At 71.4% G+C, this 55,340-nt stretch carries 54 protein-coding genes and 1 pseudogene (1 of these 55 running past the window's edge); 19 read left to right on the top strand and 36 right to left on the bottom strand.

Annotated elements, in window-relative coordinates:
- From fliG to QFW77_RS07005, 24 genes are all read right to left on the bottom strand, one after another.
- Positions 1-192, bottom strand: the start of a protein-coding gene (fliG, locus tag QFW77_RS07120; protein WP_280573778.1) for a flagellar motor switch protein FliG. 798 nt of this gene lie to the left of the window's left edge; the window shows 192 of its 990 coding nt (coding positions 1-192); its start codon is at positions 190-192; its stop codon lies off the left edge, out of view.
- 10 nt (positions 193-202) lie between these two features.
- Positions 203-1,894 (bottom strand): flagellar basal-body MS-ring/collar protein FliF, encoded by a 1,692-nt coding sequence (fliF, locus tag QFW77_RS07115; RefSeq protein ID WP_280573748.1) that lies wholly within the window; start codon positions 1,892-1,894, stop codon positions 203-205.
- A gap of 20 nt (positions 1,895-1,914) precedes the next feature.
- Entirely contained in the window at positions 1,915-2,304 is a 390-nt protein-coding gene (fliE, locus tag QFW77_RS07110) for a flagellar hook-basal body complex protein FliE (RefSeq protein ID WP_280573747.1), read from the bottom strand.
- Positions 2,305-2,382: 78 nt separating this feature from the next.
- Complete coding sequence (locus tag QFW77_RS07105) at positions 2,383-3,816, bottom strand: sigma-54 dependent transcriptional regulator (protein WP_280573746.1); 1,434 nt, start codon at positions 3,814-3,816, stop codon at positions 2,383-2,385.
- Positions 3,813-4,193 carry a response regulator gene (locus tag QFW77_RS07100; RefSeq protein ID WP_280573745.1) on the bottom strand — a complete coding sequence of 127 codons (381 nt, stop codon included), beginning with the start codon at positions 4,191-4,193 and terminating at the stop codon, positions 3,813-3,815. Before QFW77_RS07100 ends, QFW77_RS07105 begins: the two co-directional genes overlap by 4 nt.
- Positions 4,194-4,205: 12 nt before the next feature.
- Complete coding sequence (gene rpoN / locus QFW77_RS07095) at positions 4,206-5,636, bottom strand: RNA polymerase factor sigma-54 (RefSeq protein WP_280573744.1); 1,431 nt, start codon at positions 5,634-5,636, stop codon at positions 4,206-4,208.
- 186 nt (positions 5,637-5,822) lie between these two features.
- A complete protein-coding gene (locus QFW77_RS07090) occupies positions 5,823-6,455 on the bottom strand; it encodes a response regulator (protein WP_280573743.1) in 633 nt (210 codons plus the stop codon).
- 84 nt (positions 6,456-6,539) lie between these two features.
- Positions 6,540-7,109 carry a PilZ domain-containing protein gene (locus QFW77_RS07085; protein ID WP_280573777.1) on the bottom strand — a complete coding sequence of 190 codons (570 nt, stop codon included), beginning with the start codon at positions 7,107-7,109 and terminating at the stop codon, positions 6,540-6,542.
- A complete protein-coding gene (locus QFW77_RS07080) occupies positions 7,109-7,402 on the bottom strand; it encodes a hypothetical protein (protein WP_280573742.1) in 294 nt (97 codons plus the stop codon). The genes QFW77_RS07085 and QFW77_RS07080 overlap by 1 nt, the downstream gene beginning before the upstream one ends.
- Positions 7,399-7,815: a flagellar export chaperone FliS gene (fliS, locus tag QFW77_RS07075; protein ID WP_280573741.1), complete on the bottom strand. Its 417-nt coding sequence runs from the start codon at positions 7,813-7,815 to the stop codon at positions 7,399-7,401. Before fliS ends, QFW77_RS07080 begins: the two co-directional genes overlap by 4 nt.
- Before the next feature lie 25 nt (positions 7,816-7,840).
- Positions 7,841-9,223, bottom strand: a complete 1,383-nt coding sequence (fliD, locus tag QFW77_RS07070; RefSeq protein WP_280573740.1) for a flagellar filament capping protein FliD — start codon at positions 9,221-9,223, stop codon at positions 7,841-7,843.
- A 220-nt stretch (positions 9,224-9,443) separates the two neighbouring features.
- Positions 9,444-10,589 carry a flagellin gene (locus QFW77_RS07065; RefSeq protein WP_280573739.1) on the bottom strand — a complete coding sequence of 382 codons (1,146 nt, stop codon included), beginning with the start codon at positions 10,587-10,589 and terminating at the stop codon, positions 9,444-9,446.
- 368 nt (positions 10,590-10,957) lie between these two features.
- Positions 10,958-12,160, bottom strand: a complete 1,203-nt coding sequence (flgL, locus tag QFW77_RS07060) for a flagellar hook-associated protein FlgL (RefSeq protein ID WP_280573738.1) — start codon at positions 12,158-12,160, stop codon at positions 10,958-10,960.
- Complete coding sequence (gene flgK / locus QFW77_RS07055) at positions 12,157-14,037, bottom strand: flagellar hook-associated protein FlgK (protein WP_280573737.1); 1,881 nt, start codon at positions 14,035-14,037, stop codon at positions 12,157-12,159. The genes flgL and flgK overlap by 4 nt, the downstream gene beginning before the upstream one ends.
- 11 nt (positions 14,038-14,048) lie before the next feature.
- Positions 14,049-15,227, bottom strand: a complete 1,179-nt coding sequence (gene flgJ, locus QFW77_RS07050; RefSeq protein ID WP_280573736.1) for a flagellar assembly peptidoglycan hydrolase FlgJ — start codon at positions 15,225-15,227, stop codon at positions 14,049-14,051.
- Positions 15,227-16,351: a flagellar basal body P-ring protein FlgI gene (locus tag QFW77_RS07045; RefSeq protein ID WP_280573776.1), complete on the bottom strand. Its 1,125-nt coding sequence runs from the start codon at positions 16,349-16,351 to the stop codon at positions 15,227-15,229. The genes flgJ and QFW77_RS07045 overlap by 1 nt, the downstream gene beginning before the upstream one ends.
- A 23-nt stretch (positions 16,352-16,374) precedes the next feature.
- Positions 16,375-17,118: a flagellar basal body L-ring protein FlgH gene (gene flgH, locus QFW77_RS07040; protein WP_280573735.1), complete on the bottom strand. Its 744-nt coding sequence runs from the start codon at positions 17,116-17,118 to the stop codon at positions 16,375-16,377.
- A 10-nt stretch (positions 17,119-17,128) separates the two neighbouring features.
- The gene (gene flgG, locus QFW77_RS07035; protein WP_180679678.1) at positions 17,129-17,914 is read right to left on the bottom strand and encodes a flagellar basal-body rod protein FlgG; all 786 of its coding nucleotides are present in this window, start codon (positions 17,912-17,914) and stop codon (positions 17,129-17,131) included.
- Positions 17,915-17,989: 75 nt separating this feature from the next.
- Positions 17,990-18,739: a flagellar basal body rod protein FlgF gene (locus QFW77_RS07030; protein WP_280573734.1), complete on the bottom strand. Its 750-nt coding sequence runs from the start codon at positions 18,737-18,739 to the stop codon at positions 17,990-17,992.
- Between the two features lie 111 nt (positions 18,740-18,850).
- Entirely contained in the window at positions 18,851-20,074 is a 1,224-nt protein-coding gene (flgE, locus tag QFW77_RS07025; protein WP_280573733.1) for a flagellar hook protein FlgE, read from the bottom strand.
- A 31-nt stretch (positions 20,075-20,105) separates the two neighbouring features.
- Positions 20,106-20,774 (bottom strand): flagellar hook capping FlgD N-terminal domain-containing protein, encoded by a 669-nt coding sequence (locus QFW77_RS07020; protein ID WP_280573732.1) that lies wholly within the window; start codon positions 20,772-20,774, stop codon positions 20,106-20,108.
- Between the two features lie 22 nt (positions 20,775-20,796).
- Complete coding sequence (flgC, locus tag QFW77_RS07015; protein ID WP_280573731.1) at positions 20,797-21,204, bottom strand: flagellar basal body rod protein FlgC; 408 nt, start codon at positions 21,202-21,204, stop codon at positions 20,797-20,799.
- Between the two features lie 3 nt (positions 21,205-21,207).
- Positions 21,208-21,603: a flagellar basal body rod protein FlgB gene (flgB, locus tag QFW77_RS07010; protein ID WP_280573730.1), complete on the bottom strand. Its 396-nt coding sequence runs from the start codon at positions 21,601-21,603 to the stop codon at positions 21,208-21,210.
- A 124-nt stretch (positions 21,604-21,727) separates the two neighbouring features.
- Positions 21,728-22,696, bottom strand: coding sequence for a chemotaxis protein (locus QFW77_RS07005; RefSeq protein WP_280573729.1), 969 nt, complete (start codon positions 22,694-22,696; stop codon positions 21,728-21,730).
- Positions 22,697-22,790: 94 nt separating this feature from the next.
- On the opposite strand from QFW77_RS07005, the gene flgA reads away from it, so the two are divergent.
- From flgA to QFW77_RS06985, 4 genes are all read left to right on the top strand, one after another.
- A complete protein-coding gene (gene flgA, locus QFW77_RS07000) occupies positions 22,791-23,468 on the top strand; it encodes a flagellar basal body P-ring formation chaperone FlgA (protein ID WP_280573728.1) in 678 nt (225 codons plus the stop codon).
- A 77-nt stretch (positions 23,469-23,545) separates the two neighbouring features.
- Positions 23,546-23,857, top strand: a complete 312-nt coding sequence (gene flgM / locus QFW77_RS06995; protein ID WP_280573727.1) for a flagellar biosynthesis anti-sigma factor FlgM — start codon at positions 23,546-23,548, stop codon at positions 23,855-23,857.
- Positions 23,857-24,192 carry a flagellar protein FlgN gene (locus QFW77_RS06990; RefSeq protein ID WP_280573726.1) on the top strand — a complete coding sequence of 112 codons (336 nt, stop codon included), beginning with the start codon at positions 23,857-23,859 and terminating at the stop codon, positions 24,190-24,192. The genes flgM and QFW77_RS06990 overlap by 1 nt, the downstream gene beginning before the upstream one ends.
- A gap of 93 nt (positions 24,193-24,285) precedes the next feature.
- Positions 24,286-25,449 carry an ATP-binding protein gene (locus QFW77_RS06985; RefSeq protein WP_280573775.1) on the top strand — a complete coding sequence of 388 codons (1,164 nt, stop codon included), beginning with the start codon at positions 24,286-24,288 and terminating at the stop codon, positions 25,447-25,449.
- On the opposite strand, the gene QFW77_RS06980 is transcribed toward QFW77_RS06985, so the two are convergent.
- Together QFW77_RS06980 and QFW77_RS06975 are read right to left on the bottom strand one after the other, a co-directional pair.
- Positions 25,412-27,169, bottom strand: coding sequence for an EAL domain-containing protein (locus QFW77_RS06980; protein WP_280573724.1), 1,758 nt, complete (start codon positions 27,167-27,169; stop codon positions 25,412-25,414). The two genes, QFW77_RS06985 and QFW77_RS06980, sit on opposite strands and share 38 nt — an antisense overlap.
- Before the next feature lies 1 nt (position 27,170).
- Positions 27,171-28,256 (bottom strand): annotated as a pseudogene (locus QFW77_RS06975) (PAS domain-containing sensor histidine kinase); the annotation flags it as partial.
- Positions 28,257-28,439: 183 nt separating this feature from the next.
- Here QFW77_RS06975 and QFW77_RS06970 point away from each other — a divergent pair.
- Positions 28,440-31,238 (top strand): EAL domain-containing protein, encoded by a 2,799-nt coding sequence (locus QFW77_RS06970; RefSeq protein WP_280573723.1) that lies wholly within the window; start codon positions 28,440-28,442, stop codon positions 31,236-31,238.
- Positions 31,239-32,061: 823 nt separating this feature from the next.
- Here QFW77_RS06970 and QFW77_RS06965 read toward each other — a convergent pair.
- The 5 genes from QFW77_RS06965 to QFW77_RS06945 form a co-directional block, all read right to left on the bottom strand.
- Positions 32,062-32,292, bottom strand: coding sequence for a hypothetical protein (locus tag QFW77_RS06965; protein WP_280573722.1), 231 nt, complete (start codon positions 32,290-32,292; stop codon positions 32,062-32,064).
- 202 nt (positions 32,293-32,494) lie between these two features.
- On the bottom strand, positions 32,495-33,688 hold the full coding sequence (locus tag QFW77_RS06960; protein WP_280573720.1) for a methyl-accepting chemotaxis protein: 1,194 nt from the start codon (positions 33,686-33,688) through the stop codon (positions 32,495-32,497).
- Between the two features lie 148 nt (positions 33,689-33,836).
- The gene (gene hflD / locus QFW77_RS06955) at positions 33,837-34,448 is read right to left on the bottom strand and encodes a high frequency lysogenization protein HflD (protein ID WP_280573719.1); all 612 of its coding nucleotides are present in this window, start codon (positions 34,446-34,448) and stop codon (positions 33,837-33,839) included.
- A complete protein-coding gene (gene mnmA, locus QFW77_RS06950; RefSeq protein ID WP_280573718.1) occupies positions 34,445-35,569 on the bottom strand; it encodes a tRNA 2-thiouridine(34) synthase MnmA in 1,125 nt (374 codons plus the stop codon). The genes hflD and mnmA overlap by 4 nt, the downstream gene beginning before the upstream one ends.
- Before the next feature lie 112 nt (positions 35,570-35,681).
- Positions 35,682-36,161: an NUDIX hydrolase gene (locus tag QFW77_RS06945; protein ID WP_280573716.1), complete on the bottom strand. Its 480-nt coding sequence runs from the start codon at positions 36,159-36,161 to the stop codon at positions 35,682-35,684.
- Between the two features lie 170 nt (positions 36,162-36,331).
- Here QFW77_RS06945 and clpS point away from each other — a divergent pair, with 170 nt between their 5' ends.
- Both clpS and clpA read left to right on the top strand, forming a co-directional pair.
- Positions 36,332-36,652, top strand: a complete 321-nt coding sequence (gene clpS / locus QFW77_RS06940; protein WP_280573714.1) for an ATP-dependent Clp protease adapter ClpS — start codon at positions 36,332-36,334, stop codon at positions 36,650-36,652.
- Between the two features lie 81 nt (positions 36,653-36,733).
- Complete coding sequence (gene clpA, locus QFW77_RS06935; RefSeq protein WP_280573713.1) at positions 36,734-39,016, top strand: ATP-dependent Clp protease ATP-binding subunit ClpA; 2,283 nt, start codon at positions 36,734-36,736, stop codon at positions 39,014-39,016.
- A 226-nt stretch (positions 39,017-39,242) separates the two neighbouring features.
- Here clpA and infA read toward each other — a convergent pair whose 3' ends face one another.
- From infA to trxB, 4 genes are all read right to left on the bottom strand, one after another.
- The gene (infA, locus tag QFW77_RS06930) at positions 39,243-39,461 is read right to left on the bottom strand and encodes a translation initiation factor IF-1 (protein WP_095209467.1); all 219 of its coding nucleotides are present in this window, start codon (positions 39,459-39,461) and stop codon (positions 39,243-39,245) included.
- A 92-nt stretch (positions 39,462-39,553) separates the two neighbouring features.
- Positions 39,554-40,312: a leucyl/phenylalanyl-tRNA--protein transferase gene (gene aat, locus QFW77_RS06925; RefSeq protein WP_280573711.1), complete on the bottom strand. Its 759-nt coding sequence runs from the start codon at positions 40,310-40,312 to the stop codon at positions 39,554-39,556.
- A gap of 94 nt (positions 40,313-40,406) precedes the next feature.
- Entirely contained in the window at positions 40,407-41,570 is a 1,164-nt protein-coding gene (locus QFW77_RS06920) for a GNAT family N-acetyltransferase (protein WP_280573710.1), read from the bottom strand.
- A gap of 37 nt (positions 41,571-41,607) precedes the next feature.
- A complete protein-coding gene (gene trxB / locus QFW77_RS06915) occupies positions 41,608-42,561 on the bottom strand; it encodes a thioredoxin-disulfide reductase (RefSeq protein ID WP_280573709.1) in 954 nt (317 codons plus the stop codon).
- Positions 42,562-42,792: 231 nt separating this feature from the next.
- Between trxB and QFW77_RS06910 the strand changes: the two genes are divergently transcribed.
- The 12 genes from QFW77_RS06910 (at position 42,793) to QFW77_RS06855 (ending at position 54,311) form a co-directional block, all read left to right on the top strand.
- Entirely contained in the window at positions 42,793-43,863 is a 1,071-nt protein-coding gene (locus QFW77_RS06910) for an alanine dehydrogenase (protein WP_280573708.1), read from the top strand.
- A 106-nt stretch (positions 43,864-43,969) separates the two neighbouring features.
- Complete coding sequence (locus tag QFW77_RS06905; RefSeq protein ID WP_280573707.1) at positions 43,970-46,321, top strand: DNA translocase FtsK; 2,352 nt, start codon at positions 43,970-43,972, stop codon at positions 46,319-46,321.
- Positions 46,322-46,450: 129 nt separating this feature from the next.
- Entirely contained in the window at positions 46,451-47,077 is a 627-nt protein-coding gene (gene lolA, locus QFW77_RS06900; RefSeq protein WP_280573706.1) for an outer membrane lipoprotein periplasmic chaperone LolA, read from the top strand.
- A gap of 244 nt (positions 47,078-47,321) precedes the next feature.
- Positions 47,322-48,692 carry a replication-associated recombination protein A gene (locus QFW77_RS06895; protein WP_280573705.1) on the top strand — a complete coding sequence of 457 codons (1,371 nt, stop codon included), beginning with the start codon at positions 47,322-47,324 and terminating at the stop codon, positions 48,690-48,692.
- Positions 48,689-49,075 carry a fluoride efflux transporter FluC gene (locus QFW77_RS06890; RefSeq protein WP_280573704.1) on the top strand — a complete coding sequence of 129 codons (387 nt, stop codon included), beginning with the start codon at positions 48,689-48,691 and terminating at the stop codon, positions 49,073-49,075. The genes QFW77_RS06895 and QFW77_RS06890 overlap by 4 nt, the downstream gene beginning before the upstream one ends.
- Entirely contained in the window at positions 49,075-49,497 is a 423-nt protein-coding gene (locus tag QFW77_RS06885; RefSeq protein WP_280573702.1) for a fluoride efflux transporter FluC, read from the top strand. Before QFW77_RS06890 ends, QFW77_RS06885 begins: the two co-directional genes overlap by 1 nt.
- A gap of 121 nt (positions 49,498-49,618) precedes the next feature.
- Positions 49,619-50,164 carry a COG4315 family predicted lipoprotein gene (locus QFW77_RS06880; protein ID WP_280573700.1) on the top strand — a complete coding sequence of 182 codons (546 nt, stop codon included), beginning with the start codon at positions 49,619-49,621 and terminating at the stop codon, positions 50,162-50,164.
- Positions 50,058-51,911, top strand: coding sequence for an ABC1 kinase family protein (locus QFW77_RS06875; protein ID WP_425603288.1), 1,854 nt, complete (start codon positions 50,058-50,060; stop codon positions 51,909-51,911). Before QFW77_RS06880 ends, QFW77_RS06875 begins: the two co-directional genes overlap by 107 nt.
- A gap of 124 nt (positions 51,912-52,035) precedes the next feature.
- Complete coding sequence (locus QFW77_RS06870; protein WP_280573698.1) at positions 52,036-52,476, top strand: BON domain-containing protein; 441 nt, start codon at positions 52,036-52,038, stop codon at positions 52,474-52,476.
- Positions 52,477-52,843: 367 nt separating this feature from the next.
- Positions 52,844-53,197, top strand: a complete 354-nt coding sequence (locus QFW77_RS06865; RefSeq protein WP_280573696.1) for an ArsR/SmtB family transcription factor — start codon at positions 52,844-52,846, stop codon at positions 53,195-53,197.
- Complete coding sequence (locus QFW77_RS06860; RefSeq protein WP_280573695.1) at positions 53,194-53,670, top strand: SRPBCC family protein; 477 nt, start codon at positions 53,194-53,196, stop codon at positions 53,668-53,670. Before QFW77_RS06865 ends, QFW77_RS06860 begins: the two co-directional genes overlap by 4 nt.
- Positions 53,667-54,311, top strand: a complete 645-nt coding sequence (locus QFW77_RS06855; protein ID WP_280573694.1) for a glutathione S-transferase family protein — start codon at positions 53,667-53,669, stop codon at positions 54,309-54,311. The genes QFW77_RS06860 and QFW77_RS06855 overlap by 4 nt, the downstream gene beginning before the upstream one ends.
- Here the strand turns inward: QFW77_RS06855 and QFW77_RS06850 are convergent.
- On the bottom strand, positions 54,308-55,258 hold the full coding sequence (locus QFW77_RS06850; RefSeq protein ID WP_280573693.1) for an IS481 family transposase: 951 nt from the start codon (positions 55,256-55,258) through the stop codon (positions 54,308-54,310). The genes QFW77_RS06855 and QFW77_RS06850 overlap by 4 nt on opposite strands.
- Positions 55,259-55,340: the final 82 nt, after the last annotated feature.

Raw genomic sequence — 55,340 nt, 5'->3', positions numbered from 1 at the left:
GGTCTGGCGCTCCAGCTCGCCCTTGAAGTCGTCCATCACCCCGAGCACCTGCTCGCGGGTCACGCCGCTCATGGTGGCCATGGCCAGGCCGAGCTTCTGCACTTCCTTGGCCGCCATGTGCTTGAGCACCTCGGCGGCGTCGGCCTCGCCCAGCGAGAGCAGCAGCACCGCGGCGCGCTGGACCCCGGTCATGCCTGCGGTACTAGACTGCGGCTTCATTGCCCAACCATCCCTTCACCACCTGGGCGACCTGCTTTGAATCGGTCTTCACCGCCTCGCGCGCGTGGCGCAGGCGATCGTCGTAGGCGTCCGAGGGCAGGGCGATGGTCTGGGTCGCGGCGATCTTCGCAGTGTCCTCGGCCAGGCCGGGCACCTCGTCCTCGACCACGCTCGCCTCCTCGGTGGCACCCGGCTTGCGCTTGCCCGGCGTGGGGTCGCTGATCTGCCGCACCGCTGGCCGAACCACCCCGAACAGCAGCGCCAGCACCACCAGCGCGCCCACCGCCAGCCGGGCGATGTCGCGCACTCGCGGGTCCTGCCACCAGCTGCCGTCGGTCTCCGGATCGTCTGCCTGCTCGCGCACGAACGGCGCGTTCATCACCGACACGGTGTCGCCGCGCTCCTCGCTGAAGCCGACCGCCTGGCGCACCAGCGCCTCGATGCGCTGCAGCTCGGCTTCGCTGAGGGGCTGCAGCTCGGTCTTGCCCTCGGCGCCGGGGCGGGGCACGTGGTCGACCAGCACCGCGGCGCTGACGCGGCGGATCCGGCCGGGCGGCTGGCGGGTGTGCTGCAGGGTGCGGTCCAGCTCGAAGTTGCGGGTGGCGCTGCGCGAGACGTCGCGCGGCGCGCCGCCGGCCGCCGCGGCGGCGGCTTCCTCGGCCGCGGCCGCCTCGCCCGCGGCCATCACGGCCTCGGGCACGTTGCTGGCGGCGCCGGGCACGCCCTCGGGCCCCTCGGCGCTCGCGGTGGAGTTCTCGCTGACCTGCTCGCTGCGCAGCTTCTGCGGGTCGGCGTCGAACAGTTCGCGCGCCTCCTCGGTGACCGAGAAGTCCATGTCCACGGTGACCTCGGCGTTGACCCGGCCGGGCCCGGTCATCGGCTCGAGCAGCTCGCGGATGCGCTGGTTGAACGAGGTTTCCTGGCGCCGCACCTGCTCGAACTGCAATGCGCTCAGCGCCGACTCGCTGTCGCCGCCGGCTTCGCTGAGCAGGCGGCCGTTCTGATCGACCACGGTGACGCGCTCCGGGGCGAGGTCCGGAATGCTGGAGGCCACCAGGTGGACGATGGCGTCGACCTGGCTGCCCTCCAGGCGGGTGCCGCTGCGCAGGTCGAGCACCACCGAGGCGCTCGCCACCTCGCGTTGGCGGGTGAAGGCGCTGGGCTTGGGGATCGCCAGGTGCACCCGGGCGTCGCGCACCGAGCGCAGGGTGCCGATGGTGCGCACCAGCTCGGTTTCCAGCGCGTGCTGGTAGCGGGCGGTCTCGACGAACTGGCTGACCCCGAAACCGGGGTCGCGCTCCATCAGCTCGAAGCCGAGCCGGCCGCTGTCGGCCACGCCGGAGCCGGCAAGCTTCAGCCGCGCGTCGTGGACGTGTTCCTCCGGCACCGAGATGGCGCCGCTGGCCTGGTCGATGCGGAACGGGATCTGCGCGGTGCGCAACAGGTCGGTGGCCTCGGCGGTGGCCTGCGCGTCGAGGCCGGCGTACAGCGGGGTGTACTGGGGCTTCTGCGACCAGAAGAACACCGTCAGACCGATCGCGACCGCCGCGGCGAGCAGCAGCATCTTGCCCAGGCGCCGCGCCAGCTGCATCTCCTGCAGCCGGTCGAGCACCCGCACGGCCTTGTCGCCGGCCTTGCCGGCATCGAACGTATCCCTGGAGAGCGAAATGGCCATGTGCGATCAGGTCCGGTCGGTTACAGCGGCATGTTCATGACGTCCTGGTACGCCTGTACCAGTCGGTTGCGCACTTCCACGGTGGCGCGGAACGCCACCTGCGACTGCTGGGCGGCGACCATTACCTTGGCCAGGTCCGCCCCCGGTTCGCCCAGTTCGAACGCCCGCACCAGCTCGCCGGTGCGGTGCTGCGCGGCGTTCACCCCCTCCATCGCCCCGCGCAGGGTCTCGCCGAAGCTGGCGCGGCCCGGCTGCTGGACCTGGCCCGGGGCGCCGGCCCCGCCGATCCCACCGGGGCCGCCGATCGCGTCGCCGCGGGGGGCGTCGGCCACCCGCGCCGGGACCGCCTGGCCCATCTGGGTCTGGTAGCTGCGGATCTGGGAGAGGACGGAATCGACCGAATAGCTCATGGGTTGACCGGGACACGGTGGCGTCGCGCTGAACGATGCAATTCGCGTGCCGCGGCCGCGCCGGGATCATGACGCGGCTCAGGCCTCGGCCAGTTCCCCGTTCTCGCGCTCGATCCCGTACTTGCGCAGCTTCTCGGCCAGGGTGGTGCGGCGCAGGCCCAACAGCTGGGCGGCGTGCGCCACGACCCCCTCCGTGCGCTCCAGCGCCTCGCGGATCAGGCCCAGCTCGATCCTGGCCATGTGGTCGCGCAGGTCGATGCCGTCCTCGGGCAGGCCCGCGGCCGGCTCGGCGGCCCCCACCGGCTCCGGCGCCTGCCCGGCTTCCGCGGTGGGGACCGCTGCCGGCGCGTCGGCGACGTGCTCGCGGTAGCGCTGCGGCAGGTCCTGCACCCGCACCAGCCCGCCCGGGTTGAGCACCGCGAGGCGCTCGACCAGGTTGGCCAGCTCGCGCACGTTGCCCGGCCAGGCATAGCCGGCAAGGACGGTGAGCGTCTCCGAGGCGAAGCGGACCTCGCCGCGGCCGCTGCGGCCCAGCTGCGCGGCGATGGTGGTCACCAGCGCCGGCAGATCGTCGCGGCGGTCGCGCAGCGAGGGCATCTCGATCGGGAACACGTTGAGGCGGTAGAACAGGTCCTCGCGGAACTGGCCGTCGCCGATCCGCGCCTCGAGGTTGCGGTGGGTGGCGGCGATCACCCGCACGTTGCACTTGATGGTCTGGTTGCCGCCGACGCGCTCGAAGCAGCGCTCCTGCAGCACCCGCAGCAGCTTGACCTGCATCGGCAGGCTCATGTCGCCGATCTCGTCCAGCAGCAGGGTGCCGCCCTCGGCCATCTCGAAACGGCCCTTGCGGGCGGTCAGGGCGCCGGTGAACGCGCCTTTCTCGTGGCCGAACAGTTCGCTCTCCAGCAGTTCGGGCGGGATCGCGCCGCAGTTGATCGCCACGAACGGACCGTCGCGGCGCGGCGACTGCTGGTGGATGGCGCGCGCGGCCACCTCCTTGCCCGTGCCGGACTCGCCCAGCACCAGCACGGTGGTGTCGAAGCCGGCGACCTGGTCGATCATCCGCCGCAGGCGCTGCACCGCGGCGCTGTCGCCGGTGGGGCCGCCGCCCTGGTCGACACCGGCCTGGTGCTCGGCGTCCAGGCGCTTGAGGCTGGCGCGGCGCAGCAGCGCCTCCAGCTGGGCGTGGCGCAGCGGCTGGTCCAGCGCCCACACGCCGGCCTCGTGCAGCCCCTGGGCCTTGGCGAAGCCGGCCGGCTCGTCCTGCAGCAGCAGGACCGGCGGCGGCAGCGCCGAGGCCGACAACCAGGCGAAGAAGCCGCGCGCCGCGGCGCCGTCCTCCAACCCCCCGACCACCAGCGCCATCCATTCGCCGGGGCGATGACGGGCGGTGGGGATGTCGGCGATGTCCGCCACCCAGCGCGGCTTCATGTCCATGAACTCCAGCAGGGTGCAGACGCGCTCGGCGCGCTCGGCGTCGTTGTCGATCACCAGGATGCGGGGCTCGCTCATGACGCTTCACCTCTGTGCAGGCCTTCCAGGATCGGCATGACTTCCTGGATGTAGGAGAGTTTGCTGACGAAGTTGTCGGCGCCGGCGCGCATCGCGTGCTCGCGGTGCTCGGCGTCGTCGAAGTGGCTGGCCACGACGATGTAGGGGGGGTCGTCCTGGGCCTTGATCAGGCGGGTGGCCTGCAGGCCGCCCATCTCCGGCATCGCCAGGTCCATCAGCACGACCGCCGGGCGCAGCGCCTCGGAACGCTCGATCGCCTCCAGGCCGTTGCCGGCGGTGCCCACCACCTGCAGCCAGTCGACCTTGCGGAAGTGGCGCAGGGCGGCGTTGATGAAGCCCTCGTGGTCGTCGACCAGCAGGACCGTGATCGTATTCATCCGGTGGTGTCCTCAGCCCGCCTGGGCCATCAGCGGTTGGGGGGCGCCGCGGCGGCGCTGGCGCGCCGGGGCGATGGCGAGCTGGTCGCGGTACTTGGCCACGGTGCGGCGGGCGATGTGCACGCCGTTGCGGGCCAGCAGTTCGGCGATCGCGTCGTCGGCCAGCGGCCGCTGCGGCGGCTCGGCATCGATCAGGCGCTTGACCATCGCACGCACCGCGGTGCCGGACACGTTGGCGCCCTCCAGCCGCACCGCGAAGAAGCGCTTCATCTCGATGGTGCCGCGCGGGGTCTGCAGGTACTTGCCTGTGGTGATCCGCGAGACCGTCGACTCGTGCATGCCGATGGCATCGGCGACTTCCTTGAGGGTCAGCGGCGCCATCGCTTCGTCGCCGCGCTCGAGGAACCCGGCCTGGCGCTCGACGATCACCCGCGCGGTGCGCAACAGCGTGTCGTAGCGCATCGCCAGGCCGCGGCTGAGCCAGCGCGCCTCCTGCAGCAGCGCGCGCAGCTGGCCGCTTCCGGCATCGTCGCCGCCGCCGGCGAGGGCGCGCTCGTACATCGGATTGACAGCGACCCGCGGGGCGGTCGCGCCGTTCAGCGCCACCCGCCACTGGCCATCGGCGAACCAGGCCACCGCATCGGGCACCACCGCGACATTGCCGTCGGGTCGGCCGGCGTCGCCGGGCCGGGGATCGAGCGAGAGCACCAGGCGGGCGGCCTCGGTGGCGTCCTCCTCGGCCACGCCCAGGCGCAGGGCGATGGCGGCATGGTCGTGCGCGGCCAGCAGGTCCAGGCAGCCGCCCAGTATCCGTGCCGCCAGCGGCCGGCCCGCGACCGGGCCGGGCAGGGCGGCCAGCTGCGCCTGCAGGCACTCCTGCAGGCTCGCGGCGGCGATCCCGGCGGGGTCGCCATGGAGCAGGCGCTGGCGCACCGCCTCCACCCGCGCCGCGGGCAGATCGAAGCGCGCGCAGGCCAGCCGGGCCAGGACCTCCGGCTCGCCGTCGAGGTAGCCGGCGTCGTCGCAATGCTCCAGCCAGAACGCGGCGATCTCGAGTTCGGCCGGGGCCAGTTCGAGCGCCAGGTCCTGGAGGATCCGGACCTGCGGGTCACTGGAGCCACCGGCGGCGATGCGCTCCATGCCGTCTTCCTGGCCCTCGCGCCAGCCTGCGGCGGGAACGTCCCACATCGACGACTCGGGCAGCTCGTCGAAAGCGGCGACCTCGGCCGCGGCGGCGTCGGCGATGCAGCCCTCCGCCTCGGCTGCAGCCTGGGTCTCGGCCTCTTCCTGCAGTTCCAGCAGCGGGTTGAGTTCCAGCGCCTGGCGGACCTCCTGTTCGAGCTGCATGCTGTCGAGCTGGAGCAGGCGGATGGCCTGCAGCAACTGCGGCGTCAGGTTGAGCTGCTGGCCGAGCTGCTGGGACTGGATCTGGCTGCCTTTCATGGTGGCTCCCGGTCGGCACCGGTGGAGCGGTGCCCGTGAGCGCATCTTGCGGCGCCCGCGACGGGAGTTGAATCGGGACGTTCCCGACGCCGGTGGTCGCCGTCCCGACGCCTGTCGGGGCCGCCCCTACACCGGCACGGGATTCCGGCGCCGGAATTCCGGCGCGCCCCATTCATCCCGCGCGTTTCAGTCCAGCTCCCGCTCGTGCCGGGCCGCCAGCAGCAGCAGGTCGGTGGCGCGCCGGCAGCCCAGCGCCTCCATCATCCGCGCGCGATGGGTCTCCACCGTCTTGACGCTGATGCCGAGGTCGGCGGCGATCTCCTTGCTGCTGAAGCCGCGGCCGATCTGCGCCAGGATCTGGCGCTGGCGCGGCGACAGTGCCGCCACCCCGACCGGCTTCTCGCGCCCGAACAGCGGTGCCATCATCTTCGACGACAGCCGCGGGCTGAGGAACACCTCGCCACCGGCGGCGGTGCGCAGCGCGAGTTCCAGCTCCATCGGCGCCGCGTCCTTGACCACGAAGCCGGCGGCGCCGCGCTCCAGCGCATCGCGGACGTGCGAGGCGTCGTCGTGCATCGACATCATCACCACGCGGGTCGCGGGCAGCGCGCCCAGGATCGCGCTCATCGCGTCCAGGCCGCTGCGGCCCGGGAGCGACAGGTCCATCAGCACGATCTCGGGGCGGTGCAGCGCCGCCAGGTCGACCGCCTGCTCGGCATTGCTGGCCTCGGCGCAGACGTCGACCCCGGCGAAACCCTGCAGCAGCCGGCTCAGGCCGGCGCGGACGAGGGTATGGTCGTCGACGATCAGTACGCGCACGGTGCGGTCGGCTGTCCCATGATGGTCGCGGCCACCATAGCCGAGGCCGGGCCGATAGGGAATCGCGGCCGCGGCGCGGCGCGGTCAGCGCCGGCTGGCGGCGATCTGCTTGCGGTGCAGCCGGAACAGGTGCTTCTCGAGCGCGTCCGCGAGGCCCGCAGGAAGCGCGCCGAACCGCAGCCACAGGCGCTGGAAGCCGCCGTCGGCGGGGGCTTCGGCCAGTACCGTCGCCGGAAGCTCGAGATGGTCGGGCAGCCATTCGGACGGCTGCAGGTGCAGCACGCCGGCGGCGCCGGCGGCGATTTCCGGGCGCGCCGGCGCATCCAGGCGGACGCCGCGGTGCGACCAGCGCACCGCGCGCAGGGGCAGCGCATCGGAGGAGCGGCTGACCAGGCGGCCGAGCAGCATCAGCATCAGGTCCAGCTTGGCGTCCATGCGCTGCGCCAGCTGCGGCAGTTCGCCGCGCTCCTCGCCGGCGTCGTCCATGCGCAGGTCCTCGACCTGGGCCAGGCCCGCCAGCAGCGCCTCCGCCTGCGGCAGGCGGCCGGGGCCGGCACCGGGCACCAGCTGTGCCGGCAGGTGCAGCTCGCAACTCAGGGCATCTTCGAACAGGTCGCGTTCTGCCTGGTCCGCGGACACCCCGGTTGCGTTCATCATCCAAGCTCCGAATAGGCGCGCGCCGCGTGCCCCGCCTGGCGCATGTCGCGCAGCTCGGCGGCGATGCCGCGCTGCCGCTCCTGCATTCGCGCTGCGAGCGAGTTCTGCATCTGCAGCATCGCCCGCAGCGCGCCGAGCGGGGCGTTGCCGCCCACCGTCTCGACATAGGCGCGCAAGTCCCGATCATACTGTGCCAGCAGCGAGCCGGCCGGCAGGAAGTCGTCGTGCTCGAGCGCCTCGGCCAGGGCGTCCAGGCCGGCCTGCAGATCGCCCAGGGTCGGCTCGCTCATGCCGCGCCTCCGCTCGCCTGCAGCTGCCGCTGCTGTTCGGGAATCGCGTTCCAGGCCGCGTCGACCTCGGCCAGCAGCGCCAGCGACTCGCGCAGGCCCTCGCCGTCGTTGTGCAGGTTGGCGGCGGTCAGGCGCCGCACCACGTAGTCGTACAGGGCGGACAGGTTGCCGGCGATCTCGCCGCCGGCCTCGTGGTCCAGCGAGCCGTCGAGGTGGCCGACGATGGCGCAGGCCTCGCCGATCGCCTTGCCCTTGCGGGCCTGGTCGCCCTGCTCGAGGCAGGCCTCGGCCAGGCGGATCCGGTCGCAGGCGCCGGCCAGCAGCAGCGAGACCAGCTTGTGCGGATCCGCATCCATCACCGTACCTTCGATGTGGTTCTGCCGGTATTCGGCGGCGAGCGAACGAGGCGACATCGGGAGTGCTCCTGGGGTGTTTGCATCAGGCCAGCTGGGCCGACAGGGCGGCCAGCTGCTGGGAGAGGTAGTTGCTGGTGGTCGACATCTGCGCCATCAGCGAATCGAGCGCCACGAACTGCGCCTGATAGCGCTTGGCGGTGGCTTCCATGCGCAGGTCCACCGATTCGCGCTGGCGGGCGACGTCCTTGAGCTGGTCGTTGATGCCCTTGGTGCGCAGGGTGAAGCTGCCATCGGTGCCGACGTACCCTTCCACCACTCCGGACAGGCGCGCGGCGAAGCCTTCGCTGCCGCTGAACGCGGCGGTGATCTTGCCGGGATTGGCGGCCATCGCGGCGTCGAACTTGGCGCTGTCGAGCACCAGGGTGCCGTCGCTGGAGGGGTACGCACGGGTCTGCAGGCCGAGGGTCCTGGCGTCCAGGCCCTGTACGGCGAGCTCGCCGAGCAGGTCGCCCATGATCGCGCGCAGCTGGCCCGCGGCGCCGCGCATCTGCGCGTCGCCGGTGAGCGAGGAGGGCGTGTCGGTTTCCTTGTTGTACGAAGTGGCCGTGGCGATCGCCTTGATCGCCGCGTTGTAGGCCTTGACCACGTCCTCCACCGGCTTGCGGCTGGCGGCCGCGTCCGTGGCGACGGTGACCGTGCTGGTGCCGGTGGCCTTGAGGGCGAGGGTCATGCCGGGCACGGCGTCGGCGATCGCGTTGCCTTCGGAGGTGGTGATCAGGCCGTCGATCGAGACCCGGGCGTCGGCGGCGGCGGTCTTCTGCTGCAATCCCCCGACCAGGGTGGACAGGTCGCCGCCGCCCTCGACCAGCTGGATCGAGACCGCATTGGCGGCGCCGGTCCTGGTCGAGGCCACCGAGAGGTGCTGGCCGTCGTCGGAGGTCAGCAGCGAGGCCTGCACGCCGAGGCTCGCGGCCTTGTCGTTGATCGCGCTGCGGATGTCGGCGAGGCTGCTGCCGGTGGCGATGTCGATGGTCACCGACTCGCCGCCCATGCTCAGCGAGAGCTGGCCCGCATCGAACAGCGTGCCGCTCGGGACCGCCGCACCCATCAGCTTGTGGGCGCTGGCCAGCGCCAGCACCTCGATCTGGTATTGCCCGGCGGGCGTGCCCTTGCCGACGCTGGCGGAGAGCACGTTGTCGGTGCCGCTGGTGCTGTCGGCCGAGACCGAGCCGACCGTGCGGGCGCCCATCGCATCGGACTTCTTCAGCGCGTCGAGCGCGGTCTTGAGCGCGTCGAACGCGGAGCTGACGCTGCCGACGCCGGAAAGCTTGAACTTCGCGGCCGATTCGAGCTTGGCGAGGCGGGCGTCCTGTGGGGCGCGGTCGGCGGCGACCAGCTGGCTGACCATCGAGCTGATGTCGATGCCCGAACCGATGCCGCCGTAGCCGAATGAATAGTCCGCCATGTGGATCTCCCGTCTGGCGATCGACGGATCGCCGCTGGCCGGTGGCCCGGCTCATGAGCAATAGCGGCCCTGCGCCGGGGTTCTTTAGCGGCGCCGGGGCGCCGGAGACGGCGAGCCCCGGCCGCGCGCGGCCGGGGCCCAAAAAGCAGATCCCCTCCGCGAGGAGGGGACCTGGGTGGAGCCGGCGGCCGTGGCGGCCCGCCGTCCGGATCTTCCGCGATCAGCGCAGCAGGCTGAGGACGTTCTGCGGGATCTGGTTGGCCTGGGCCAGCATCGCCGTACCGGCCTGCTGCAGGATCTGCGTGCGCGACAGCTCGGCGGTCTCCTTGGCGAAGTCGGTGTCGCGGATGCGGCTGCGCGACGCGGTCAGGTTCTCGGCGCTGGTGTTGAGGTTGGCGACCACCGAGGTGAAGCGGTTCTGCACCGCACCCAGGTCGGCGCGGGCCGAGTTGATCTGGTCGAGTGCCGAGTCCACCTGCTTCATGGCCAGGGTGGCGCCGGCGAAGGAGCTGACGTCCAGGCCGGAGATGCCGGTGACGGTGCTGTCGGTCGAGACCTGCGCGCCGACGCCGTCGAAGCCGGTCAGGGTGCCGTCGTCGGTGCCGCCGAAGGTGATGGTGCTCTCCGAGGCCACTTCGATCACGCCGGTGCTGGAGTTGAAGCTGGCGTTGACGCCGGTCTGCGAGGACACGTTGTTGATCGCGTCGACCACCTGCGCGGCGCGCTGCGAAGCGGTACCGACCGCCGACAGCGGGCCGATGTCGACGCCGTTGACGGTCAGCGAGCCGGCCGCGGCCGCACCGGTGCCCAGGCCGGAAACGGCCGTGGACTGCGCGGTCGAGGTGGTCACGGCGCCGCCCAGGGCGACGACGTTGGCGTCGACCGGCGAGGTCACGGTGATGGTCTCGTTGGCGTTGGCGCCGACCTGGAACACGAACGAAGGCGCGTTGCCGTCGAGCAGCTTGGTGCCGTTGAAGCTGGTCTGGTCGGCCACGCGGTCGACTTCCGACAGCAGCTGGGTGACTTCGGCCTGCAGCGCGGCGCGGTCCGAGGACGAGTTGGTGGCGTTGGCCGACTGCACCGCCAGTTCGCGGATGCGCTGGAGGTTGTTGCCGATCTCGCCCAGCGCGCCTTCGGCGGTCTGCGCCAGCGAGATGCCGTCGTTGGCGTTGCGGGCGGCCTGGTTCATGCCGCGGATCTGGGTGGTGAAGCGCTCCGAGATCGCGAGGCCGGCGGCGTCGTCCTTGGCGCTGTTGATGCGCAGGCCCGAGGACAGGCGCTGGATGGTGGTGGACAGGCTGGCGCTGTTGGTGCCCAGGTTGCGCTGGGCGTTCAGCGAGATGGTGTTGGTGTTGATGACGGACATGTTGATGGTCTCCTGATGAAGGGAATCCGGCGCGGGTCACAGGGCCTGGCCGGTTTGCTCCGCAGGGGGATGCCGTCTGTTTCGGCCCTGTCCTCTGCTGGAGACATTAACGACGCCCCGCGGCGAACCTTTAGCGGATCCCGCAGAAAATTCGTTGACTCGGGAATCCGGAAGCTGTAGAGCCGCGAAGGAACCGGCGGCGCGATGGCTTGGCGGCAGGAGACGGGAAATCTTGAGCGCGTTCGCGGGCGGGCCGGCACGGCCCTGGACGCTGCGAGGTTCCTGCGACCGCCGGGTCTCCCGGCCCGGTCCACGACTGGACGGACGCCCTTTCGCGAAAGCGACGGAAATCGCGACGAAGCGATCGGTCAGCGGATCATGTTGAACAGCGACAGCCGCTGCATCTGGGTGAAGCTGAGCTGCGCGGCCTCGAGCGCGGTCTGCTCGAGGGTGAAGCGGCTGATCGCCTCGGCGTAGTCGAGATCGCGCATGCCCGACAGGGTGGTCTCGATGGTCAGCGCCTGCGAGTCGCGCAGTTCGGCGGCGGTGTCGATCGCCGAGAGCTGGGCGCCGCCGGCGGCGCGGGCGTCGACCAGGTGGGCCTGGGCCGAGGCGACGTCGCGCATCGACTGTTGCAGGGCGTTCTGCTGCGCGGCGATCTGCTGGTCGCTGGTCGGCGCGGCGGAAAGGGTGGACATCAGCCGGTCGAGGGTGGCGAAGACGTCGCGGGTGCCGGCGGGGCCGATCGTGAACTCGTCGCCCGGCGCCGGTTCGCCCTCGATCCGCATCTGCAGGCCGGCGAAGGCGATGCTCTCGCCGGGCACGTAGGCGCCGCTGGCGATCACCGCGCCGCCGCCGTCGCGGACCTCGTAGGCGTCGGCGGCGGTGAAGGCGACGGTGTGGGTTCCGCCGTTCCAGGCGGCGGAGTCGCTGAGCGCGAACTGGCGCAGCAGGCCGGTGCCGGCGTTGGCCGCGCCGGGACTGGCGTCGACGCGGCCGTCGCCGGTGCGCACGCGCATGAACACCTCGCTGCCGGGCTGGCTGTCGGCAACGAACATCTGCGGCGCGATCTCGACCCGGCGCTGGGTCTGGTCGCCGCCGTAGACCGCCGCGCCGCCCGAGATCGAGAACGGCGCGGAGGCGTCGTCCGCGCCCGCGAACAGGAACCGTCCGCTGCCGTCGGTGCTGTTGGCCAGGTCCAGCAGCCCGTCGCGGATGCTGCCGATCTCCTTGGCGATGGCGGCACGGTCGGCGTCGGACAGGGCGCCGCTGTTCGCCTGCACGGTCAGTTCGGTGACCCGGCCCATCATCTCGCCGGCCTGGGCCAGCACGTTCTCCTGCAGACCGAGGCGGTTCTGCACGTTGGCGGCGTTCGAGCCGAAGCGCTCCAGCTCGGCGAGCGCGCGGTCCAGCCCGACCGCGGTGCCCGCGGCGACCGGGTCGTCCTTGGCGGTCACCAGCCGCTGCCCGGTGCTCAGCTGCTGCTGGATCCTGGCCAGGCTGGCCTGTTTCGACTGGATCGAGGCCAGCGACTGGCTGTACATCATTCCCGTGGAGATGCGGACGTTCATCGGCGCGTCGCGTTGAGGATGGACTGGAACATCGTGTCGGCGGTGGAGATGATCTGCGCCGCCGCCTGGTAGGCCTGCTGCAGGCGCAGCATGTCGGCGGCCTCCTCGTCGAGGTTGACCCCCGAGACCGAGTCGCGCGCGGCCAGCGCCTGGTCGTGGATCACCTGCTGGGCGTCGGCGGAGTATTCGGCCTGGCGCGCGGCCGAGCCCACCGTGGTGGTGAGCCCGGCGACCGCGCCGTTGAGGCTCACGGTGCCGCCGTTGAGGGTCCGCGCGTCGTCCAGGTTGGCGAGCAGCGCGGCGTTGCCGTTGTCGCTGGAGCCGGCCCCGGTCGGGCCGACGGTGAACGCGTCGCCGGCGGCGGGCGCGCCGTCCAGGGTCATGCTCCATCCGTTGGCGCTGATGGTCTGGCCCGGGGTGTAGGGGTAGGGGCCGGCGCCGTCGAGGGTGTACTGGTCGCCGTCGATGAACTCGATGGTGGCCGGCGTCAGCAGGTCGGGGTGCGCGGCGTCGCCGACCGCCGGCTTGCCGGGCTTGCCGGTGCCGGTGTTGGCCAGGTCGGCCGACACCTTGACCGGCGAGGCGGCGGCGATCCGCGACGGATCGGTGATCGCCACCGAAATCGCGCCCGCGGCTCCGGCGGTCGGCTGCAGCAGGAACCGGTCGCCGTTGGCCGGCACGCCGCCCACCTCGATCTCGACGCCGTTGACGCGTAGCGGATCGGCCGCGGTACCGGTGCCGGTCAGCGGCACGCTGGCGCCGGTGTCGGCGCGGGTCGCGCTCCAGCCGCCGCCATCGAAACGCAGCACGACGTCGCGGCCGTCGAGCGCGCCGACCTCGCCGAGCGACGCCTGCAACACCGCGCTGCCGGCGTTGCCGGCGTGCGCGTTCGCGGTCGGCGAGGGCAGGGCGAAGAAATCGCCGCCCAGCTGCCCGTACAGATCCATGCCGGCGCCATGCGCCTGGTTGAAGGCGTCGCCCAGGCCGATCGCGATGCGGCCCAGCTCGGCGAGCGCCGGGTCGAGCACGCTGCTGCGGAACTCGAGCAGCCCGCCGACCCGGCCGCCCATCGCGCGTTCGTCGAGACGGATCTGCTGGCCCTGGGTCTCCAGCGCCAGCTGCTGCCGTTCCGGCCGGAACGGATCGGCGACGGTGCCGAGCCGCGACGCGGTGGCGCCGACCACCAGCGCCTGGCCGCCGGCGGTGACCACGTTGACGGTGCTGCCGTCCTGCGAGACCGCGGTGCCGCCGGTGTAGTCGACCAGCTGCGAAACCAGCAGGTCGCGGCGATCGAGCAGGTCGGGCGCGGCCTTGCCGCCGCTGCTGCCGATCTTGCCGTTGAGCTGGGCGATCTCGGCGGAGAGGCGGTTGATCTCGCCGACCGCCGACTGCAGCCCGGCGTCGACCTCGCGGTCGAGGCGGTCGAACTCGGCGTCGAGCTGTCCGAAGCGCGTCGCCAGGGCGTTGCCCTGCGACAGCAGGTTCTCGCGTTCCGCGCTGGAGGCGGCGTTCGACGACAGCGCGCTCACCGAGTCGAAGAAGTTCGACCACATGCCGGAAATGCCGGTGGCGGTGTCGGAGACCAGGCTGTCCAGGCGGTTGGACAGCCCGGAGATCTGCTGCAGCCGCGCCAGCTCGCCGCCGGCATCGAGCAGCCGCGAGGTGGCCAGCGAGTCGGCGACGCGGTGGATGTCGGCGATCTTGGTGCCGCCGCCGACGTAGCCGAACCCGTAGTCGGTCGGGTTGCGGGTGGCGAAATCGACCCGCTGCCGGCTGTAGCCGGGCGTGTTGATGTTGGCGACGTTGTGGCTGACGGTCGACAGCGCCCGCTGGAAGGCGATCAGCGCGCTGGTGCCGGTGGAGAGGACGTTGGACATGCTGGATTACCTCAACGGCGCACCGCGTCGCCGATCGTTTCGGCGGCGCCGGCCAGCACGCGCCCGGCGCCCTGGACCGCGTCGCCGGAGCGGGTGGCGAAGCTGCTGATGGCGGACAGCGCCCGGCCCAGGGTCGGGCCGTTGGCGATCGAGCTGATCTTGTCGGCGTAGGCCGGGTCGGTGGCGTAGCCGGCCTGCTGCAGGGCGCTGGCGAAGCGGCGCACGTCGCCGCCGGACTCCAGCGCCTGGCGGTAGCGGGGGTTGTTCTTGATCATGCGCACGTAGTCGGCGAAGCTCTCGGCCGGCGAGTCGTACGCGCGGAAGTCGGCGCGTTCGCTGTGGCGCACGCCGTTGGTGTACTCGTGGGTGTTCACCGTTGCGCGGTCGCCCTTCCAGCCGGTCGCCTTGATCCCGAACAGGTTGTTGGCGGTGGCGCCGTCGCCGCGGGTGATCATGCGCTTGCCCCAGCCGGTTTCCAGCGCCGCCTGGGCGACCAGGGCGCGCGCGTCCACGCCGAGTTCGCGCGCCGCCTGCTGCGCATGCGACCAGATCCGGGCGACGAACTGCTCGGGACTGCGCGGCGGGAACGACGCCGCCGCCTGGCTGGCGGCCGCAGCTTCCGCCGCGGGGACCGGCGCGCCCGCCGCGGCGGCCGGCGCCGATGCCTGCGCGCGCGCCGCGCTGGCGGCGAGGATCCATTCGCGCGCGGTGGAGGGTTCCGAGGATTCGCGTGCCCGGTCGCCGCTGCGGCCGGCGATCAGGTCCAGCACCTGCTCGACCGGGCTGGCCGGCAGGTCCAGCGACTGGTTCGCCGCCGGCTCCCGCAACCCGGGCAGCGCCGCCGGGGCCGGGCGCCGGTCGCGGTCCGCGTCGGTGAGGGCGTAGGCGCGGACCGCGCTGGCCGGGTCGGCCGCGGGCTGGGCGCCGCCGCCGAGCTGGCGCGCGATCACCTCGGCCAGGCCGAGGCCGCGACCCTGGCCCTGGGTCATCGCCTTGGCCAGCTGCTGGTCGTACATGTCGCGGAACAGCTGGTTCTCGCCGGGGAACAGCGAATCGCCGAAGCTCGCATCGCGCATGCTCTTGATCAGCATCTGCGCGAACACGCCTTCGAACTGACGCGCGACCTCGTCGATGCGCGCGGCATCCGGACGGGTCGCCTGCTGCAGCTCGATGGGCGCGTTGATGCGCATCAGATCACCTCCAGCTCCGCGCGCAGGGCGCCGGCCTGCTTCAGCGCCTCGAGGATCGCGATCAGGTCGCCGGGGGCGGCGCCGACGGCATTGACCGCGCGCACGATCTCGTCCAGCGAGGTGCCGCCGGCGAACTTGAACATGCGGCTGCCGGCCTCGGTCACGCCCACTTCGGAGCGCGGCGCGACCACGGTCTGGCCCGCGCCGAAGGCGCCGGGCTGGCTGACGTCGATGTTCTCGGTGATGGTGACGGTGAGCGAGCCGTGCGAAATCGCCGCCGGCATCACCTGCACCTGGGAGCCGATCACCACGGTGCCGGTGCGCGAGTTCACGATCACCTTGGCCGCGGCCACCCCGGGGGTCAGTTCGAGGTTCTCGACCTGGGCCAGGAAGCCGACCCGCGCGCTGGGATCGTAGGGGGCCCGTACCGAGACGGTGACGCCGTCCACGGCGCGGGCGGTGCCGGGACCGAACGCCGCGTCCAGCGCCTGCACCATCCGCGAGACGGTGGTGAAGTCGTTGCGATTGAGGTTGAGGGTCAGCTCGCCGGCGTTCTCGAAGCCGCCCGGCACCGCGCGCTCGACCATGCCGCCATTGGGGATCCGGCCGACGCTGGGCACGTTCACCGAGACCCGCGAGCCGTCGCGGCCCTGGGCGCCGAAGCCGCCGACCACCAGGCTGCCCTGGGCGATCGCGTAGACCTGGCCGTCGGCACCCTTGAGCGGCGCCATCAGCAGGGTGCCGCCACGCAGCGAGACCGCGTTGGCGATCGAGGACACGGTGATGTCGATGGTCTGGCCGGGCTTGGCGAACGGCGGCAGCTCGGCATGGATCGCCACCGCCGCGACGTTCTTGAGCTGCGGGTTGACGTTGGCGGGCACCGTCACCCCGAGCTCGTTGAGCATGTTCTTCAGGCTCTGCACGGTGAACGGCGCCTGGCTGGTGCGGTCGCCGCTGCCGTCCAGGCCCACCACCAGGCCGTAGCCCACCAGCGCGTTGCCGCGCACCCCGCCGACGCTGGCGAGGTCCTTGATCCGCTCGGCCTGGGCGGGCAGGGCGGCGAACAGCGCGGCCAGGGCCAGCAGCGCGGCGAAGCCGCCTGCCGGGAACGCGCGCCTGTGCATCTTGCTCATCACCGTGGTCCTGCTCAGTAGGGGTAGAGACGCGAGTTGAAGAACCGGCTCAGCCAGCCCATGGCATTGGACTGGGCGATCGCGCCGCGGCCGCCATAGGCGATCCGGGCGTCGGCCACCCGGCCCGAGGGCACGGTGTTGTCCGGACCGATATCGGCCGGGCGCACGATTCCCTGAATCTGGACCAGTTCGTCGCCCTGGTTCAGGCGCATGTCCTTCTGGCCCTCGACCACCAGGTTGCCGTTGGGCAGCACGTCGACCACGGTCACGGTCAGCTGACCCTGCAGCTTGTTGCTCTGGGCGCTGCGTCCGGTGCCGTCGAAGTCGCGGCCGCCGCTGACCGAGGCGCTGAGCACGTCGCGGCCGCCGATGGTCACCGGCGCGCCGAACACCGACGGCGCGGCGAGGCTGAAGTCGCTCTCCTTGCCGACGCTGGTGCTGGCGGCGGTCTGCGCGGTGGTGTTCTCGACCAGATTGATGGTCAGCAGGTCGCCAAGTCCACGGGCGCGGCGGTCGGAGAACAGCGACAGGCCGCCGGTGTTGCCGGCGCCGGCCTGGTAGATGGCGCCGGCGTTGGGTGCCGCGGCGGCGGCCGCCACCGGCTGGCCGGTCGCTGCCTGCACCGTCGGCTGGCCGTAGGCGCGGGCCTGGGCCAGCGGCGGGTAGGGCCGCATGTCGCCGGAAGCGACGCAGCCGGCCAGCAGGACCGGGCAGAGCGCGACGGCCAGCGGCCGCAGATGGGAGCTCGAAACGTTCATCGCGGCACCGTCAGACGTTGTTGTTGAGGTAACCGAGCATGGAGTCGGTGGTGGAAATGGCCTTGGCGTTCATTTCGTAGGCGCGCTGGGTCTCGATCATGCTCACCAGCTCCTCGACCACGTTGACGTTGCTGCCCTCCAGCGCGCCCTGCTCGAGCGCGCCCAGGCCGTTCAGGCCCGGGGTGCCGTTCTGGGCGGGGCCGGAAGCGGTGGTTTCGAGGTAGAGGTTCTCGCCGCGCGCCTGCAGACCGGCCGGGTTGATGAAGTCGGTCAGGGTGAGCGCGCCGATCTCCAGCGCCTGCGCCTCGCCGCTCATCTGCACGCTGATGGTGCCGTCGTTGCCGATGGTCACCGACTGCGCGCCCTCCGGCACCTGGATCCCGGGCTGCACCGGATAGCCGCTGCTGGTCACCAGTTCGCCCTGGGCGCTGATCTGGAAGCTGCCGTCGCGGGTGTAGGCGGGGGTGCCGTCGGGCATCAGCACCTCGAAGAAGCCGCGGCCGTTGACCATCACGTCGAGCGCGCGGCCGGTCTGCTGGGGATTGCCCTGCTGGAAGTCCTTGGCGGTCGAGACCACGCGCACGCCGGTACCCAGCTGCAGCCCGGAGGGCAGCTGGGTCTGGTTGGAGGTGGCGCCGCCCGGCTGGCGCACCTGCTGGTACAGCAGGTCCTCGAAGTTGGCGCGGTCGCGCTTGAACCCGGTGGTGTTGGTGTTGGCCAGGTTGTTGCTGACCACCGACATCCGCGTCTGCTGCGCGTCCAGCCCGGTCTTGGCGACCCAGAGAGCCTGGTTCATGGTGCGGTTCCTCGGGTTGGCGCCGTGGTGGCGCCGTTATCGGGAGTGCTGCAAGCGGCGTGCCACGGCGGCGCCTCAGCCGCCCAGACGCAGCAGGCTGTTGGCCGCCTGGGCGTTCTCGTCGCCGCGCTGGATCACCTTGACCTGCATCTCGAACTGGCGCTGCAGCTGGATCATCTGCACCAGCGCGCCGGCGGCGTCGACGTTGCTGCCTTCCAGCACGCCGGACGTCAGGCCATCGTCGCCGCCCTGCGCCAGCGGCTGCGCGGGATCGGTATTGCGCATCAACCCGTCAAGGCCGCGCGCCAGGCGCTCGGGGACGGCCTCGACCACGCGCAGCCTGCCGATCACCCCCAGGGTCTGCGGGCCTTCGCCCAGCGGCACGATCGAGACGGTGCCGTCCCGGCCGATGTCCAGGGCCTGGTGCGGCGGGATCGCCATCGGGTTGCCGTTCTCGTCCAGCAGCGGCCGTCCTCCTGCGGTCACCAGCTGGCCGTTGGGGGTCACCGACAGGTTTCCGGCGCGGGTATAGGCCTCGCTGCCGTCGCCGGCCTGCACCGCCAGCCAGCGGTTCTGGTTCAGCGACACGTCGAGCGGGTTGCCGGTCACGCGCTGCGAGCCGACCCGGGAGTTGAAGCCCTGGTCGACGTGCATCGCGTCGATCCGCGAGGCATGGCCGGCACCCGGCACCCGGAAGGACTCGGTATTGGCCAGCGCCGCCTTGAAGCCGGCGGTGTCGGCATTGGCCAGGTTGTGGGACACGGTGCCCTGGGCCTGCAGCGACGCGCGGGCGCCGGTCATCGCGACGTAGAGTGCTTTGTCCATGGGGCTGCCGTGATTGGTGATTGGTGATTCGGGGACCTGTGACCTGCACGGTCGCGTTGGAGGGCGGCGCCCTCCAATCACGAACTACGAATCACGAGCCGCGAGCCGTCATCAACGAATGTTGATGACGGTCTGCGTGACCTGGTCCTGGGTGGTGATCATCTGGGCGTTGGCCTGGAAGTTGCGCTGCGCCACGATCATGTTCACCAGCTGCGCGGTCAGGTCGACGGTGGAGGCTTCCAGCGAGCCGGACTGCACCTGGCCGAAATCCGAGGTGTCGGGAGAACCGGTGCGCGGGGTGCCTGAGCCGTAGCTCTCGGCCCAGGCGTTGTTGCCCTGCGGTTGCAGGCCCTGCGGGTTGGTGAACGTGGTCAGCGCGACCTGGCCCAGCGGGGTATCGGCGCCGTTGGAGTAGCGGGCGAACACCACGCCGTCGGCGGAGACGCTGATTTCGTTGAGCTTGCCCGCGGCGTGGCCGTCCTGGCGGGTGTCGCGCAGCTGGAAGGTCTCGCCGTACTGGCTCGATCCGGCCAGGTTGAGGGTCAGGTCGAGCACGCCGGCGCCGGTGGCGGGGGTGTAGGGGTCGAGGTCGATCGAGCCGCCCGGCGGGGTCAGCAGCTCGCCCGAATTGGAGAACTGCAGCGTGGTCGGCGCGCCGACCTGGACCCCGTCGACGAAGTTGTACGCCTGCCACTCGTTCGGATTGGCGGTCTTGACGAAGTAGGAGGTCTGTACGTGGCTCACGCCGAGCGAGTCGAACACGTTGATGCCGCCGGTGGACTCGTTGTAGCTGTTCGGCTCGCTCGGATCGAACGGTGCGATGGTCGGCGTGGCGGCGTTGCCGGGCAGGGTGAACATGACGTCGACTGCGCTGGTCTGGCGCGGCGGGCTGTCGGTGGTCAGCAGCTGCAGGTCGCCGAGCCGGCCGACGTCGAAGCCGTTGCCGTCGGCGCGCGGCGGGAACACCTGCAGGCGGGCGCCGTCCGGGGTGGTGACGAAGCCCTGGTTGTCGGTCTGGAAGTTGCCGGCGCGCGAGTACAGGGCCGCGCCGTTCTTGCTGAGGGTGAAGAACCCCTCGCCGTCGATGGCCATGTCCAGGCTGCGCCCGGTCGGATCGATGTTCCCCTGCGAGAACTGCTGGGCCACGTTGCTCACCCGCACGCCGGTGCCGACCGCGTTCCGGGCCAGGCCGTAGCTGGTGTAGGAGAACAGGTCGGCGAACTCGGCGCGCGACTCCTTGAAGCCGGTGGTGTTGACGTTGGCGATGTTGTTGGACGTGACGTTGAGGTCGGCGTTGGCCGCGTTGATTCCGGACAGCGAGGTATTGAAGCTCATGACGGACTCCGGGGTGGATGCTTGGAAGGGCTCAGCTGATGCGGAGCACGTGGTCGATGGGAGCGGTGCCGAGACCGCGCAGGTCGAGATACAGCCCGTCGGAACCGACGGTGACGCTTTCCACGCGCGCCTGGACGTAGCTGTCCAGGTCGGTGACGTTGCCGGTGGCGTCGCTGTGCTTCGCGCTCAGCGCGTACTTGCCGGGCGGCAGGCGGTTGCCGGCGGCGTCGTTGCCGTCCCAGGCGAACGCCACCTCGCCGGCGGCCGCGGCCGGCACGCTGATCTGCCGGACCGGCTGGCCGTTGGCATCGGCGATCTCGAACACCACGGTGCCGGGCCCGGGCGCGGCGACCACGCCGTTGGCGCCGCCGTCCTCGCCCAGCGCCAGGCTGCCCGAGGGCACCAGCACGTCGCGGCCGACCAGGGTGGCGCCGCGCATGATCTGGTCGGCGTTCTGCGCCGAGGCGAAGCCGCCGACGGCGGTGTTGAGGTCCTGGATGCCCTGGACCGTGGAGAACTGCGCCAGCTGGCCGAGGAAGGCGCTGTTCTCCATCGGCTTGAGCGGATCCTGGTGCTTGAGCTGTTCGGTCATCAGGCGCAGGAAGTCGGCCTGGCCCATGGATTCGTCCTTCTTGTCGGTCTTGGCGCCGGGGCCGGCCAGCCCGAGGCTGGCGTAGACGTCGCTGGGGATGCTGCTCACGGGCGGTTCTCCGGGTGCGGGCTCAGCGGCCCATGCTCAGGGTCGCCAGGGCGAGTTCCTTGGCGGTGTTGAGGACCTCGACGCCGGCCTGGTAGCTGCGCGAGGCGGAAATCAGGTTGACCATCTGCGCCACCGGGTCGACGTCGGGCGAGTAGACGTAGCCCTGCTCGTCGGCCAGCGGGTGGCCGGGCTCGTAGCGCTGGATCGGCGCGGCGTCGCTCTCGGCGATCTCCTTCACCTGCACGCCGGTGATGCTGGCATCGGTCGCGCTGCGCACCGCCTGGAACACCGGCTCGATGGGGCGGTACACGGTGTCGGCGGAGCCGGACACCGAATCGGCGTTGGCGAGGTTGCTGGCCAGCGTGCTGAGCCGCACCGACTGCGCCTGCAGCGCGGAACCGGCGACGTCGAAGATCGGCAGGTTGCTCATGGCTTATTGCCCGGTGATGGCGGTGAGCATGGTGCGCACCTTGGATTCGAGGAAGCTGAGCGAGGCGCGATATTCCAGCGCGGCGCGGCCGTAGGCCGCGCGCTCGGCGTCGGGGTCGACGGTGTTGCCGTCGAGGCTGGGCTGGGTGGCCTCGCGTGCGAACTGGAACGGCAGCAGGCCCTCCAGCGCATTGCCGGCCAGGTGTCCTTCGCGAGTCGCGCCCGCGGCCTGCCTGGCGCTGCCGGCGGCGGCCAGCGCGGCGTTGAAGTCGAGGTCCTGGGCCCGGTAGCCGGGGGTGTCGACGTTGGCCAGGTTGCTGGCGATCAGCTTCATGCGCTGCTCGCGCAGCGGCAGGGCATCGGCCTGGAAGCCCATATAGGAAGAGATCGGATTGTTCATGGCAGCCTCCGGCGGACCTGTGCCGGGGAAGCTGCAAGCGCCGTGCCAGGAAGGCGGCTGGGACCGCGGGGCGCTTCGGCGGGGACGTCGGGGCTACCGGCGCGGTGCCGGCGCCGGTGGCGGGTCAGGCCGCGGCGGCCTGGCGGCTGCGGATGCGCGCGGCGACCTCGCGCAACCGCGCCAGCACGCGCTCTGCGAGGTCGTGGGGACTGTACTTGGGCACGAAGGCGTTGGCGCCGACCTGCTCGACCATGGAATTGTTGAACACGCCGGAGAGCGAAGTGTGCAGCAGCACGTACATCCCGGCCAGCGCCGGCTGGCGACGGATTTCCGTCGTCAGGGTGTAGCCGTCCATCGCCGGCATCTCGATGTCCGAGATCACCATGGCGTAGCGATCGCAGGGATCCTCGCCGCCGGCATGGATCTGGAGCAGGTGGTCGAGCGCCTGGCGGCCGTCCGAAAGCAGGGTGGCGCCGACCCCGAGCTGGTCGAGCACGCTGCGGATCTGCTGGCGCGCCACCCGCGAATCGTCGACCACCAGCACCTGCATCGGCGGGGCGTCGGCGGGCAGGGCCATCTCCGGCGCCAGGCTCGCGTCCATCCGCGTCTGCGCGATCTCCGCCAGGATGCTCTCCACGTCCAGGACCTGGATCAGCGCGTCCTGGAAGCGGGTCACGGCGGTGAGGTAGCTGCCCTCCACTCCGAGTTCCGGCGGCGGATGGATGTCCTCCACCGCGATGTTGACGATGCGTTCGACGTCGCTGACCAGGAAGCCCTGCACCGAGCGGTTGAATTCGGTGACCACCAGGTAGCCGGTCGCGGACTCGAGGTCGCGGCCGCGCTCGGGGTGGCCGATCGACAGGCCCAGGTCGAGCACCGGCACCGAGCGGCCGCGCACGTCGGCCACTCCGGCGAACTGCGCCGGCAGCCCGGGCAGCTGGAACAGCGCCGGGCGGCGCAGCACCTCCTGCACCTTGAACACGTTGACGCCAAAAAGCTGGCGGCCGCCGAGGCGGAACAGCAGCAGCGCCAGCCGGTTGTGGCCGGCCAGGCGGGTCCGCTGGTCGATGCGGTTGAGCAGGTCCTGGTGCATGGACGCGGTATCGGCGTCGGTGGGCCGGACTTGAGCGGCCGCCACGGCACGGCGCTTGCACGGGTCCTTGCGTCCCCGCCGCCAGGAAGCGCCGATGCGCTCTTGCCCGTCCCGCACCCCGATCCGCCAGCGCCTGCACCTGCTGCTCATGTTGCTGGCGCTGCTGCCGACATCGCTGTGGGCGGGCGGCTTCCAACCGGTGGAGTCGATCCGAGAGGCGGCGCTGGCCGCGCTCGGCAGCGATGCCGAGGCCGAGGCCACCCTGGACCCGGCGCTGCGCATGCCGCGCTGCGCCGGCCCGCTCGAGGCGCGGCCGGGCGCCGGCACCACGGTGGAGGTGTCCTGCCCCGACGGCTGGCGCCTGTACGTCCCGGTCCGGATCCACCGCAGCCAGACCGTGCTGGTGCTCAGCCGCGGCGTCGCCGCCGGCGAGGTGATCGGTCCCGAGGTGCTGGCGCCGGAGACCCGCGATGCCGCCCGTATCGTCGGCGCAGCGCTGTCCGATCCGGCGGCGGCGCTCGGGCGGGTGGCGCGCCGGGCCCTGTCGGCCGGCAGCGTACTGACGGCGCGCGATCTGATCGCGCCGCGGCTGGTCCGGCGCGGCGACATCGTGGCGCTGGTCTCGGGCGCGGGCGGGCTGGAGGTGCGGATGACCGGGCGGGCGCTGGCCGATGCCGGCGAGAACGAACGGGTCAGCGTGGAGAACCTCTCCTCGCGGCGGGTGGTGCAGGGCACGGTGGGGGCCGACGGGGCGGTGGTGGTGGCACGGTGACGGCGAGGGCGAATTCGCCCTAAAGTCTCCGCGCCGGGCGCCGATATCCATCACGAACCCGCATTCAGGACGCCACCATGAGCCAGAAGATCGAGGGCGGTCCGCCGCCGACAGCGGTCCGCAGCACCGGCCCCAGCAGCGGGCAGGTGGCGCGAGCCGGCGCCGAGCGCGCCCGTCCGGTGGAGGCCTCGCCTCCCGCCGACAGCCTGCGGCTGACCGGCGAAGCCGCCGGGCTGCAGGCCCTGCAACGCGATCTCGCCACCGGTCCGGCGGTCGACCAGGGCCGCGTCGACGCGGTGCGCGAAGCATTGCAGAACGGCAGCTACAGGATCGATCCGGAGGCGATCGCCTCGCGAATGCTCGACCTCGACCGGCAGCTGGACGGCTGATGTCCGGCGCCGACGCCAGCCTGGAACGCCTGGCCGCGGCCCTGGCCGAGGAGCGGCGCGCCTTGCTCGAGCACGATGTCGAGGCGCTGATGGCCTCCACCCAGGCCAAGCTCGCGGCGCTGCGCGCGCTCGAGAGCCATCCGGCCGAGGGGATCGCCACGCGCCTGGCAGAACTGGCGGAGGCGAATCGCGCCAACGGGGCGCTGCTGGCGCGGCGGCGCCGCGAGGTCAACTGGGCCCTGCGCCATCTCGGCCGCAGCGAAAGCGGCTCCGAATACGACGCCCGCGGGCGTGCCGACGTGGTCCGCACCACGCGCCAGCTCGCGGTGGCCTGAGCAGCGCCCGGCAGGGCCCCGTAGAATGGCCGGACCCAGATCCGAACCGGCCCCGTGACCGAACCGACCAGCGCCGAAGCGCTCCCCCTGCCGATGCTGGCGTCCGCCCTGGACCGGCTGCGCGAAGGCGTGCTGCTGTGCCGGTCCGATGGCAGCCGCCTGTACACCAACCCGGCCGCCGAGACCCTGTGCCGCGCGCATCCGCTCTGGACCGCGGATCTCGGGCTCGCGCTGCAGGACATGCTGCCGTCCGAAGCGCTGCGCAAGGCCGATCGGGACGGGACCTGGAACGACTACGTGCCCTTCGGCGAGGGCCGCATGCTGGCCGCGCGGCTGTCGCTGTGCAGCGAGGGCGGCAGCCACTACCTGCTGCTGCTGCAGGATCCGGGGCTGGTCCGCGACGATCAGGACCTGCTGCGCCGCCATGCCGAGCTCAACGTGCGCCTGACCGCCGCCCAGGAAAAGCTGCTGCAGGCCGAGAAGATGGCCTCGATCGGTCAGCTCGCCGCCGGCGTGGCTCACGAGATCAACAACCCGATCGGCTACGTGCACTCCAACCTGGGCAGCCTGCAGGAGTATCTCAGCAGCCTGTTCGCGCTGATCGACGCCTACGAGCGCGCGCTGCGCTCGCCGGACCCGCACGCGCAGCTGGCGGAGATCGACCAGACCCGCGAGCGCCTGGACATCGACTTCATCAGCCGCGACCTGCCGCAGCTGATGACCGAGTCGCGCGAGGGCATCGAGCGGGTCACCCGCATCGTCCGCGACCTGAAGGACTTCTCGCGCTCCGACCGCGACAGTTCCTGGAAGCTCGCGGACCTGCACGCCGGGCTCGATTCGACCATCAACATCGTCTGGAACGAGCTGCGCTACAAGGCGACCCTGGACAAGCACTACGGCGAGCTGCCGCTGGTCGAATGCCTCCAGTCCGAGCTCAACCAGGTGTTCATGAACCTGCTGCTCAACGCCGGCCAGGCGATCCCCGAACGCGGCGTGATCACGGTGAGCACCGGGCAGCAGGGCGACGAGGTCTGGGTCGAGATCGCGGACACCGGCGCCGGGATCCCCGAGGAGATGCTGCAGCGCATCTTCGACCCGTTCTTCACCACCAAGCCGGTGGGCACCGGCACCGGGCTGGGCCTTTCGATCTCCTATGGCATCGCCGCCAAGCACCACGGCCGCATCGAGGTGGCGAGCGCCCCGGGCGAGGGCTCCCGATTCAGGGTGGTGCTGCCGGTCCGCCAGCCGCAGGACTGAGCGCGCCGTCGCGGGCGCGCTGGCTGCCGTAGGTGGCGAAGGCCTGGCGGATGTGCTCGCGCAGTTCCCGGTCGTCCCACGGCTTGGTCAGGAACCGGTAGATCGCGCCCCGGTTGATCGCATCGGTGACCGTGGCCAGGTCGGTGTAGCCGGACAGCACCAGGCGGATGGTGTCGGGGTAGAGCATCTTCACCCGGCCGAGGAATTCGGTGCCGTCCATCTCCGACATGCGCTGGTCGGACAGGATCACCTGCACGTCGTTGGTGGCGAGCAGGCCGAACGCGTCGCGGACGTTGCCGGCGGCGAGGATGCGGTAGCCGTCGCGCCGGAACAGCCGCACCAGCGAGCGCAGCACGTTCTCCTCGTCGTCGACCAGCAGCAGGGTGCGGTCGGGGGTGGCCGCGGCGAACAGCTCCGGACGCAGGTAGCGCCGCCGCAGCACCTGGCCGGCGGCATCGGCGTTCATCGGTTCGCCGAACAGATAGCCCTGGAACTCGTCGCAGTCGCTGCGGCGCAGGAAACCCAGCTGCGCCTCGGTCTCCACGCCGTTCGCGATCACCTTCATGCCGAGCTGGTGGCCCATGGCGATGATGGCGCGGACGATCGCGGTCTCGCGGCTGCCCGCCGGAGCGCTGTTGATGAAGCTGCGGTCGATCTTCAGGCGGTCGGCCGGGTAGCGCACCAGCGCGCTGAGGCTGGAGTCTCCGGTGCCGAAGTTGTCCAGGCTGAGGCCGACGCCCTCGTGGCGGAGCGCCTTGATCGCCTCGTGCACGGCGTTGACGTCGTAGGTCAGGGCGCTTTCGTTGGCCTCCAGCACGATCGTCGAGTTCGGCAGGCCGGCATTGCCGATCCTGGTCAACAGACGGTTGACGAATTCCGGGTCGAGCAGCTGCAGGGTCGAGACGTTGACGCCGATGAAGAAGTCGTCGAAGCCCTGTTCGCGCCATGCGCGCGCTTGCTCGACCACCCGATCGAGTACCCAGTGGCCGATCTGCACGATGACGCCGAGGCGCTCCGCGGTGGGCATGAACCGCTCCGGCAGCAACAGCCCGAGATCGGGCGACTGCCAGCGCAGCAGCGCCTCCATGCCGACCACGCGGCCGTCGCGGGCGCTGACCTTGGGCTGATAGCGCATCCGCAGCTCGCCATTGGGCGCCGCGTCGACGATCTGGCGGGCGATGATGGTCTCGTTCTGGAGCTTCTCGCTGGCCTGCACCGCGTAGAGCTGCACCGGATCGCTGTCGTGGTGCGAAGCCTGCCGCACCGCGGTCTCGGCCTGCTGCAGCAGCAGCGACGCTTCCGCCGCCTGCAGCGGGCACAGGCTCATGCCGATCCTGGCGTTGAGGAACAACGTGTACGGAAGCACCGAGAGCGGCAGCTCCACCTCGCGCAGCAGCTCCTCGGCCAGTTCGCGCGGCGGCGCCGAACCGGCCGGGTAGGGCACCGCGGCCACGAACTCGTCGCTGCCGTGGCGCCATAGCCGGCCGCGTTCGCCGATGCGTGCGGCCAGGCGCTCGGCCAGCAGCCGCAGCGCCTGGTCGCCGACCTCGACCCCCATGTTCTGGTTGATCGAGGCGAAGTGCTCGATGTCGATGTGCAGCACCATCAGCGCGGCGCCACCACCGACCGCCTGGCCGACCATCGCGACCAGATCCGGGTGCCCGGCGCCCAGGCGCGGCACGATCTCCACGGCCACGCCGACATGGTCGAGCGGCCGCATGCTAGCCCCCGTCCAGGTCGGGTGCGCGGTCTGTGCGCGGCGCGGGCGCGTAGGGCAGCAGCGCGCTGATCCGGGTGCCGGCGGCGGAAGATTCGATCCGCAGGCTGCCGCCGACGGTCTGCGCGCGTTCGCGCATGATCACCAGGCCCAGGCCGCGCGCCCGGGCCGGCTCGAAGCCGCCGCCGTCGTCCTGGACTTCCAGGCCGATCGCACCGTCGCGGTCGTGCAGCCGCACCGAAGTCGCACCCGCCCGCGAATGCCGCAGGACGTTGGTCAGCGCCTCCTGGGCGATGCGGAAGCAGGCCTGCTCCACTTCGCGCGCGGGGCGCCGCGGCAGCGGCTCGATCTTCAGATCGACCCCGGTGCCGCCGTTGCGGAACAGCTGCTGCGCGTGCCCGCGCAGGGCCGCCTCCAGGCCCAGCGCATCGAGCTGCGGCGGCCGCAGCAGGGTGGAGATGTCGCGCAGCTTGTCGAGGGTGGCGTCGGCGATCTCGATGATCCCGGCCAGGTCCTCGCGGCGGCGCGCCGGATCCGTTTCATCGAGGGCGGCGCTGGCCGACAGCTTGATGGCGGTGATCGACTGGCCGATGTCGTCGTGCAGTTCCCGCGAGATCGCCCGGCGCTCGTCCTCCTGCAGCGAGAACAGGCGCCCGGCCAGCGCCTGCAGCTCGCGGTTGCCGAGCGCGAGCGCGTCGCGCATCCGCTCCGGCTCGCTCAGGTCGCGCACGATCAGCAGCTTGCAGGCGAGGCCGCCGTAGCGGGCGTCGCAGGCCGAGAGCGCGGCGTTGAACAGGCTGCCGTCGGCGCGGCGCATGCGCGGCGCCGACGCTGCGCCCGCGGATCCGGCATCGCCGGCGTCGAGCAGAGCGCCGAGGCGCGCCAGGGCGCCGTCCTCGACCAGCGCCGCCAGCGGCTGGCCGGGCAGGTCATCGGGGCCGTAGCCGAACTGCGCGGCGCAGGCCGGGTTGGCATAGATCGCGCGGCCATCGGCGATCAGCATGACCCCGTCCGGCAGGATGCGCATCAGTTCGCCGAATTGCTGCTCCCGCTCCTGCAGCTGGCGTCGGGCCTGTTCCATTTCGGTCACCCGTGGATCGTACCGGAACCGGCGCCCTCTGACGCCGTCCCGATGGACTGGGGGCCTCAACTTCCGGCCGGTGCCGCCGCTAACAGGTCAATCGAACGCCCGTCACAGCTCTCGGCGGCGTCTCGCGCGCCCCGCCGCCTCGCGGCAGGGCGTTCCAAGGGTGCGGCTATCAAGGTAGAACCGATGGACTCCGGCGCGATCACCAGCCTGCTGCGGCACCCGCTCCCGAGCGCGATGCTGGTGCTCGACGCCGACGGCGCGGTGGTCCTGGCCAACCCCGCGGCGCAGGCGCTCGGCCTGGACCGGAGCGCCGCGCACTACGCCCAGCTGCTGGCCGACCTGCGCCAGCGGCTGCGCGAGGGCGCGACGGCGATCCCGTGTTCCCTTCCCGGACCCTCCGGGCGTCTCGACGGCTGGATGCGCGCGGTGGCCGGGGAGGGCGGCGGCGCGGTCGCCTACACGGTGAGCGTGCCCGAGCCGGACGGCGCCAGCCGCTGGCAGGCGGCGCTGGACAGCGCCGGCCACGGCCTGTGGGACTGGGACGTGGCCGGCAACCGCACCTTCCGGTCGCGCTCGTGGCGGGCGATGCTGGGCTACGAGGCCGGCAGCGGCGATGACGCGCTCGACGAGGGACTCGACGCCGCGCTGTCGCTGGTCCACCCCGAGGACATCGCGCGGGTGCGCGAGCGGCTCGCCGACCATCTCGAAGGGCGCACACCGACCTACGTGTGCGAGCATCGCCTGCGCCACCGCGACGGCAGCTGGCGCTGGGTGCGCGACAGCGGCCGGGTGATCGCCAGCGACGCCAACGGCCGCCCCCTGCGCATGGTCGGCACCCATACCGAGATCGGCACCCAGAAGCAGCTGGAACAGCGCCTGCGAGACCAGCAATGGCTGCTCGAGGAGACCCAGCGCATCGCCGGGACCTCGAGCTGGGCCTGGGACCCCGACAGCGACGTGGTGTGGTGCTCGCCCGAACTGCGTGCGCTGGCCGGCCTACCGGAGGACGCCACCGGCAGTCGCGCCTGGGTGCGCCGCATCGGCCGCCACTCTGCCGGGGAGCTGCGCAAGGCCTGGCGCCGGATCCGCCAGGACGGGCGGCTGGCCCATTTCGAGATCGAGCTGGCCACGCCTGCCGAACCGGATGGCCTGCACCTGCTGATCTGGGCGCAGCCCCAGCTCGACCCCGACGGCAATCTGCAGCGGGTCCTGGCCCAGGTCCAGGACGTCACCGGGCAGCGCCGCGTCGACGCGCTGATCCGCAGCCGCACCGAGCTGCTGGCGCGGGTCTCTGCGCTCGGCGGGATCGGCGGCGCCGAGATCGACCCTGCCACCCGGCGCATGCAGTGGACCGAGGAATGCGCGCGCCTGCACGGCATGGCGCCCGGCCCGGTCGTGCTGGACGAGGTGCTGGCGCTGTACACCACCGCCTCCCGCGAGGCCTTCGAGGCCGCGCTGGTACGGGCCGCCGACGGCGGTGCGCCCGAGCGGGTGGAGGGCTGCTTCTATCGCGGCAGCGGGGAACGGGTCTGGGTCCAGGTGGTGATCGAGCTGGATCGCGACGAGGGCGGCCCGGCGCGCCATATCGTGCTGTTCCGGGACATCACCCGGGAGCGCGAGACCAGCGCCCGGATCGAGATGCTCTCGCACTACGATCCGCTCACCGGGCTGCCCAACCGCGGCCTGCTGCGGCGCCAGGCGGAGGAGGCCCTGGCGGCCGACGCCGGGGAGTCCCGGCTGGCGATGCTGCTGGTGGACATCGATGGCTTCCGCGGCATCAACGAGAGCTTCGGCCACGGCGCCGGCGACGCGGTGCTCAAGGCCTCCGCGGCGCGGATGCACCAGTGCCTGGGAGGCGCCGACCTGTTCGGCCGGCTGGGCGCGGACGAATTCGCGGTGCTGCTCAGCGGGGCCCGCGACCGCGCCGCGGTGGGCGACGCCGCGTCGCGGCTGATCGCCGCGCTCGGCGAGCCGCTGCACGTCGGCACCGAGACCCTGAAGATCGGCGCCAGCGTCGGCATCGCGGTGCGCGAGAGCCCCGGCGACGGCTTCGACGATCTCCTGCGCGCGGCCGGCGTGGCGCTGTGCGCGGCACGCCAGCACGGGCGCGGCAACCACGCGTTCTATACCCAGGAAGCGCTGCAGCAGGCGAGGCGGCGGCTGAAGATCGAGCACGCCCTGCGCGGGGCCCTGGACCGGGACGAGTTCTCGGTGGTCTACCAGCCGCTGGTGCACGTCGACAGCGCCACCGCGCCGGGGATCGAGGCGCTGCTGCGCTGGCATCGCCCGGCCGGGGGCCACTGCGGGCCGGCCGAGTTCATCCCGATCGCGGAGGAGTGCGGGGAAATCGTGCGGCTGGGCGATTGGGTGATCTCCGAGGCGTGCCGCCAGGCCGCCGCCTGGGAGGAGGCGGGGCTGCGATTCGGGCGGATGTCGGTGAACGTGTCGGCGGTGCAGCTGCGCGATCGCGGTTTCGCCGAGCGGGTGATCGCGCGCTGCGAGCAGGCCGGCTGGCCGCCGCACCGGCTCGAGCTCGAGCTCACCGAGTCGGCGCTGGTGCGCGACACCGAGATCCTGCACGAGTGCTTCGCCACGCTGCAGCGCCACGGGGTGAGTCTGGCCGTCGACGATTTCGGGACCGGCTTTTCGAACCTCCACTACCTGAACCGTTTTCCGGTCAGCCGCCTGAAGATCGACCGCAGCCTGATCCTGGACATCCAGCGCAGCACCGCGTCGGGCGATCTGACCCGCGCGATCATCCAGCTCGGCCAGGCCATGCGGATGCAGGTGGTGGTGGAGGGCGTGGAAACCGCGATCGAGGAGCGGCTGCTGCGCCAGCACGGCTGCGACGAGATCCAGGGATACCTCTACACCCGCCCGCTGCCGCCGCGGGAGATGGCGCAGTGGCTGCGTGGCGGCATGGCGCAGGGTGGGGCGGAACCGATCGCCATCGCCCCGACGCCGCCGCTCATCGCCTGCTGAACTGCGCCGGGCGGCCTAGCTGCCGCGACCCTCGGCGCGGTCGAAAGGGCGGCGCCAGCGAGTCCCTGGCAGCAGGTTCTTTGCATCTTCGGCACTTGAGATTCGTCGGATGCGTCCCGCGGCGTGAGCCGCGCCTGGGGGCCTTGCTCCGCCCTTCCGTCCGGCCGCGCCAGGCAGTCCTGTTCGATGGAGGGATCCATCACCGTCGCCACGGGGCAGCGACAGCGAATCGCCGCTCCTGGGGTGGGTGCTTCAAGAGCGCCTTCGGCCTGCTGTGCGGGGCGTGAGCCGCGCCGGGGGCATTGCTCCGCCCTTCCGTCCGGCCGCGCCAGGCAGTCCTGTCCGATGGAGGGATCCATCACCGTCGCCACGGGGCAGCGACAGCGAATCGCCGCTCCTGGGATGGGTTCTTCAAGAGCGCCTTCGGCCTGCTGTGCGGGGCGTGAGCCGCGCCGGGGGCATTGCTCCGCCCTTCCGTCCGGCCATCCATGGCCGGAGTCAGGGCCGCTGCACATCCATGTGCAGCTCTCCGCAACACCCCCGGCACGTCTCCCGCTGTCGGCATTGGTGGGCTTCGGATGGATTGGCTACCGAGCGTCCGAAAGCGAATCACCACCGCGGCGCCGGGGCCGAGGCCAGGGACGGCCTGCGGCGGCGGATCGGGCCATGGATGGCCCGACTCGCCGGGGAGCCTCCCCCGGCCCGGGCGCCGCCGGCTCCGAAGCCCACGCACCGGTTTCTCCGAAGCCCGTTCATCGGCTTCTCAGTCGAGTTCCCTCACACCCATGCACGACCGAGCGAAATGCGGGCGCCGGTCCGACCCTCAATCCGGCGCCGCGGTATCAGGCGGCTCGCCGGGGCACAGCGCCAGGTCCCAGTCCACGCATGCCTGGAGCGGAGCGGGGTGGTTGGCGTCGGTGGTCAGCGCCGCCAGTTCCTGGCGTGCCTGCTGTTCGAGCCGCCGCAGGGTCGTGCGGTGGTCTTCGGCCAGAACCGGCGAATCCACCTGGTCGCAGGCGTCTATGGACCGCCCCAGCGAGCCGTCGGCGCTCACGGCGCGGAGGCCGATGGAGCCGGCGCCGGTACGGCAACGCATCCTCCGCGTGGAAACGGCCGGGCCAGGGATGGCGGCGTCCGACGCGTCCACGACCCGCTGCGCAGCGGGCGTGGCGTGGCCAGACACCCGACTGCCCCGGCGCGGGCCGGGGCAGGGAAGTCGTGGGGGGAAGCGGCCATGGCGCGGATCGTCGATCGGATCAGAACAGCTCCACGGTTCCGGCGCCCATGTCATGCTGCGTCACCGGCTTGTGCGGCGGCGCTTCCCAGGTGCCGCGCATCTCGCGCAGGCGATGGCCGATGCGCTCCAGCGCCCGCACCATCTCGTTGTCGAACACCCCACCGTTGCGATGCAGCAGCTCCTGCAGGTCGACGGCCTCGCGGTTGATCGCGCTCAGGCGCTCCAGGTGGGAGTGCACCGCGCCCAGCGACTGGGTGGCGATGTCCTCGAACTGCAGCGCACGCACCGCCTCGGCCACGCTCGCGTCGATGTCGCGACCGCAATCGGAGATCTCGCGCATGCTCTCGCCCAGCGAGCGGTTGATCGCCGCCACCTGTTCGAGCATGGTCGCGGCCTCGGAGCGCGCCTCGCGCGAGCGATCCATGTCGCGGGAGGCCATGTGCGAGACCGTCTCGCGCACCTTGGCGATGGACTCCTTGGAGCTGTGCGCCAGCTTGCGGATCTGCTCGTTGAAGGTGGTCGAGCGCTCGGAGAGGTTGCGCACCTCGTCGGCGACCACGGCGAAGCCGCGGCCCGCCTCGCCGGCACGAGCCGCCTCGATCGCGGCATTGAGCGCCAGCAGGTTGGTCTGGTCGGCGATCGACTTGACGTCCTCGAGCAGCGAGAAGATCCCGTCCAGGTGCGTGGCCATCTCGTCGATGTGGGCGACGGTGGTGCCGCTCTGGCCGCTGACCTGCTCCAGCGCCTCGACCAACTGCTCCATGCGCTGGCTGGCGTGCTGGGCGAAGCGGGCCACGTCGGCGCCGCCGCCGCCGTTCTGCTCGCCTGCATGGTCGATGATCCGCGCCATCGCCACGCCCTGCTGGCGCGACTTGCGGTTCATTGCCTCGAAACTGCCACCCAGCCCGCTCACCGCCTGGCGGATCAGCCCGCGTGCGCGCTCGACCTCCTGGCGCGAGCCCTCGATCTCGGCGCCGACGAACTGGCGCAGCTCGGTCAGCAACTCGTCCTGCTCCCGCATCGCCTTGACGTGCTCGGGGGAATGGCGGCCCTCGCGGACCACGATCCACCAGGCGAACGCCAGCCAGCTGGCGGTCATCGTCACCAGCACCGCCCAGCGCAGCGGCGCCAGGCCGTCGACCGCGAAGGCGGCGGGCAACAGCAGCGTCAGCACCAGCGGCGCGGCGAGACGGATCAGGATGCGTGGATACATTGGGGGGCTCTCTGCGGATTCTTGATCGCAGTATCGGCCCCGCCCACGCCATCTTTAGGAGCCGGGGACGGCCGTTCACGCCTGCGCGCAGGCTCGCCAGCGGGGGCCGGGCGCAGCCGGGAAGGGCGCGCGAACGCGCCGCGCCCGTTCAGGCGAGCCGGCGTTCGATCGCCTCGAGCATCGCGCGGCGCGAGAACAGGAAATCCCACTGGCTGCCGCCCAGCTGCCGCCACAGCACCGCCGAGCGCATCGCCGCCAGCAGCAGCGCGCGAATCTCCGCCACCACCCCGGGCTGGGCGAGATAATGCGGGGTGCCCTGGACCATCACCCGCGGCCGCAGGTGGCTGATGGTGTCGGCGTACAGCGCGCCGAGCGCCTCGAGCACTTCGGGGTGGTCGCTGCCCCTGGCCTGCGCCTGCGGGGCGATCGCGGCGATGCCACGACCCACCGCCTCGACCGTGGCCGGCTCGGCCACGAAGCGGCGCTCGAGCCGGACCACGGCCAACGCCAGGCGCGGCAGCGCCTCGTCCTTCCCCTGGCTCGACAGGTGGTCGCGCAGCGTACGCAGCCCCGGGCCCAGCCGCGCCACGCCGCCGTAGACCTCCTCGGTGGAATCGGCATCGATGCGAAACACGCCGTCCAGCACCGCGCGGGTGGCGTCGCCGCTGGACTGCCCGCTCTCGGCGGTGGAGCGAACCTGCTGCAGGGACTGCGCCAGCGCCGCCAGCGCCAGCACCCGCTCGTCGAATGGGTTGTTCATGCCGCCAGTTTACCCGCAGCGCCGACCCCGCCGGGCGCCGGCGCATCGGTCCGCTCGATCACCGCGCCGCCCAGGCAGACCTCGCCGTCGTAGAGGACCAGGGATTGGCCGGGGGTCACCGCGCGCTGCGGCCCGGCGAAACGCACCTCCAGCCGGCCGCCGTCGTCCACCGCCACCGCGCAAGGCTCGGCCTGCTGCCGATAGCGCGCCTGCGCGCTGCATTCGAAGCGCGTGGCCGGCGGCGCCCCGGCGATCCAGTGCGCCGGGGCGGTCCAGATCACGGTCGACATCAGCCAGCGGCTGTCGTGGTCCTGGTCGACCACCAGCACGTTGCCGGGGACGTCCTTGCCGACCACGTACCACGGCGCCTGGGCGAAGCCGCGCACCCCGCCCAGGCCCAGGCCCTCGCGCTGGCCGAGGGTGAAATAGAACACCCCCGGATGCTCGCCGATGGTCCGCCCGTCCGCGGTCCTGATCTCGCCCGGGCGGGCGGGCAGGTAGCGGCCGAGGAATTCGCGAAAGTCGCGCTCGCCGATGAAGCAGATGCCGGTGGAGTCCTTCTTCGCCGCCGTCGGCAGGCCGGCGCCGCGCGCCAGTTCGCGCACCTCGCGCTTGTGCAGCCCGCCCAGCGGGAACGCGGTGGCCGCCAGTTGCGCCTGGCCGAGCTGGTGCAGGAAGTAGCTCTGGTCCTTGCCGGCGTCGCTGGCGCGCAGCAGGCGCCAGCGGCCGCAGTGCCGGTCGATGCGCGCGTAGTGGCCGGTGGCGATGCGTTCCGCGCCCAGCGCATGCGCCGCCTCCAGGAAGTGCGCGAACTTGATCTCGCGGTTGCACAACACGTCCGGGTTTGGGGTGCGCCCGGCGGCGTACTCGGCGATGAAGTGCTCGAACACGCCGCTCCAGTACTCGGCCGAGAAGTCGCGGAAATGGATCGGGATGCCGAGCCGGCCGCAGACCGCGACGGCGTCGCGGCGGTCCTCGTCGGCGCGGCAGTCGCCGCTGCCGTCATCGGCCCAGTTGCGCATGAACAGGCCGGCGACCGGGCCCCCGGCCTGGCGCAACAGCAGCGCCGCCACCGAAGAATCCACCCCGCCGGACATGCCGACGACGACGCCCCCGTTCATGCGGCCCGGACCCGCGGCGCGGCCAGCACCCGGACGGGCGGCTTCGCGCCCGGCGGCGCCGGCCGGCCCTCGCCGTCCGGGCAGGGCTGGCGGAGGGCCTGGTGCGCGGGGATCACGTCAGCTGCTGCAGCAACGCCAGCGGATGGCGGTGCCCGGCGAGGAAATCGGCCACCGCCCGCCACACCAGCGGGCTGCGGTGGCGGGGCTGCGCCCGCTGCAGCTCGTCGGGGCTCATCCACAGCGTCCGCACGATGCCTGCGTCGAGCTCGCGCCCCGGGTCGTGGGAGACCGGCTCGGCGGCGAAGGCGAAGCGCAGGAAATGGCGCCCGCCGCTGCCGTCCGCCGCCGCCGGCGCGCGCCACTGGTAGGCGCCGACGAAGCACGTCAGGCGGACCTCCCAGCCGGTTTCCTCGCGGGTCTCGCGCAGCGCCGCATCCGCCAGGCTCTCGTCCGGCTCCAGGTGTCCGGCCGGCTGGTTGAGCACCAGTTCGCCGCCGACCCGTTCCTCCACGCACAGCAGGCGCCCGTCGCGCACCACCACGGTCGCCACGGTCACGTCCGGCTGCCAGAAGCGGCCTTCGCGATAGCTCATGGCCGGCGCCGGACCACGGCGGGGGCCTGCCCGGAGAACGGGCGCGGGGGGCGGGCGGGGCGGGAGCGCTGCAACATGGACGTTTCCGGGGGAATGCAGCGTTCTATTCTGGGCCGGGGCCCGCCGCCCGTCCACGGATCCCATGCAGGCATGCTCCGTATAATCGCGGCATGGCCCGAAAGAACGAAACCGAGCGCGACCACGGCGTCGCCGTCGAGACCGGCAAGCCCGAGGTCGCGCGCCCGCCGCTGTACACCGTGATCCTGCTCAACGACGACTACACCCCCATGGATTTCGTGGTGGACGTACTGGTGCGCTTCTTCACCCTGGACATCGAGCGCGCCACCCAGGTGATGCTTCACGTGCACACCCGGGGCAGGGGCGTCTGCGGGGTCTTCAGCCGCGAGGTCGCCGAGTCGAAGGTTGCCCAGGTGAACGAATATGCAAGACTCAACCAGCATCCCTTGCTCTGCACGATGGAAAAGGCCTAGAAAGGCGGACAGGGGCGGCCATGGAAACCAGGCATTCCGGCCCCACGTAGGGCTGTAGACATACCAGGAGGCATCCGCCCCATGTTCAGCAAGGACCTCGAGTACTCCATCGGCCAGTGCTACAAGCGCGCCCGCGAGGCGCGCGACGAGTTCATGACCGTCGAGCACCTGTTGCTGGCGCTGCTGGAGAACCCCTCGGCCGAGGCGGTGCTCAAGGCCTGCGGCGCCGACTTCCACCGCCTGCGTTCCGACCTGGAGCAGGCCATCGCCACCACCGTGTCCAAGCTCGAGCAGGGCGACAGCCGCGACACCCAGCCCACCCTGGGCTTCCAGCGGGTGCTGCAGCGGGCGGTCTACCACGTGCAGTCCTCCGGCAAGAAGGAGGTCACCGGCGCCAACGTGCTGGTGGCGATCTTCGGCGAAAAGGACTCGCACGCGGTCTACTACCTCAACCAGCAGGACGTGACCCGGCTGGACGTGGTCAACTATCTCTCGCACGGCATCGCCAAGGCCGGGGAAGGCGATCCCGCCCCGTCCACCGACGAAGCCGCCGACGGCCAGGTCGAACCCGGGGGCGAGGGCAAGGGCGACGCCCTGGCCGAGTACGCCACCGACCTCAACGCGATGGCGCGCGAGGGCCGCATCGATCCGCTGGTCGGGCGCGCCGAGGAGATCGAGCGCACCATCCAGATCCTGTGCCGCCGGCGCAAGAACAACCCGCTCTACGTCGGCGAGGCCGGCGTGGGCAAGACCGCGATCGCCGAGGGCCTGGCCAAGCGCATCGTCGACGGCGAAGTGCCGGAGGTGCTCGCGCACGCGACCATCTACTCGCTCGACCTAGGCGCGCTGGTCGCCGGCACCAAGTACCGCGGCGACTTCGAGAAGCGCCTGAAGGCGGTGCTGGCGGCGATCCGCAAGCACGAGGGTGCGATCCTGTTCATCGACGAGATCCACACCATCATCGGTGCCGGTTCGGCCTCGGGCGGCACCATGGACGCTTCCAATCTGATCAAGCCGGCCCTGGCCTCCGGCGAGCTGCGCTGCATCGGCTCGACCACCTTCCAGGAATATCGCGGCGTGTTCGAGAAGGACCGCGCGCTGGCGCGGCGCTTCCAGAAGGTCGACATCGTCGAACCGACCACCGGCGAGGCCTACGAGATCCTGCGCGGGCTGAAGCCGCGCTACGAGGCGCACCACGACGTCACCTATGCCGACGAGGCCCTGCAGGCGGCGGTGGATCTGTCGGTCAAGCACATCGCCGACCGGCTGCTGCCGGACAAGGCCATCGACGTGATCGACGAGGCCGGCGCACGCCAGCGGCTGCTGCCCGACGACGTGCGCAAGAAACTGATCGACGTCGAGGAGGTCGAGACCATCGTCGCCAAGATGGCCAGGATCCCGGCCAAGCAGGTCAGCGCCTCCGACAAGGACGTGCTCGGTCACCTCGAGCGCAACCTGAAGATGGTCATCTTCGGCCAGGACCCGGCGATCGAGACCCTGACTTCGGCGATCAAGCTGGCCCGCTCGGGGCTGGGCAATCCCGACAAGCCGATCGGCAACTTCCTGTTCGCCGGCCCCACCGGGGTGGGCAAGACCGAGGTGACCCGGCAGCTGGCCCTGCAGCTGGGCATCGAGCTGGTGCGCTTCGACATGTCCGAGTACATGGAGCCGCACTCCGTCTCGCGCCTGATCGGCGCCCCCCCCGGGTACGTCGGCTTCGACCAGGGCGGGCTGCTCACCGAGAAGATCGTCAAGACCCCGCACTGCGTGCTGCTGCTGGACGAGGTGGAGAAGGCCCACCCGGACATCTTCAACATCCTGTTGCAGGTGATGGACCGCGGCGTGCTCACCGACACCAATGGCCGCGAGGCGAACTTCCGCAACGTGATCCTGGTGATGACCACCAATGCCGGCGCGGCGCAGGCTGCGCGCCGCACCATCGGCTTCACCCGCCAGGACCACAGCACCGACGCGATGGAGGTGATTCGCAAGAGCTTCACCCCGGAATTCCGCAACCGGCTCGACGCGATCGTGCAGTTCCAGCCGCTGGCGCTGGAGCACATCCTGCGCGTGGTCGACAAGTTCATGATCGAGCTGGAAGCCCAGCTGCACGAGAAGGACGTCACCGTCAGCGCCACCCCGGCGGCCCGCGAATGGCTGGCCCAGCACGGCTTCGACCCGCAGATGGGCGCGCGGCCGATGGCCCGGATCATCCAGGACCGGATCAAGCGCCCGCTGGCGGACGAGCTGCTGTTCGGCAAGCTGGTCGGCGGCGGCCGGGTCAGCGTCGACGTGAAGGACGGCGAGCTGGTGGTGGAGGCCCACGCCGAGCCGGAACGGCTGCTGCCGGCGACGGTGGGGTGAGGGCCGTAATTCGGGATTGGCGATGGGCGATTCCAAAGAGCAAGCGCCAGTCGCCGAGCGACCAATCCAACGAGCCGAAAGCAAGATCCCGGGCATTGCCCGGGATCTTTTTGCTGGTCGGCGATGATCGGTCGGCGACCCGATCGTGACGGCTCGACCTCGGTTGCCGCGCGGGCGGACCCGCCGTTACGAATCACCAATCACGAATCACCAATGCCGCCTTCGGTCACTTCATCCGGTAGGTGATCCGCCCCTTCGTCAGGTCGTAGGGGGTCATTTCCACCTTGACCCGGTCGCCGGTGAGGATGCGGATGTAGTGCTTGCGCATCCTGCCGGAGATGTGGGCGATGATCTCGTGGCCGTTCTCCAGCTTCACCCGGAACATCGTGTTCGGGAGGGTCTCGGAGACGGTGCCTTCGAATTCTATGACGTCGTCTTTCGCCATGCGTCCTGATCGGTTGGGGAGGGGGAAAGATTTCCGCCCCCGGAAAAAGCGCGTCATTCTGCCACGCGCCACCCGGATACGCAAAAGTTCCGTTAAGCGGTGTGGCCCGTGGCGGCGGATGCCGCCAGCTCCGCCGCGGTCGGCGTCCCGAACGCGTCGGTCCAGCTGCCCGTCCGACCCGGCAGCCCGGTCAGCTCGGCCACCGCGGCCAGGAACTCCGGCCGGGCGCAGTGGCGCGCGCCGAGCCGCAAGAGGTGCGGGTTCTCGACCTGCGCGTCGATCAGCGGCCAGCCCCAGGCGCGCAGGCGCCACGCCAGGGCCGCCAGTGCCGCCCGGGACCCGCCAGAGACCCCACTGAACATGCTCTCGCCGAAGAACATCCGCCCCACCGCCACCCCATAGAGGCCCCCGACCAGGCGCTCGCCGTCGAACACCTCCACGCTGTGGGCATGCCCGTGCCGGTGCAGCGCCCGGTACGCGGCCTGCATCGCGGGGGTGATCCAGGTGCCGTGCTGCCCGGGGCGCGGCGTCTCTGCGCAGCCGCGGATCACCCGGTCGAAGGCGGTGTCGGCGCGGACCGACCAGCCGCTGCCGCGGAGGCTGCGCCGGAAACGCGAAGGCAGGCGGATCCGCGCGGTGTCGAACACCATGCGCGGGTCCGGCGACCACCACAGGATCGGCTGGCCCTGCGAATACCAGGGAAAGATGCCGCGGCGGTAGGCATTGAGCAGCCGGGCGGGGGACAGGTCGCCGCCGATCGCCAGCAGCCCGTCCGGTTCGCGCAGCGCCGATTCCGCCGGCGGAAACGGCGCCTCGGGGTCGGGGGGGAGCAGGGCGGGGAGTGTTTGCATGGCGGGACGGTGGGGCAGGGAACGGTGCGCGGGCCCGGGTGGCGGCGGCGGCGGACAGTCTGCGCCAACCGGCACGCTCGTGCCGGGCACTGCGCTACGGATCCCGGCGCACCACGGCAAGGTTCCCCGGATCCGCCTCGGCCTTGAACGGCGCGTGGCCGTCCAGCACCGCCTTGTAGCCTCGGACCGAGGCGGCCTCCTCGGCGCACCAGCGCCGCAGCGCTTCGGCGAACGCCGGATCGGCGATCCAGTGCCGGCTGCGCACGAAGGTCGGCAGGAAGCCGCGGGGGATCTTGTGTTCCCCCTGGGCGCCGGGTTCGAAGCGGCGCAGGCCATGCCGCAGGCAGTACTCGATGCCCTGGTAGTAGCAGGTCTCGAAATGCAGGCCGGGAATGGCGTGGGCCGCGCCCCAATAGCGCCCGTAGAGAGCGTCGCCCCCGCGCAGGCACAGCGCACCCGCCACCGGTCCGCCGTCGAGATCGGCCAGCACCAGCACCAGGGCGCGCGGCATCGTCGCGGCCAGGTGGCGCAGGAAATCGAACGTCAGCGCCGGCGAATTGCCGTACTCGGCGAAGGTCTGCAGATAGAAGCCATGGATCGCCGCGAGGTCTTCCGGGCCGGCCTCGTCGCCGTGCAGCACCCGGAAGGTCACTCCGGCGCGCGCCACCCGGGCCCGCTCCTGGCGGATGTTCTTGCGGCGCTTGTGGCTGAGCGCCGCGAGGAAATCGCCGAAGTCGCGCCAGCCGGCATCGTTGCGCCAGTGGTACTGCACGTCGATCCGCTGCAACCAGTCCTCGCCGAACGCCGTGTCCTCGGCGGCGGTGTGGAAGTTGACGTGCGCCGAGGACAGCCCGCCGGCGCGGGTGGAGGCGAGGATCGCGCCCAGCAGCGCCCGCCGGGTGGCGCCGTCGCGCGCCAGCAGCCGCGGACCGGTGACCGGGGAATAGGGCACCGCGCACAGCCACTTGGGGAAGTACTCGCGGCCGTGGCGCGCATAGGCGTGGGCCCAGGCGTGGTCGAACACGAACTCGCCGTGCGAGTTCTCCTTCAGATATCCGGGCGCCGCCGCCACCAGCGCATCGCCCTCCCAGAGGCCCAGGTGGCGCGGGGCCCAACCCCAGTCCGCGCGCAGGCAGCCGTGCCGCTCTAGCCCCGACAGGAAGGCATGCGCCACGAAGGGATTGCCGCCATCGTGCAGCCCGTCCCAGGCGGCGGCGGGGATCTCCTCGAGCGAGGCGTGCAGGCGCGCGGTGGGCATCGGGATCGGCCTCCGGCGGGGCGAACGGCGCGCCCGGTCACTCGCCCTTGTCGAGGAACCTCTCCGCGTCCAGCGCCGCCATGCACCCGAATCCGGCCGAGGTGATCGCCTGGCGATAGTGCTGGTCGGCGACGTCGCCGGCGGCGAACACCCCCGCAACCGAGGTCTCGGTGGCGCCCCCGCCCAGCCCTGAGCGGATCTCCAGGTAGCCGTTGTTCATCGCCAGCTGGCCCTCGAACAGCGAGGTGTTGGGGGTGTGGCCGATGGCGACGAAGAACCCGTGCACGTCGAGCTCGCGGGTGCCGCCGTCCTGCACCGACTTCACCCGCAGCCCGGTCACCCCGGCGTCGTTTCCCAGCACCTCGTCGACCACGTGGTGCCAGACCGGCTCGATCTTCCCCGCCTGGATCTTGGCGAACAGCTTGTCCTGCATGATCTTCTCGGCGCGAAGGGTGTCGCGGCGATGCACCAGGTAGACCTTGCGGGCGATGTTGGACAGGTACAGCGCCTCCTCGACCGCGGTGTTGCCGCCGCCGACCACGGCCACGTCCTGGTCCTTGTAGAAGAACCCGTCGCAGGTGGCACAGGCCGACACGCCGCGCCCCTTGAAGGCCTCCTCGGACGGCAGCCCCAGGTACTTGGCGGTGGCGCCGGTGGCGATGACCAGCGCGTCCGCGGTGTACTCGCCGTTGTCGCCCTTGAGCCGGAACGGCCGCTGCGACAAGTCGGCGGAATGCACGTGGTCGAACACCACCTCGGTCTCGAAGCGCTCGGCATGCGCCTGCATCCGCGCCATCAGGTCGGGGCCCATCAGGCCGTGGGCATCGCCCGGCCAGTTGTCCACCTCGGTGGTGGTCATGAGCTGTCCGCCCATCTGCAGGCCGGTGACCACCACCGGGCGGAGGTTGGCGCGGGCTGCGTAGACGGCGGCGGTCCAACCGGCGGGACCGGAACCGAGGATCAGCAGGCGGCAGTGCTTGGGGGTGCTCATGTATACTCGCAGGCCATGGAGTCGCGGCGTTTCGAAGCGCATAGCTTGGCGGCGCGACGGCGGCAACACAAGGCGCGCGCGGGATGCGCGGCCGGAACAATCAGTTCGATCCGCGACGCCCGGCGCAGGCCGGATGCGCGGTCCAGCGGCCCGCGCATCCGATGCGCGGGTTTTTCGTAAGCGTGACGATGGCGGCCGCGTGCCGCTTCCCGCAAGCCGGAGACAGGTGCGATGCGTATCGGAGTTCCGAAGGAAACCAAGACCCTCGAGGGCCGCGTGGCGCTGGTGCCCGCCGCCGCGGGCGACCTCATCAACCGCGGCCACGAGGTGTGGCTGGAACAGGGCGCCGGGCTCAAGTCCGGATTCGCCGACGAGGCCTACACCCGGCTCGGGGTGAAGATCGCGCCCGACGCCGCCGCGCTGTACGAGAAGGGCGAGCTGATCGTCAAGGTCAAGGAGCCGATCGCCGGCGACCTGCAGCACCTGCGCAAGGACCACCTGCTGTTCTGCTACCTGCACCTGGCGGCCGAGCCCGAGCTCACCGGCCGGTTGCTCGAGATCGGCCTGACCGGCGTCGCGTTCGAGACCGTCGAACTCGACAACGGCGACCTGCCGCTGCTGGCGCCGATGTCGATCATCGCCGGCAAGATCGCGGCGCAGGTCGGCACCACGCTGCTGCACCAGCCCAATGGCGGCAAGGGCAAGCTGCTCGGCGGCCTGCCTTCCACCGGCCGCGGCAAGGCGGTGGTGTTCGGTGCGGGCATGGCCGGTGGCGCCTCCGCCGCGCTGCTGGCGGCCGGCGGCACCAACGTGGTGGTGTTCGAGAAGCGCCAGGACCGGATGGCGCAGATGATGGCGCTGGGCGCCAACGTCACCGCGCTGTATCCGTACGACGACCTGGTGGCGCGCGAGGTCGCCGCCGCCGACCTGGTCATCGGCGCGGTGCTGATCCCGGGCGCGCGGGCGCCGCATGTGCTGACCCGCGAGATGCTGCGCGGCATGGAGGACGGCAGCGTGGTGGCCGACATCTCCATCGACCAGGGCGGCTGCTTCGAGACCTCGCGGCCGACCACCTGGGCCGAACCGACCTACGTGGAGGAGGGCGTGGCCCACTTCTGCGTCACCAACATGCCGGGCTCGGTTCCGCAGACCAGCTCGCAGGCGATCTGCGCGGCGATCCTGCCGTGGGTCAGCAAGCTCGCCTCGGGCGGCTGGCGCGACAACCAGGCGCTGGGCCGCGGCATCAACGTCGAGGCGGGGCGGCTGGTGCATCCGGCGCTGCAGGGCATGGCTTCGGCCTGACGGCCCGGGAGCGGGGTCGCGGCCGGCCCGCGATCCCGTTCGCGCGAGCCCGGTTCTTCCCTTAAGATCAACCATCTAGGTCGCAGTCCTAAGGTAAAAACGCACGGTGGCACGACCGCTCCAGGAACGCAGCAGGCGACAACGCGGCACGGCGAAGCAGGCGACGGCCCCGAACCCGCGCCGGCAGCGGCTGTGGCGCGACATCGCGCTGATCGTGATCGCGCCGCTGCTGCTGTACCTGCTCGCCAGCCTGGTCACCTTCTCGCCGGAGGACCCCGGCTGGTCGCGCTCCGGCAGCGTGACCGCGCCGCTCAACAACGTCGGCGGCCCGGTCGGCGCATGGCTGGCCGACGTGCTGCTGCACCTGTGCGGCTACGTGGCCTACCTGCTGCCGGTGATGCTGGGTGCGATCGCCTGGATCGCGCTGTTCGGCATGGACCAGGACGGCGACGGCCGCGCCGATCTCGGGCCCGCGCTGCGCCTGGTGGGCATCGTCGGCTTCCTGGTCTCCGCGACCGGGCTGCTGGCGCTGCGGGTGCCGAACGCGGTGGACCTGTCCGCCGGCGGCGGCGGCATCCTCGGGCGCCTGGTCGGCAATTCCCTCTACGGCGGCTTCGGGCCGGTCGGCGGCAACCTGTTCCTGCTCGCGCTGCTGCTGGTTTCGATCACCCTGGCCACCGGGCTGTCGTGGCTGGCGGTGATGGACCGCATCGGCCAGTGGACCCTGCAGTTGCCGGCGCTGCTGCGCCGTGGCAGCAAGCAGGCCGGCGACTGGAAGCGCGCCCGCGACTGGCGCGAGGAGCGCGAGGAAACCCGCAAGGTCGACACCGAGCAGCGCGCCAAGCGCGCGCCGGTCAAGATCGAGCCGCCGGCGCCGGCGCAGGTGGAGAAGAGCGACCGCGCCCGCCGCGAGCAGCAGATTCCGCTGTTCCACGTCGGCGACGGCTCGGGGATCCCCCCGCTTGCGCTGCTCGACGATCCCAAGCCGCAGCCGAAGGGCTACGACGAGCAGACCCTCGAAACGCTGTCGAGGCAGATCGAGTTCAAGCTCAAGGACTTCCGCATCGAGGCCCAGGTGGTCGGCGCCTATCCCGGGCCGGTGATCACCCGCTTCGAGATCGAGCCTGCGCCGGGCATCAAGGTCAGCCAGATCAGCTCGCTGGACAAGGACATCGCCCGCGGCCTGTCGGTGAAGTCGGTGCGCGTGGTCGACGTGATCCCCGGCAAGTCGGTCATCGGCCTGGAAACGCCGAACACCAAGCGCGAGATGATCTACCTCAGCGAGCTGCTGCGCTCCAAGGAGTACGACAAGTCCGGCAGCCCGCTGACCCTGGCGCTGGGCAAGGACATCGCCGGCCGGCCCACCGTGGCCGACCTGGCGCGCATGCCGCATCTGCTGGTGGCCGGCACCACCGGTTCGGGCAAGTCGGTGGCGGTCAACGCGATGGTGCTGAGCCTGCTGTACAAGGCCTCCGCCAAGGACGTGCGGATGCTGATGATCGACCCGAAGATGCTCGAGCTCAGCGTCTACCAGGGCATCCCGCACCTGCTGGCGCCGGTGGTCACGGACATGAAGGAGGCCGCCAACGGCCTGCGCTGGTGCGTGGCGGAGATGGAGCGCCGCTACAAGCTGATGAGCGCGGTCGGCGTGCGCAACCTCGCCGGCTTCAACAAGAAGGTGAAGGACGCCCAGGACGGCGGGCAGCCGCTGCTCGACCCGCTGTTCCGGCCCGAGCCCGACAGCAGTGAGGTGGCGCAGCCGCTGGAGCCGCTGCCGTACATCGTCGTGTTCATCGACGAGTTCGCCGACATGATGATGATCGTCGGCAAGAAGGTGGAGGAGCTCATCGCGCGGCTGGCGCAGAAGGCGCGCGCGGCCGGCATCCACCTGATCCTGGCCACGCAAAGGCCGTCGGTCGACGTCATCACCGGCCTGATCAAGGCCAACATCCCGACCCGCATCGCCTTCCAGGTCAGCTCCAAGATCGACTCGCGCACCATCCTCGACCAGTCCGGCGCCGAGACCCTGCTCGGCCACGGCGACATGCTGTACCTGCCGCCGGGCACCGCGCTGCCGGAGCGCGTGCACGGCGCCTTCGTTTCCGACGAGGAGGTGCACCGCGTGGTCGACCACCTCAAGCAGGCCGGCGGCGGCCCCGACTACATCGAGGGGGTGCTGGAGGAGACCCAGAGCATGGGCGACGGCGTGGTGGTCGGCCCCACCGGTCTGCCGGAGAGCGGCGGCGGGGCAGGGGACGAATCCGACCCGCTGTACGACGACGCGGTGCGGGTGGTCACGGAGACCCGCCGGGCGTCGATCTCGGGGGTGCAGCGGCGGCTGAAGATCGGCTACAACCGCGCCGCGCGCCTGGTCGAGGCAATGGAGGCCGCGGGCGTGGTCAGCCCCCCCGAACACAACGGCGACCGCAGCGTACTGGCGCCGCCGCCGCCGAAGTGACGGCCCGCTGGTCCCGCGCACACCGGCCATCGCGTGCATGGCACGCTCCTACGGGGGTGTGTGGCCGATGAGTCCTCGTTCAGCCGTCACTTCGCACACTCGCCGCATCAGAACCACCGGAGCCTTCCGATGACCCGCACCTCACGTGTCCTGGCCTTCCTGGCCGCGGCCTGTTTCACCGGCAGCGCCTTCGCCGGCGCCCGCGACGCGCTCGACAGCTTCACCAGCGACCTCGAGGGCCTGGACGGCCGGTTCTCGCAGCAGGTCTACGACGGGCGCGGCCAGGTCAAGGAGCGTTCCAGCGGCCGGGTCGCGCTGTCGGCGCCGCGGCTGTTCCGCTGGGAATACGTCGAGCCGTATCCGCAGCTGATCGTCGCCGATGGTCGCCGGGTCTGGGTCTACGATCCGGACCTGGAACAGGTGACGGTCCAGCCCCAGAGCACCGAGGAGCAGAACAGCCCGCTCGCGGTGCTGATCGAACCCGGACGGCTGGATCGCGACTACCGGGTGGAAGAGGCCGGCAGCGCCGATGGGCTGGAGTGGCTGGACGTGGCGCCCAAGGGCGATGCGGAGACGGGTTTCCAGTCGGCGCGGCTGGGCTTCGACGGCAACGTCCTGGCGCGGATGGAAGTGGTGGACGCACTCGGCCAGCGCACCGCGATCGCCTTCAGCGGCTGGAAGAAGAACCCCGAGTTCGCCGCCGGCACCTTCAGCTACGACCCCCCCGAAGGCGTGGACGTGGTGGGCGACATCTGACCGGGCCGCCGGAACGGTTCACGCGGTGTCGCCTCGGCGGGCCCCGGTACGGCAAGAGCTGTTCGAGGTTCGGGGCGGGTCGTCGCACCGTCGTCCAGACCATGGACGTTCGCCCGGGCGCGTCCTGCGCCACCCATCAATTAGCCCGCAGGCGCGGCCCGCCTTCCGCCACGGTCCCAGGCGGCTTCAGTTGGACCGCGCGGCGCGCAGTCCGGCCTTGGACCTGCGGCGCTAGAATGCCGCGGTGCCCAGAACCCGGCCCCCGACCAACGATGGCGACGACCTGCTGAGCGTGGACCGCAGCGCGCTGCGTCCGCTCGCCGAGCGGATGCGGCCGCGCACGGTCGACGAGATGGTCGGGCAGCGCCGGCTGCTGGCGCCGGGCTCGGCGCTGCGCCAGTCGATCGAGTCCGGACGCGTCCACTCGATGATCCTGTGGGGTCCGCCGGGCTGCGGCAAGACCACCCTGGCGCTGCTGCTGGCGCACTACGCCGACGCCGAGTTCCGCGCGGTCTCGGCGGTGCTGTCCGGCCTGCCGGACGTACGCAAGGTCCTGGCCGAGGCCGCGCAGCTGTTCGCCGGCGGGCGGCGCACGGTGCTGTTCGTCGACGAGGTGCACCGCTTCAACAAGACCCAGCAGGACGCGTTCCTGCCGCACATCGAACGCGGCACGATCCTGTTCGTCGGCGCCACCACCGAGAATCCTTCCTTCGAGCTCAACTCGGCGCTGCTCTCGCGCTGCCGGGTGCATGTGATGGAGGCGGTGTCGGCGGAAGACATCGCCGCGGCGCTGCAGCGCGCGCTGGACGATGGGGAACGGGGTCTCGGCGGGCGCGGACTCCGCATCGATGCGGACTCCCTGGCGTTGATCGCGCGGGCCGCCGACGGCGATGTGCGCCGCGGCCTCACCCTGCTGGAGATCGCCGCCGAACTGGCGGACGACGGAACCATCACCCCGGCCACCCTCGAGCAGGTGCTGGCCGACCGCACCCGCCGCTTCGACAAGGGCGGCGAGCAGTTCTACGACCAGATCTCGGCGCTGCACAAGGCGGTGCGCAGTTCGCATCCGGACGGGGCGCTGTACTGGCTGGCGCGGATGCTCGACGGCGGCTGCGATCCGGGCTACCTGGCGCGGCGGCTGACCCGGATGGCGGTCGAGGACATCGGCCTGGCGGACCCGCGCGCGCTGCAGATGTCGATCGACGCCTGGGACGCCTACGAGCGGCTGGGCAGCCCCGAGGGCGACCTGGCCCTGGCGCAACTGGCGATCTACCTGGCCAGCACCGCCAAGTCCAACGCCGCCTACGCCGCGTTCGGCGCCGCCAGGCGCGACGTGCGCGAGCACGGCACCCTGGATGTTCCGATGCACCTGCGCAACGCCCCCACCAAGCTCATGAAACAGCTCGGCTACGGCGCCGGCTACCAGTACGACCACGACGTCGCCGGCGGCATCGCGCTCGACCAGACCGCGTTCCCCGACGCGCTGGGCGAGCGGCGCTATTACGAACCGGTGGAGCGGGGCCTGGAGCTGAAGCTGAAGGAAAAGCTCGACCGCCTGCGCGAGCGCCGCGCCGGCGCCCGGTCGGGCGACGGGGACGGGGGAACCGCCGAGTGACCGAGCCCTGGTGGGCGCAACTGGCGTGCGTGATGCTCGGCGGCGCGCTCGGCGGCGCGCTGCGTCACGGGGTCGCCTCGTGGATCGCGCGACGAGCCGGCGGACCCATGCCCTGGGGCACGCTCGCGGTCAACGCCAGCGGCGCGTTCGCCGCCGGCCTGCTGCTGGGATGGCTGCCGGGGGACCCGGGTCAGGCGCGCGCCCTGTGGCTGGCGCTGGGGGTCGGCCTGCTCGGCAGCTACACCACGGTGTCCGCGCTCAGTCTGCAGACCCTGATGCTGGCTCAGGCGGGCAGGGGACGGCAGGCCGCGGGCTACGTACTGTTGTCGCTGGCCGCCGGCATCGCCGCGGCCGGCTGCGGCTACGCGCTGGCGGCGGGCTGATGCGGCTGCCGCTCGCCGTATGGGTGGCGTTCGGGAGTGCACTCGGCGCAGCCGCCCGCTGGGGCGTGTCGCTGGGGTTCGGCGCCGCGAATGGCGCCTTTCCCTGGGCGACCCTGGTCGTGAACGTGGCCGGCTCCATGCTGATCGCACTGTACGCGGCCGCGACCCCCGACACCGGGCGGGAGGCGGCCGCGGCGCGTCACGCGTTCGTGGGCGCTGGATTCTGCGGAGGGTTCACCACCTTCTCGCTGTTCACTTCGGACCTGCTCGTGGCCGCGGCGCGCGGCGCCTGGGCATTGGCGGCGGCGATCCTCGCAGGCTCGGTCGCGGCGTGGCTGGCGGGCGCCGTCGCGGGACACGCGGTCGGGCGCCGGCTGCGGCGCGTCGCGGTCGCGGCTGCGGCAGTCCGGCCGGGCGATTGACTTCCCCGGCCCGGCAGGCAAGGCGCTCCGGGGCGGCGAACGCGCCGTCCGGGTTCACGCGGCCGCGAGCCACCCATGTCGATACTGAACCGACTGCCATCGACATGCCGAGGAGCCTGCCATGCACCCGTCCACCGGATCCACGCCCCTGCGTCTGCTGCTGCTGGCGCTGGCCACCGCTGCGGCGCTCGTGGCCTGCCAGGAAGATCGCGCCGACACCGCCGCCCCGGGCGAGCGCCCCGGGCTCGACCCGGACACCCCGATGCCGACCAATCCCGCGGTCGCCGCCGGCCAGGGCGGCGATGTCAGGCCGGTGGTGACCGCGTCCGACACCACCCCGGCCCACCTGGTCGACGCCTCCGGCCAGGCCCTCTACATGCTTCATGACAACGCCGATGGAAGCCGCTGCGACACACGCTGCGAGGGAGCCTGGCCTCCTGTCACCACCCGCGACGTGCAGCCAGCACCGGGCGAGGGGATCCAGAACGATCTGCTCGGCACCATCCAGCGCCAGGACAGCACGCTGCATGTCACCTACGATGGCCAGCCGCTGTACCGGTATGCCGCCGACGCCGGCGCGGGACGCACCGCGGGTCACGGGGTCGAGGACCAGTGGGGCGAGTGGTCGCTGGTCTCGGTGCACGGGCCCGCGGTTCCGCAGCGCTAGGCGCGGCGGGCAAGGCGGCGGCGCCGCACACCGCATTCACGACGCTGCTGCCATCGTTCGGTGCAGGCCCACCGAAGGTAAGGGAATGTCCGAACATCTGGACCGGCTCGACCGGTCGTCGCGGCTCATGCGGTTCGCCTGGCGCCACCACCGTTCCGGCGTGTTCGGCGGCGTCGCCTCGCGGCGGCGTCCCGGCGATGCCGCCGCCGCGGCCGCGTTCGTCGACGACCTCGAGCGGCTCGGCCCGACCTTCGTCAAGATCGGCCAGGCGCTGTCCACCCGCACCGACCTGGTCGCCCCGGCATTCCTCGACGCACTGAAGCGGATGCAGGACGACGTGCAGCCGCTGCCTTTTTCGGAACTGCAGCCGGTGCTGGAGGAGCAGCTCGGCGTGCGCCTGAGCAAGGCGTTCGCCTCGTTCGACGAGAAGCCGCTGGGCTCGGCCTCGCTGGCCCAGGTACATCGCGCCGAGCTTCACGACGGCCGCCAGGTCGCGGTGAAGATCCAGCGGCCCGGCGTCGCCGCGACCATCGACACCGACATGGCGGTGCTCGACACCTTCGCCCGCGGGGCCGACCGCTTCACCTCGCTGGGCGAGCGGATGCGCTTCGTCGACATCGTCGGCGAGATGCAGCGCGCGCTGCTCGCCGAACTCGACTACCTGGACGAAGCGGAGAGCCTCGAGCGCTTCCGCGAGCGCTTTCGCGCCTATCCCGAGCTGTTCGTCCCGGCGCCGGTTTGGGACTACACCGCCCGGCGGGTGCTCACCATGGAGTACGTGCCGGGCTGCAAGGTCACCGAGATCAGCGGCCTGCAGCGTACCGAGCGCTCGTTCGGAGACCTGGCGACCGCCCTGCTGAAGGGCTACCTGGACCAGGTGTTCGTGCACGGCGAGATCCACGCCGACCCTCACCCGGGCAACGTGCTGCTCACCGACGAGGGGCGCCTGGCGCTGCTCGATTTCGGCATGGTGGCCCACGTGCCGCCGCGGCAGCGCGAGCGCCTGCTCAAGCTGGTGCTCGCGGCGGTGGACGGGCGCGGCGAGGACGTGGCGATCGAGTCGATGGCGATCAGCGCGCGCCTGGAGGGATTCGACGAGACCCGCTACGTGCACCAGGTCGCCCAGCTGGTGGCGCGCTACGCGGTGCGCTCCGAGCGCCTGGGCCTGACCGAGGGCCGGTTGCTGCTGGAGATCGCCCGCATCGGCACGGTGTGCGGGCTGCGCATGCCGGTGGCCACCACGCTGCTCGGCAAGACCATGCTCAACCTGGAGGCGGTCGCCGGCGCGCTGGATCCGGAACTCGACGTCAAGCGCGCGGTGGAGGACCACGCCTACGACATCATGCGCCAACGGCTGCGGTCCTCCATGTCGCCGCAGCGGCTGGGGATGGAGGCGCTGGAGACCCAGTCGCTGCTGCGCGGCACGCCGCGCAAGGTCTCCGACATCCTCTCGCTGCTGGCCGACAACAAGCTGCGCGTGCAGGTCGGTGGGCTGGAGGAGTCGCACCTCATGGAAAGCCTGCAGAAGATCGCCAACCGCATCTCCACCGGCATCATCACCGCCGCGCTGGTGGTCGGCGCGGCGATGCTGACCCGGGTGGAGACCGGCCGCACCCTGTTCGGGTACCCGGCGTTCGCGCTGGTGCTGTTCCTGATCGCCGCCACCCTGGCGATCGTGCTGGTGGTCTCGGCGCTGCTCAGCGACCGCAAGGTACGGCCGCGCGAAGACGGCGGGCCGCGGGACTAGCCGCATTCCCGGCCGCGGGAGGGCGGCGACGCGCTCACCCGGGCTTAGCGCGGTTTCCGCTAGGGTCGGCAGCGCAAGGGCGCCAGGCGCCCGCCTTTCACGGCACCCAAGGAGGATTTCCGACATGGCCAACCTGCTGAGGATCGCCACCGCGTTCGCCGCCGGCGCCGCGGCGATGTACCTGTTGGACCCGCGGCTCGGCCGCAGCCGTCGCTCGCGATTGCGCGACCGCGCCGTCGCTACCGGCCACGACGCCGAAAGCTACGCCCGCGGCCAGCTGCGGCACGCGGTCAACCACGTCAAGGGCACCCTCGCCGAGGCGCGCTCGCAGCTGGGCTCGCGCGAGGTCGGCGACGATCAGCTCCACGAACGCATCCGCGCCGAACTCGGCCACCTGGTGGAGCGGCCACGCGCGATCGAGGTCGCCGTCGCCTCGGGCCACGTGCGCCTGCGCGGCGAAGCCCTGGCCGGCGAGATCGAACCGCTGCTGTCGGCGGTGGCGGACATGCCCGGGGTGCGCGACGTCGACAACCGCCTCGGCGTACGCGTATTGCGTTCGGCGTGACGCCCGGCGGAGTCGAGCCGTTCGTGGCGCGCCGCCGCAGCCGGACGGCTCGCGAGGGGGCGGGCTTCGTGGCTGGAGCTTCGTCGCCCCCGAGCCAGGGCGGGCGGGGGATCAGGGTGGCTTGGCGCGGTGGCCGGATGATGAAGCTGGCCGAGTGTTCGGCGGCCGGCAGTTCTTTCCGCTGCGGGTTGCGGAGACAGCACCGGCCGGTCTGATGTCATCGGCGACAGGCGCGGGCGGGCAGCGTCGCGCCGGCCCTGGCGGGCGGGGAGGGCGGGAAGCGCCACCCGCCGGAAGAATCCAAGCCTTGACCTCGAACCCGACCGATGTTATTTAGCAAGTAAGCTAATTAGAGAACTTGCTAAATATGGACCGCACCAGCGACTCGCTGAGCAGGACGCTATCCGCCCTGGCCGACCCCACCCGACGCGCGATTCTCGCGCGCCTCAGCCTGGGCGCCGCCACCGTGAACGAGATCGCCGAACCGTTCGAGATCTCGCTGCCCTCGATCTCGCGCCATCTCAAGGTGCTGGAGGGGGCGGGCCTGATCTCCCGCGGGCGCGAGGCGCAGTGGCGGCCGTGCAGGCTGGAGGCCGCCCCGCTGAGACAGGTGGACGGCTGGCTCGGCAGGTACCGCAGGTTCTGGCAGGGCAGTTTCGACCGGATGGACGGCTACCTGCACGAGATCACCAACGCACCCCCAAAAGGAGGGAAGCAATGAGCCAGCTGCGCGACGACGAATTGCTGATCGAGCGCGAATTCGATGCCCCGGTGGCGTTGGTGTTCCGCCTGTGGGCGGATCGGGCGCACGTGATGCGCTGGTGGGGCCCGGAGGAATTCACCACGGTCGAGCTGGACTGGGAGCTCACCCCCGGCCGGCCCTGGCGCGGCGCGATGACGGCGACTGAGTACGGCCTGTGCAAGTTCGGCGGCACGGTGCTCGAGGTGGAGCCGGAACGGCGCATCGTCTTCACCTTCCAGTGGGACGAAGACTCGGGCCGCGACCTCGATACCGTGGCCACGGTCCGCTTCGCCGAGCGCGACGGCAGGACCATCCAGACGTTCCACCAGGCGCCGTTCTCCAGCGCCGCCGTGCGCGACAGCCACGTCGGCGGCTGGGACTCGCTGTTCAACAAGCAGCAGCTGTACGTGGAGAACTTTGCGGTGGCCGAGCGGGCCGGGCTGCACCCGTGATCACGCTGACCACCTACGCCTGGGTTCCCGATTTCGCCGCTCCGCTGATGCGCGCATTGCGTGTGCGCTGGGCACTCGAGGAGGCGGATCTGCCGTACCGGGTACGCACCGTGGCGCTGGGGCCGGAACAGCACTCGCCCGAGCATCTGGCACGGCAGCCGTTCGGCCAGGCGCCGGCGATCGAGGAGGGCGGCCTGGCGTTGTTCGAGAGCGGCGCGATCGCCCTCCACATCGCCGAACGCAGCGAAGCTTTGCTGCCAACCGATCCGGCCGGAAGAGCGCGGGCGATCGGCTGGCTGTTCGCCGCGCTCAACACGGTGGAAACCGCGGTCCAGGAGCTGGGCGCCATCGACTTTTTCCACGCCGGAGAATCCTGGGCGCGGCAGCGCAGGCCGCAGGTCGAGGCCCAGGTCCGGGAGCGGCTGGCGCAGCTGGAGGCAGCGCTGGGCGCCAGGGAGTACCTGGAAGGCCGCTTCACCGTGGGCGACCTGATGATGGCCGACGTGCTGCGTATCCTGGACCACAGCGCGCTGCTCGATGCGTACCCGACGCTGCAGGCCTACAAGCTGCGCTGCGAGAGCCGGCCGGCCTTCCAGCGCGGGCTGGCAGCGCAGCTGCAGGGATTTCGCGAGGCCGCCTAGCTGTGTAAACCCAGGACGTTGTTCATTGGACGCTGGAGGCGACTGATAGGCGGCCGGTAGCCGAGGCTGGCATGTGGTCGATGCCAGTTGTACTGATGGAGCCAGTGAGGCAGGGCCTGGCGCCGCTGGTCTGAGCTGTCATAGGAGCGAGCGTAAGCCCACTCGCGCAATGTGGTCTGGACCAGTCGTTCGGCCTTGCCGTTGGTACGGGGCGTGTAGGGGCGCGTGCGCAGGTGGCGCAGGCCCAGTCGGCGCAGGAGCCGGCGGAACAGCCGGGACTTGTAACAGGCGCCGTTGTCGGTCATGACCCGGGCGAAGGTGATGCCAAGGCCGCGGTAGTACCGTAGCGCTTGCAGCAGCGCCCGGCACGCACTGGTGCCACGTTCGTCGTTCTCGACGGTACCGAAGGCGATCCGGGAGTGGTCGTCGATGGCAAGGTGGACGAACTCCCAACCGGCGCCATCCGAAGTGCCCTGGCGAGCGCCGGTGACGCGATGTCCGGGGCGCCAGAACCGGCCCAGCTTCTTGATGTCCAGATGCAACAGATCACCCACCTGTGGGTACTCGTAGCGGTGGTCCGGGCGCGCTGGCGCCAGCTCGGCCAGTCGATGCAGACCGGCACGACGCATCAGCCGCGCGATCGTGCTCCGGCCGACGGGCAGTGCCAGCGAGATCTGGCGATAGGTCCGCCGCTGGCGACGCAGGGCGACTACCTGCTCGACGACCGGCGCCGGCGTGGCACTGGGGCAGCGAAGCGGGCGCGACGAACGGTCCTGGAGCCCTCCCGGGCCTTCCTCGCGGAAGCGGCGCAACCACTTGTAGGCCGTTCGAGTGCTCACACCCGCAGCGTGGGCGGCTTCTTCGACCCGAAGACCGTGCTCGATCACCCGTTCCACAAGCAGGGCTCGACCGCGAGGCGTAAGACGGGCATGTTTATGCAGGTTCATCCGGGGCTCCTGGGGTGCTGAATGGGTCGCACCTCCAGTGTTCCGGGATCACCCCGGATGAACAACCTACTGAGAGATCACA

Origin of the sequence: Luteimonas endophytica (genome assembly GCF_029887875.1) — a bacterium.
Lineage (GTDB): Bacteria > Pseudomonadota > Gammaproteobacteria > Xanthomonadales > Xanthomonadaceae > Luteimonas > Luteimonas endophytica.
This window is presented reverse-complemented; position numbering and strand designations above follow the sequence as displayed.

Bases quoted from the DNA above. Each gene is read 5' to 3' on its own strand.
- flgE (WP_280573733.1), bottom strand. From the start codon at position 20,074: ATGAGCTTCAATACCTCGCTGTCCGGAATCAACGCGGCCAACGCCGAC.
- fliF (WP_280573748.1), bottom strand. From the start codon at position 1,894: ATGGCCATTTCGCTCTCCAGGGATACGTTCGATGCCGGCAAGGCCGGC.
- QFW77_RS07085 (WP_280573777.1), bottom strand. From the start codon at position 7,109: ATGAACGCAACCGGGGTGTCCGCGGACCAGGCAGAACGCGACCTGTTC.
- mnmA (WP_280573718.1), bottom strand. From the start codon at position 35,569: ATGAACGGGGGCGTCGTCGTCGGCATGTCCGGCGGGGTGGATTCTTCG.
- QFW77_RS06850 (WP_280573693.1), bottom strand. From the start codon at position 55,258: ATGAACCTGCATAAACATGCCCGTCTTACGCCTCGCGGTCGAGCCCTG.
- QFW77_RS06920 (WP_280573710.1), bottom strand. From the start codon at position 41,570: ATGCCCACCGCGCGCCTGCACGCCTCGCTCGAGGAGATCCCCGCCGCC.
- lolA (WP_280573706.1), top strand. From the start codon at position 46,451: ATGACCCGCACCTCACGTGTCCTGGCCTTCCTGGCCGCGGCCTGTTTC.
- rpoN (WP_280573744.1), bottom strand. From the start codon at position 5,636: ATGAAAGGCAGCCAGATCCAGTCCCAGCAGCTCGGCCAGCAGCTCAAC.
- QFW77_RS06960 (WP_280573720.1), bottom strand. From the start codon at position 33,688: ATGTATCCACGCATCCTGATCCGTCTCGCCGCGCCGCTGGTGCTGACG.
- flgA (WP_280573728.1), top strand. From the start codon at position 22,791: ATGCGCTCTTGCCCGTCCCGCACCCCGATCCGCCAGCGCCTGCACCTG.
- QFW77_RS07100 (WP_280573745.1), bottom strand. From the start codon at position 4,193: ATGAATACGATCACGGTCCTGCTGGTCGACGACCACGAGGGCTTCATC.
- QFW77_RS07105 (WP_280573746.1), bottom strand. From the start codon at position 3,816: ATGAGCGAGCCCCGCATCCTGGTGATCGACAACGACGCCGAGCGCGCC.
- flgC (WP_280573731.1), bottom strand. From the start codon at position 21,204: ATGAGCAACCTGCCGATCTTCGACGTCGCCGGTTCCGCGCTGCAGGCG.
- infA (WP_095209467.1), bottom strand. From the start codon at position 39,461: ATGGCGAAAGACGACGTCATAGAATTCGAAGGCACCGTCTCCGAGACC.
- QFW77_RS07030 (WP_280573734.1), bottom strand. From the start codon at position 18,739: ATGGACAAAGCACTCTACGTCGCGATGACCGGCGCCCGCGCGTCGCTG.
- flgL (WP_280573738.1), bottom strand. From the start codon at position 12,160: ATGAACGTCCGCATCTCCACGGGAATGATGTACAGCCAGTCGCTGGCC.
- QFW77_RS07005 (WP_280573729.1), bottom strand. From the start codon at position 22,696: ATGCACCAGGACCTGCTCAACCGCATCGACCAGCGGACCCGCCTGGCC.
- QFW77_RS06880 (WP_280573700.1), top strand. From the start codon at position 49,619: ATGCACCCGTCCACCGGATCCACGCCCCTGCGTCTGCTGCTGCTGGCG.
- QFW77_RS06865 (WP_280573696.1), top strand. From the start codon at position 52,844: ATGGACCGCACCAGCGACTCGCTGAGCAGGACGCTATCCGCCCTGGCC.
- flgM (WP_280573727.1), top strand. From the start codon at position 23,546: ATGAGCCAGAAGATCGAGGGCGGTCCGCCGCCGACAGCGGTCCGCAGC.
- QFW77_RS06885 (WP_280573702.1), top strand. From the start codon at position 49,075: ATGCGGCTGCCGCTCGCCGTATGGGTGGCGTTCGGGAGTGCACTCGGC.
- QFW77_RS06945 (WP_280573716.1), bottom strand. From the start codon at position 36,161: ATGAGCTATCGCGAAGGCCGCTTCTGGCAGCCGGACGTGACCGTGGCG.
- aat (WP_280573711.1), bottom strand. From the start codon at position 40,312: ATGCAAACACTCCCCGCCCTGCTCCCCCCCGACCCCGAGGCGCCGTTT.
- QFW77_RS06985 (WP_280573775.1), top strand. From the start codon at position 24,286: ATGCTGGCGTCCGCCCTGGACCGGCTGCGCGAAGGCGTGCTGCTGTGC.
- QFW77_RS06875 (WP_425603288.1), top strand. From the start codon at position 50,058: ATGCCGCCGACGCCGGCGCGGGACGCACCGCGGGTCACGGGGTCGAGG.
- flgK (WP_280573737.1), bottom strand. From the start codon at position 14,037: ATGTCCAACGTCCTCTCCACCGGCACCAGCGCGCTGATCGCCTTCCAG.
- QFW77_RS06860 (WP_280573695.1), top strand. From the start codon at position 53,194: ATGAGCCAGCTGCGCGACGACGAATTGCTGATCGAGCGCGAATTCGAT.
- flgH (WP_280573735.1), bottom strand. From the start codon at position 17,118: ATGAACGTTTCGAGCTCCCATCTGCGGCCGCTGGCCGTCGCGCTCTGC.
- flgB (WP_280573730.1), bottom strand. From the start codon at position 21,603: ATGAACAATCCGATCTCTTCCTATATGGGCTTCCAGGCCGATGCCCTG.
- QFW77_RS07065 (WP_280573739.1), bottom strand. From the start codon at position 10,589: ATGTCCGTCATCAACACCAACACCATCTCGCTGAACGCCCAGCGCAAC.
- clpA (WP_280573713.1), top strand. From the start codon at position 36,734: ATGTTCAGCAAGGACCTCGAGTACTCCATCGGCCAGTGCTACAAGCGC.
- fliE (WP_280573747.1), bottom strand. From the start codon at position 2,304: ATGAGCTATTCGGTCGATTCCGTCCTCTCCCAGATCCGCAGCTACCAG.
- hflD (WP_280573719.1), bottom strand. From the start codon at position 34,448: ATGAACAACCCATTCGACGAGCGGGTGCTGGCGCTGGCGGCGCTGGCG.
- fliS (WP_280573741.1), bottom strand. From the start codon at position 7,815: ATGTCGCCTCGTTCGCTCGCCGCCGAATACCGGCAGAACCACATCGAA.
- fliD (WP_280573740.1), bottom strand. From the start codon at position 9,223: ATGGCGGACTATTCATTCGGCTACGGCGGCATCGGTTCGGGCATCGAC.
- trxB (WP_280573709.1), bottom strand. From the start codon at position 42,561: ATGAGCACCCCCAAGCACTGCCGCCTGCTGATCCTCGGTTCCGGTCCC.
- flgG (WP_180679678.1), bottom strand. From the start codon at position 17,914: ATGAACCAGGCTCTCTGGGTCGCCAAGACCGGGCTGGACGCGCAGCAG.
- QFW77_RS06970 (WP_280573723.1), top strand. From the start codon at position 28,440: ATGGACTCCGGCGCGATCACCAGCCTGCTGCGGCACCCGCTCCCGAGC.
- QFW77_RS06870 (WP_280573698.1), top strand. From the start codon at position 52,036: ATGGCCAACCTGCTGAGGATCGCCACCGCGTTCGCCGCCGGCGCCGCG.
- QFW77_RS07080 (WP_280573742.1), bottom strand. From the start codon at position 7,402: ATGAGCGAGCCGACCCTGGGCGATCTGCAGGCCGGCCTGGACGCCCTG.
- QFW77_RS07045 (WP_280573776.1), bottom strand. From the start codon at position 16,351: ATGCACAGGCGCGCGTTCCCGGCAGGCGGCTTCGCCGCGCTGCTGGCC.
- QFW77_RS06980 (WP_280573724.1), bottom strand. From the start codon at position 27,169: ATGCGGCCGCTCGACCATGTCGGCGTGGCCGTGGAGATCGTGCCGCGC.
- flgJ (WP_280573736.1), bottom strand. From the start codon at position 15,227: ATGCGCATCAACGCGCCCATCGAGCTGCAGCAGGCGACCCGTCCGGAT.
- QFW77_RS06990 (WP_280573726.1), top strand. From the start codon at position 23,857: ATGTCCGGCGCCGACGCCAGCCTGGAACGCCTGGCCGCGGCCCTGGCC.
- clpS (WP_280573714.1), top strand. From the start codon at position 36,332: ATGGCCCGAAAGAACGAAACCGAGCGCGACCACGGCGTCGCCGTCGAG.
- QFW77_RS06910 (WP_280573708.1), top strand. From the start codon at position 42,793: ATGCGTATCGGAGTTCCGAAGGAAACCAAGACCCTCGAGGGCCGCGTG.